The organism is Pseudomonas sp. F-14 TE3623 (assembly GCF_053629015.1).
In genome coordinates this window covers 6,750,580-6,800,911 of record NZ_JBRJHM010000001.1, presented here as the reverse complement: position 1 = coordinate 6,800,911, position 50,332 = coordinate 6,750,580, and the positions used below count along the sequence as shown (strand labels likewise).

Genomic DNA, 50,332 nt, shown 5'->3' with positions numbered 1-50,332 from the left:
GTATGCAGGTAGGGGTTTTGTTTTGTCCGCAGGAAAATCTCGCTTGTAGGGTTTCTATGCAACAGCCCGGGGCATGGCTATCATGCGGGCCTCATTGTGAGGCGAGGCTTGCATGCTGACCTTGTTAAAGCTTCTTAAGGATGGTCGATTCCATTCGGGCCAAGCCCTGGGTGCTGCCTTGGGCGTCAGTCGTAGCGCTGTATGGAAGCAGCTTCAGCACTTGGAGGCTGAGCTCGGTTTATCCATTCATAAAGTGCGCGGTCGTGGCTATCAACTGGCTGCGCCGTTGACACTGCTTGATCCTGCGGAAATAAGCGCGCGGGCGCCTTCTTGCGAGTGGCCCATTCTAGTCTTCGATTCAATTGACTCTACCAACGCTGAAGCCTTGCGGGCTATCGAGCGTGGCCAGCCTGCGCCATTTCTGGTGCTCGCTGAGCGGCAGACGGCTGGTCGTGGGCGGCGTGGACGCAAATGGGTGAGCCCGTTCGCGGAAAACATCTATTACAGCCTGGTACTGCGCATTGATGGTGGGATGCGGCAGCTGGAAGGCTTGAGTCTTGTTGTCGGGCTTGCCGTAATGCAAGCCTTGCGAGGGCTTGGTATTTCAGGTGTGGGGTTGAAGTGGCCGAATGATGTTCTGGTGGGTCAGCAAAAGATTGCAGGAATACTGCTCGAATTGGTGGGGGATCCTGCTGATGTGTGTCACGTGGTGATCGGTGTCGGAATAAATGTGAACATGCAGATGACCGATGAGGTTGATCAGCAATGGACGTCCATGCGCCTCGAGTCGGGTAAGGCTGTTGATCGCAATCATCTGGTTGCGGAGTTAGGGTTGATGCTCCAGGCCTATTTAGATCGCCACCAGGCCGGCGGATTTCCGGCAATCCAGGCGGAGTGGGAGCAAAATCATCTATGGCAGGGGCGGGCGGTATCGTTGATTGCCGGTGTTAGTCAGATAGATGGTGAGGTGCTGGGTATCGATGGCCAGGGTGCCTTGCGCTTGAAGGTGAATGGTGTGGAGAAGGTCTTTAGTGGTGGCGAGCTCAGTCTGAGGTTACGTGATGATTCTTGAGCTCGATTGTGGAAACAGTTTCATCAAGTGGCGTGTGCTCGGCGAGGATGTCAGGCGGGTGATTGGCGAGGGGGTCGTTGATTCAGATCTCGCATTGCTGGAGAGCTTGAAAGGCCTCAAGGGGCTCGCTCTCATGCATTGTCGCTTAGTCAGTGTCAGAACCGCCGAAGAAACAAGTGCGCTGATTTCTCTGCTGACCGAGGCTTTCGGCGTTTCCGTAGTGTGCGCGACACCGGCTCGGGAGATGTCCGGGGTTCGAAATGGCTATGAGGAGTTCGAGCGGCTAGGGCTTGATCGCTGGCTTGCAATGCTCGGAGGATTTCATCTGGCTTCGGGTGCTTGTCTGGTGCTCGACTTTGGTACGGCGGTTACGGCTGACTTTATTGCAGGGGATGGTGAGCATCTCGGAGGATTTATCTGTCCGGGGATGCCTTTGATGCGCAACCAGCTGCGTACCCATACCCGTAGAATTCGCTATGGAGATCTTGCTGCCGAGCGCGCTTTGGAGAGTCTTGTTCCTGGACGTACAACCGTCGAGGCGGTCGAGCGTGGTTGTTTGCTAATGTTGAGAGGGTTTGTCCTGACTCAGCTAGAGTTGGCGCGCAGCTATTGGGGAGATGATTTCGCAGTCTTTCTGACTGGCGGGGATGCTGATCTGGTCTCCGAGATTGTGCCCGAAGCCAGGGTGGTTCCAGATCTGGTATTTGTAGGTTTGGCGATGGCGTGTCCCTTGTCCTGAGGTTTTTATGCGTTGGTTGTTTCTGCTGCTGCTTGTTCTCAATGTGTTCTATTACATCTGGCACCAACAAGAGGCTCCTCTGCGCGCAAAGGATGTAACCCCTTTGAGTTTGTATCGGGGTTCGCAGCAGGACATTCGCTTGTTGAGTGAAACGACTGACGCGGCTCGTGATAAAGGAAAGCCTGCCCAGGCAGACGATGGATGCCTCTATCTTGGCGGTTTTTCTCGTCAGGAAGCGGCTCAGGCGGTTGAGCGGCGATTGAGTAGCATGGAAATCAAGTTCGAGTCCTTGCTGAGGGCTCCCGCCGAGTCTGATGGTTACTGGGTGCGTGTGGCACCAGAAAGCCGGCGTTTGCTGGGTGACTCGCAGTTGCAAAACCTTTCTAAAGAATTCAATGGGTTAAAACATAAAATAATGCCGTGCGAGGGGGTTGCACCCGTCGAATAGTTTGCATAGAATGGCGCCCGCTTCGCAGTGAAGACCTTTAACAGTCAGCAGTGTGAAGCGAGGTCAACGCAGCTAACCTCAGGTTTTTAATGAGAAAATGCTTGACAGAAGGCTGGCATGATATAGAATGCCGGCTCGCTTAGGAGGGGTTCCCGAGCGGCCAAAGGGATCAGACTGTAAATCTGACGTCTACGACTTCGAAGGTTCGAATCCTTCCCCCTCCACCATTTTTAGCGAGAGCTGCAAGCTCCGCGGGTATAGTTTAGTGGTAGAACCTCAGCCTTCCAAGCTGATGATGCGGGTTCGATTCCCGCTACCCGCTCCAAGTTTGCAGGTCCTGCAAAGTGTTACGCTCTTGTAGCTCAGTTGGTAGAGCACACCCTTGGTAAGGGTGAGGTCAGCGGTTCAAATCCGCTCAAGAGCTCCATATAACAAGGCAGATATGAAAATATCTGCCTTTGTTTTAATGGCTGATAGTACTTGCTTAATTCTTCTGCTAGGGGTGATTTCGATGGCTAAGGAAAAGTTCGAACGTAACAAGCCGCACGTCAACGTTGGAACCATTGGTCACGTAGACCATGGCAAGACAACTCTGACCGCCGCTTTGACCCGCGTCTGCTCCGAAGTGTTCGGTTCGGCAAAGGTTGACTTCGACAAGATCGATAGCGCCCCAGAAGAAAAAGCTCGTGGTATCACCATTAATACTGCTCACGTTGAATACGATTCGGCTGTGCGTCACTACGCACACGTTGACTGTCCAGGTCACGCCGACTACGTAAAAAACATGATTACCGGTGCTGCACAGATGGATGGTGCGATTCTGGTTTGCTCGGCCGCTGATGGTCCGATGCCGCAAACCCGTGAGCACATCCTGTTGTCCCGTCAGGTTGGCGTTCCGTACATCGTTGTCTTCCTGAACAAGGCTGACATGGTTGACGACGCTGAGCTGCTGGAGCTGGTTGAGATGGAAGTGCGCGACCTGCTGAGTACTTACGATTTCCCAGGTGACGACACGCCGATCATCATTGGTTCGGCGCTGATGGCGCTAAATGGTCAAGACGACAACGAGATGGGCACTACCGCCGTCAAGAAGTTGGTCGAGACTCTGGATAGCTATATTCCGCAGCCTGAGCGTGCTATCGATAAGCCGTTCCTGATGCCGATCGAGGATGTGTTCTCGATCTCCGGTCGCGGTACTGTTGTGACTGGTCGTGTTGAGCGTGGCATTGTCCGCATTCAGGAAGAAGTTGAGATTGTTGGTCTTCGTGACACTGTCAAAACTACTTGCACTGGTGTTGAGATGTTCCGCAAGCTGCTCGACGAAGGTCGTGCGGGTGAGAACTGCGGCGTTCTGCTGCGTGGTACCAAGCGTGATGATGTTGAGCGTGGCCAGGTTCTGGTTAAGCCCGGCACCGTCAAGCCGCATACCAAGTTCACTGCTGAGGTTTACGTTCTGAGCAAGGAGGAAGGTGGTCGTCATACGCCATTCTTCAAGGGCTACCGTCCACAGTTCTACTTCCGTACAACTGACGTGACTGGTAACTGCGAGCTGCCGGAAGGTGTTGAAATGGTGATGCCGGGTGACAACGTTCAAATGACCGTTACCCTGATCAAAACCATCGCGATGGAAGATGGTCTGCGTTTCGCTATCCGTGAGGGCGGTCGTACCGTCGGCGCTGGTGTCGTAGCAAAAGTCATCGAGTAAGTTGTTGTAATGTCTTTTTCGGGCCGGCATAATGGTCGGCCTGATTTTGTTTTAGGTCAGTAGCTCAATTGGCAGAGCGACGGTCTCCAAAACCGTAGGTTGGGGGTTCGATTCCCTCCTGACCTGCCAGATTCACTTGGTGTGTCTGGCTTTCTTTTCACAGGATCTTCATAGATGACTCCTAAAGCTGAAGCTCAAGGCTCTCGCTTCGATCTGCTCAAGTGGCTAGTAGTAGTCGCTTTGGTGGTTGTTGGCGTTGTTGGCAATCAGTATTACTCTGCTTCGCCGATCCTGTACCGCGTACTCGCTTTGCTTGTCATTGCTGCTGTAGCTGCCTTTGTAGGCCTGCAGACAGTCAAGGGCAAGTCTTTCTTTGTACTGGTTAAGGAAGCTCGCACCGAGATTCGTAAAGTCGTATGGCCAACTCGCCAAGAAACCACGCAGACCACGCTGATTGTTGTGGCTGTTGTTCTGGTTATGGCGTTGCTGTTGTGGGGGCTTGATTCCCTGCTCGGCTGGCTTGTTTCCTTGATTGTCGGCTAAGGGTGTCCCGTGGCTAAGCGTTGGTACGTTGTGCATGCTTACTCCGGTTACGAGAAGCATGTCATGCGCTCGTTGGTAGAGCGCGTAAAGCTGGCTGGCATGGAAGATGGCTTTGGCGAAATTCTGGTTCCCACTGAAGAAGTGGTTGAAATGCGTAATGGCCAGAAACGCAAAAGCGAGCGCAAGTTCTTCCCAGGTTATGTGCTGGTCCAGATGGACATGAACGAGGGTACTTGGCACTTGGTCAAGGATACTCCTCGGGTGATGGGTTTCATCGGCGGTACTGCTGATAAGCCTGCACCGATCACTGATAAAGAGGCAGAAGCGATTCTGCGTCGCGTTGCTGATGGTAGCGACAAGCCGAAGCCGAAGACGTTGTTCGAGCCAGGCGAGTCGGTACGTGTCAATGACGGACCGTTTGCTGATTTTACTGGCACGGTTGAAGAAGTTAACTACGAGAAGAGCCGGATCCAAGTGGCAGTGCTCATTTTCGGTCGCTCTACTCCGGTAGAGCTAGAGTTCAGCCAGGTCGAAAAGGTCTAGTTGAGCAAGCATCCCAACCCCGCAGCCCTAGGCTGTGGGGTTTTGTCGTCACTGGGATAAACGCGCAAGTAACCGGGGAGCCTTTCGAGGCGTTCGAACCCGTAATTGGAGTGCCTCATGGCCAAGAAGATTACCGCTTACATCAAGCTGCAAGTGAAGGCCGCTCAGGCTAACCCAAGCCCACCTGTTGGTCCTGCTTTGGGTCAGCACGGCGTGAACATCATGGAATTCTGCAAGGCTTTCAACGCCCGTACTCAGGGTATTGAGCCAGGTCTGCCGACTCCAGTGATCATCACTGTCTACAGCGACCGTAGCTTCACTTTCGAAACCAAATCCACACCTGCTTCGGTTCTGCTGAAGAAGGCTGCTGGTCTGACTAGCGGTTCTGCTCGTCCGAACACCGTTAAGGTTGGCACCGTGACCCGTGCTCAGCTGGAAGAAATCGCGAAAACCAAAAACGCGGATCTGACTGCAGCTGATATGGAAGCAGCCGTGCGTACTATCGCCGGTTCTGCTCGTAGCATGGGCCTTAACGTGGAGGGTGTGTAATGGCTAAGTTGACCAAGCGTCAAAAGGCTATCGCCGGCAAAATCGAAGCAGGCAAGTCCTACAACTTTGTAGACGCTGCTGCTCTGCTGGCTGAGCTGTCGACTGTCAAGTTCAGCGAGTCGTTCGACGTTGCTGTGAACCTGGGTGTTGACCCGCGTAAATCCGACCAGGTCGTTCGTAGCGCTACCGTGCTGCCACACGGCACTGGCAAGACTGTTCGCGTTGCTGTGTTCACCCAGGGTCCAGCTGCCGAGGCTGCTCTGGCTGCCGGCGCTGACCGTGTAGGTATGGACGACCTGGCTGCCGAAATGAAAGGCGGCGACCTGAACTATGACGTGGTTATCGCATCCCCGGATGCCATGCGCGTTGTTGGTCAGTTGGGTCAGATCCTGGGCCCACGCGGCCTGATGCCTAACCCTAAAGTCGGCACTGTAACTCCAGACGTAGCTACCGCGGTTAAAAACGCCAAGGCTGGTCAGGTTCGTTATCGCACCGACAAAAACGGCATCATCCACACCTCCGTTGGCAAAGTCGGCTTCGATGCCGTCAAGCTGAAGGAAAACGTTGAAGCCCTGATCGCTGATCTGAAGCGTATCAAGCCAGCTTCCTCGAAAGGTATTTACGTCAAGCGCGTTACCCTGAGCACCACCATGGGTCCAGGTCTGGTCATCGACCAAGGCTCGCTCGACGCGTAAGACACAGGTTGGCGCAAGCGATTGCGCCAATTGAAAGATTGGGGTCCCTGCCTGGCGGGGGCTATCCAAGACCGTAGGCGACGCAAGTCTTAAACCTCAAGCCTACGCAGATGGTGCTCCCGGTTCCTTACCGAATCAGACACCAAAACGACATCCGGCTTCGGTTGGATGAAACGGTAACAAGCAGGAGTTAAACCCGTGGCAATTAAACTCGAAGACAAGAAGGCCATCGTCGCTGAAGTCAACGAGGCTGCCAATGTTGCCCTGTCTGCTGTTGTGGCTGATGCCCGCGGCGTGACAGTTGGCGCTATGACCGGACTCCGTAAAGAGGCTCGTGAAGCTGGCGTTTACGTACGTGTTGTACGTAACACCCTGCTCAAGCGCGCCGTTGCTGGCACTCAATATGACGTGCTCAACGACGTGTTCACTGGCCCGACCTTGATTGCATTTTCGAAAGAACATCCGGGCGCTGCTGCTCGTATCTTCAAAGAATTCGCAAAAGGTCAGGATAAGTTCGAGATCAAGGCAGCTGCGTTCGAGGGCAAGTTCCTCGCAGCTAATCAGATCGACGTACTGGCAAGTCTGCCGACCCGCGACGAAGCAATTTCTCAGCTGATGAGCGTGATTCAAGGCGCAACCAGCAAATTGGCTCGTACTCTGGCGGCCCTTCGCGACCAGAAAGAAGCTGCCGCAGCCTAAGGCTGAGCGACTCCTTTCAGCGTTTATTGTTTATTTCGATGGCCGCGTAGGCTGTCACCCCAATACAGGAATTTATAGTCATGTCTCTGACTAACGACCAAATCATCGAAGCAATCGGCGAAAAATCCGTTCTGGAAATCGTTGAGCTGATCAAGGCCATGGAAGAGAAGTTCGGCGTTTCCGCTGCCGCTGCTTCCGCTGGTCCAGCTGCTGTTGCTGCCGTTGTTGAAGAACAAACTGAATTCAACGTCATGCTGACCGAAGCTGGCGAGAAGAAAGTTAACGTGATCAAGGCAGTACGTGAACTGACCGGTCTGGGCCTGAAAGAAGCCAAGGCTGTAGTTGACGGCGCTCCTGCCATGGTTCTGGAAGCTGTTTCGAAAGACGCAGCTGACAAAGCCAAAGCTACTCTGGAAGAAGCAGGCGCTAAAGTCGAGCTGAAGTAAGCATCGACTTTGCACCTCCAGCCCGAGCGTTAAGCGAAAGGCTGATGGCTGGTGGCTCTTGCCACCGGCCTTTTTCCGTTATTGGCAGCCGACTGGGTCGGTGCTGGTAACGAGCTGTAACCACCCGATGCGGTGGCGCAAACCATGGGGTTTGCACGATTTTCTGGCTGCTCCCGTCGGGAGGGGCCAAACAAGCAGGTGACCAAGCTGGGGAACGCTGATGGCTTACTCATATACTGAGAAAAAACGTATCCGCAAGGACTTTAGCAAGTTGCCGGACGTCATGGATGTGCCGTACCTCCTGGCCATCCAGCTGGATTCGTATCGTGAATTCTTGCAAGCGGGAGCGACTAAAGATCAGTTCCGCGACGTGGGCCTGCATGCGGCCTTCAAATCCGTTTTCCCGATCATCAGCTACTCCGGCAATGCTGCGCTGGAGTACGTCGGTTATCGCCTGGGCGAACCGGCATTTGATGTCAAAGAATGCGTATTGCGCGGTGTAACTTACGCCGTACCTTTGCGGGTAAAAGTGCGCCTGATCATTTTCGACAAAGAATCGTCGAACAAAGCGATCAAGGACATCAAAGAGCAAGAAGTCTACATGGGTGAAATCCCCCTGATGACTGAAAACGGTACCTTCGTAATCAACGGTACCGAGCGTGTAATCGTTTCCCAGCTGCACCGTTCCCCGGGCGTGTTCTTCGACCACGACCGTGGCAAGACGCACAGCTCCGGCAAACTGCTGTACTCCGCGCGCATCATTCCTTACCGCGGTTCGTGGCTGGACTTCGAGTTCGACCCGAAAGACTGCGTGTTCGTGCGTATCGACCGTCGTCGCAAGCTGCCTGCATCGGTACTGCTGCGCGCGCTGGGCTATACCACTGAAGAAGTGCTGGACGCGTTCTACACCACCAACGTCTTCCACGTGCAAGGTGAAAACCTCAGCCTGGAACTCGTGCCTCAGCGCCTGCGTGGTGAAATTGCTGTCCTGGATATCCTGGATGACAAAGGCAAGGTTATTGTCGAGCAAGGTCGTCGTATCACTGCTCGCCACATCAACCAGCTGGAAAAAGCAGGGATCAAAGAGCTGCAAGTGCCTCTGGACTACGTCCTGGGTCGCACTACCGCCAAGGTCATCGTGCATCCGGCAACCGGCGAAATCCTGGCAGAGTGCAACACCGAGCTGAACACCGAGATCCTGGCGAAAATCGCCAAGGCTCAGGTTGTTCGCATCGAAACTCTGTACACCAACGATATCGACTGCGGTCCGTTCGTCTCCGACACTCTGAAGATCGACTCCACCAGCAACCAATTGGAAGCGCTGGTCGAGATCTATCGCATGATGCGTCCTGGCGAGCCGCCAACCAAAGACGCTGCCGAGACTCTGTTCAACAACCTGTTCTTCAGCCCGGAGCGCTATGACCTGTCTGCGGTCGGCCGGATGAAGTTCAACCGTCGTATCGGTCGTACCGAGATCGAAGGTTCGGGCGTGTTGTGCAAAGAAGACATCGTCGCGGTATTGAAGACTCTGGTCGACATCCGTAACGGTAAAGGCATCGTCGATGACATCGACCACCTGGGTAACCGTCGTGTTCGCTGCGTAGGCGAAATGGCCGAGAACCAGTTCCGCGTTGGCCTGGTACGTGTTGAGCGTGCGGTCAAAGAGCGTCTGTCGATGGCTGAAAGCGAAGGCCTGATGCCGCAAGACCTGATCAACGCCAAGCCAGTGGCTGCGGCGGTGAAAGAGTTCTTCGGTTCCAGCCAGCTCTCCCAGTTCATGGACCAGAACAACCCGCTGTCCGAGATCACCCACAAGCGTCGTGTCTCTGCACTCGGCCCTGGCGGTTTGACTCGTGAGCGTGCTGGCTTTGAAGTGCGTGACGTACACCCGACTCACTACGGTCGTGTATGCCCGATTGAAACGCCGGAAGGTCCGAACATCGGTCTGATCAACTCCTTGGCTGCTTATGCGCGCACCAACCAGTACGGCTTCCTCGAGAGCCCGTACCGTGTGGTGAAAGACGCTCTGGTCACCGACGAGATCGTGTTCCTGTCCGCCATCGAAGAAGCTGATCACGTGATCGCTCAGGCTTCGGCCACGATGAACGACAAGAAAGTCCTGATCGACGAGCTGGTAGCTGTTCGTCACTTGAACGAGTTCACCGTCAAGGCGCCGGAAGACGTCACCTTGATGGACGTATCGCCGAAGCAGGTAGTTTCGGTTGCCGCGTCGCTGATCCCGTTCCTCGAGCACGACGACGCCAACCGTGCGTTGATGGGTTCGAACATGCAGCGTCAAGCTGTACCAACCCTGCGCGCTGACAAGCCGCTGGTCGGTACCGGCATGGAGCGTAACGTAGCCCGTGACTCCGGCGTTTGCGTCGTGGCTCGTCGTGGTGGCGTGATCGATTCCGTCGACGCCAGCCGTATCGTGGTTCGTGTTGCTGATGATGAAGTTGAAACCGGTGAAGCTGGTGTCGACATCTACAACCTGACCAAGTACACCCGCTCCAACCAGAACACCTGCATCAACCAGCGTCCGCTGGTGAGCAAGGGTGATCGGGTTCAGCGCAGCGACATCATGGCCGACGGTCCGTCCACCGATATGGGTGAACTGGCTCTGGGTCAGAACATGCGCATCGCGTTCATGGCATGGAACGGCTTCAACTTCGAAGACTCCATCTGCCTGTCCGAGCGTGTTGTTCAGGAAGACCGTTTCACCACGATCCACATTCAGGAACTGACCTGTGTGGCGCGTGACACCAAGCTTGGGCCTGAGGAAATCACTGCAGACATCCCGAACGTGGGTGAAGCTGCACTGAACAAACTGGACGAAGCCGGTATCGTTTACGTAGGTGCTGAAGTTGGCGCAGGCGACATCCTGGTTGGTAAGGTCACTCCGAAAGGCGAGACCCAACTGACTCCGGAAGAAAAACTGCTGCGTGCCATCTTCGGTGAAAAAGCCAGCGACGTTAAAGACACTTCCCTGCGTGTGCCTACCGGCACCAAGGGTACTGTCATCGACGTACAGGTCTTCACCCGTGACGGCGTTGAGCGTGATGCTCGTGCACTGTCGATCGAGAAGACTCAACTCGACGAGATCCGCAAGGATCTGAACGAAGAGTTCCGTATCGTTGAAGGCGCCACTTTCGAACGTCTGCGTTCCGCTCTGGTCGGCCACAAAGCCGAAGGCGGCGCCGGTCTGAAGAAAGGTCAGGAAATCACCGACGAAGTTCTCGACGGTCTTGAGCATGGTCAGTGGTTCAAGCTGCGCATGGCTGAAGATGCTCTGAACGAGCAGCTCGAGAAGGCTCAGGCCTACATCGTTGATCGCCGCCGTCTGCTGGACGACAAGTTCGAAGACAAGAAGCGCAAACTGCAGCAGGGCGATGACCTGGCTCCAGGCGTGCTGAAAATCGTCAAGGTTTACCTGGCAATCCGTCGTCGCATCCAGCCGGGCGACAAGATGGCCGGTCGTCACGGTAACAAAGGTGTGGTCTCCGTGATCATGCCGGTTGAAGACATGCCGCACGATGCCAATGGCACCCCGGTCGACGTCGTCCTCAACCCGTTGGGCGTACCTTCGCGTATGAACGTTGGTCAGATCCTTGAAACCCACCTGGGCCTCGCGGCCAAAGGTCTGGGCGAGAAGATCAACCGGATGGTAGAAGAGCAGCGTAAAGTTGCTGAACTTCGCACCTTCCTGGACGAGATCTACAACCAGATCGGCGGTCGTAACGAAGATCTGGATAGCTTCTCCGACCAGGAAATCCTGGATCTGGCGAAGAACCTGCGTGGTGGCGTACCAATGGCCACTCCAGTGTTCGACGGCGCCAAGGAAAGCGAAATCAAGGCCATGCTGAAACTGGCAGACCTGCCAGAAAGCGGCCAGATGCAGCTGACCGACGGTCGTACCGGCAACAAGTTCGAGCGCCCGGTTACTGTTGGCTACATGTACATGCTGAAGCTGAACCACTTGGTAGACGACAAGATGCACGCTCGTTCTACCGGTTCGTACAGCCTGGTTACCCAGCAGCCGCTGGGTGGTAAGGCGCAGTTCGGTGGTCAGCGTTTCGGGGAGATGGAGGTCTGGGCACTGGAAGCATACGGTGCTGCTTACACTCTGCAAGAAATGCTCACAGTGAAGTCGGACGATGTGAACGGCCGGACCAAGATGTACAAAAACATCGTGGACGGCGATCACCGTATGGAGCCGGGCATGCCCGAGTCCTTCAACGTGTTGATCAAAGAAATTCGTTCCCTCGGCATCGATATCGATCTGGAAACCGAATAACACGTGACGCGAATCGAGAGCGGGGCAGGATTGCCCGCTCTCTGCTCCGCCAGGAGGAAAGGCCTTGAAAGACCTACTGAATTTGCTGAAAAACCAGGGTCAAGTCGAAGAGTTCGATGCCATCCGTATTGGATTGGCATCGCCTGAGATGATCCGTTCGTGGTCGTTCGGTGAAGTTAAAAAGCCGGAAACCATTAACTACCGTACGTTCAAACCTGAGCGTGACGGCCTGTTCTGCGCCAAGATCTTTGGCCCGGTAAAGGATTACGAGTGCCTGTGCGGTAAGTACAAGCGCTTGAAGCACCGTGGTGTGATCTGCGAAAAGTGCGGCGTTGAAGTCGCGCTGGCAAAGGTTCGTCGTGAGCGCATGGCGCACATCGAGCTGGCCTCGCCAGTTGCCCACATCTGGTTCCTGAAATCGCTGCCGTCCCGTATCGGCTTGCTGATGGACATGACCCTGCGTGATATCGAACGCGTTCTCTACTTCGAGAGCTATGTCGTTATCGATCCAGGCATGACCACCCTTGAAAAAGGTCAGCTGCTCAACGACGAGCAGTACTTCGAAGCGCTGGAAGAGTTCGGCGACGATTTCGATGCCCGCATGGGTGCCGAAGCTGTCCGCGAACTGCTGCACGCTATCGACCTGGAACACGAGATTGGCCGCCTGCGTGAAGAAATTCCGCAAACCAACTCCGAAACCAAGATCAAGAAGCTGTCCAAGCGTCTGAAGTTGATGGAAGCCTTCCAGGGTTCCGGCAACCTGCCAGAGTGGATGGTGCTGACCGTTCTGCCGGTTCTGCCGCCAGATCTGCGTCCACTGGTCCCGCTGGACGGCGGTCGCTTCGCGACTTCCGACCTCAACGATCTGTATCGTCGAGTGATCAACCGTAACAACCGCTTGAAGCGTCTGCTCGATCTGTCCGCTCCGGACATCATCGTGCGCAACGAAAAGCGTATGTTGCAGGAAGCTGTCGATGCACTGCTCGACAACGGTCGTCGTGGTCGCGCTATCACCGGTTCCAACAAGCGTCCTCTGAAATCCCTGGCTGACATGATCAAGGGTAAGCAGGGTCGTTTCCGTCAGAACTTGCTCGGTAAGCGTGTTGACTACTCCGGTCGTTCGGTAATTACCGTTGGCCCGACCCTGCGTCTGCACCAGTGCGGTCTGCCGAAGAAGATGGCTCTCGAGCTGTTCAAGCCGTTCATTTTCGGCAAGCTGGAAATGCGTGGTCTTGCTACCACCATCAAAGCTGCCAAGAAGATGGTTGAGCGCGAGCTGCCAGAGGTTTGGGACGTTCTTGCTGAAGTGATTCGCGAACACCCGGTTCTCCTCAACCGTGCACCGACCCTTCACCGTCTGGGTATCCAGGCGTTTGAACCGGTACTGATCGAAGGTAAGGCTATCCAGCTGCACCCTCTGGTCTGTGCTGCGTACAACGCCGACTTCGACGGCGACCAAATGGCCGTGCACGTACCGCTGACACTGGAAGCCCAGTTGGAAGCGCGTGCGTTGATGATGTCGACCAACAACATTCTGTCGCCAGCCAACGGTGAGCCAATCATCGTTCCGTCGCAGGACGTTGTATTGGGTCTGTACTACATGACTCGTGAAGCGATCAACGCCAAGGGCGAAGGTCGTGTGTTCGCGGATCTGCAGGAAGTTGACCGTGTGTTCCGTGCCGGCGAAGCCGCACTGCACGCCAAGGTCAAAGTGCGGATCAACGAAACCGTCAACGATCGTGATGGTGGCAGCGTCAAGAACACCCGTATTGTCGACACCACTGTCGGCCGTGCGCTGTTGTTCCAGGTTGTTCCACCTGGCCTGTCGTACGACGTCGTCAACCAGCCGATGAAGAAAAAGGCGATCTCCAAGCTGATCAACCAGTGCTACCGCGTGGTTGGTTTGAAAGAGACTGTGATCTTCGCTGACCAGTTGATGTACACCGGTTTTGCTTATTCGACCATCTCCGGCGTTTCCATCGGTGTTAACGACTTCGTTATCCCGGATGAAAAAGCTCGCATCATCGGTGCAGCCACCGACGAAGTGAAAGAGATTGAAAGTCAGTACGCCTCCGGCCTGGTAACCCAGGGCGAGAAGTACAACAAAGTGATCGACCTTTGGTCCAAGGCGAACGACGAAGTTTCCAAGGCGATGATGGCCAACCTCTCGAAAGAGAAAGTCATTGACCGTCATGGCGTCGAAGTCGACCAAGAGTCTTTCAACTCGATGTACATGATGGCCGACTCGGGCGCACGGGGTTCTGCTGCGCAGATCCGTCAGCTCGCCGGTATGCGTGGCCTGATGGCCAAGCCGGACGGTTCCATCATCGAAACGCCGATTACTGCGAACTTCCGTGAAGGTTTGAGCGTACTTCAGTACTTCATCTCCACTCACGGTGCTCGTAAAGGTTTGGCGGATACCGCGTTGAAAACTGCGAACTCCGGTTACCTGACTCGTCGTCTGGTAGACGTGGCGCAGGATCTGGTTGTGACCGAGATCGATTGCGGCACCGAACATGGCCTGGTAATGACTCCGCACATTGAAGGCGGTGACGTTGTTGAGCCGTTGGGTGAGCGCGTATTGGGTCGTGTCATTGCCCGTGACGTATTCAAGCCAGGTACCGAGGAAATTATCGTTCCTGCCGGCACTCTGGTAGACGAGAAGTGGGTCGAGTTCATCGAGCTGAACAGCATCGACGAAGTGATCGTGCGTTCGCCGATCAGCTGCGAAACCCGCTACGGCATTTGCGCCAAGTGCTACGGCCGTGACTTGGCTCGTGGTCACCAGGTGAACATCGGTGAAGCGGTCGGCGTTATCGCTGCCCAGTCCATCGGTGAGCCGGGTACCCAGCTGACCATGCGTACGTTCCACATCGGTGGTGCGGCAAGCCGGACCTCCGCAGCCGACAGCGTTCAGGTGAAGAATGGCGGTACCGTCCGTCTGCATAACCTGAAGCACGTTGAGCGAGTGGATGGTTGCCTGGTTGCTGTGTCCCGTTCCGGTGAGCTGGCGATCGCTGATGACTTCGGTCGTGAGCGCGAGCGTTACAAGCTGCCGTACGGTGCTGTGATTTCGGTTAAAGAAGGTGACAAGGTCGACGCTGGCGCAATCGTGGCCAAGTGGGATCCGCACACTCACCCAATCGTTACCGAAATGAAAGGTACCGTGACCTACGTGGGCATGGAAGAAGGCATCACGATCAAGCGTCAGACTGACGAATTGACCGGTATGACCAACATTGAAGTACTCGACGCCAAAGACCGTCCAGCTGCCGGTAAAGATATCCGTCCTGCTGTGAAGATGGTTGATGACAACGGCAAGGATCTCTTGCTGCCGGGTACCGACGTAATTGCTCAGTACTTCCTGCCTGCTAACGCCCTGGTCGGTGTAGCGGACGGTGCGAAAATCGCGATCGGTGATGTTATCGCTCGTATTCCGCAAGAGACTTCGAAGACCCGTGACATCACCGGTGGTCTGCCGCGCGTTGCCGACTTGTTCGAAGCCCGTCGTCCGAAAGAAGCCTCGATTCTGGCTGAAGTCAGCGGCACCATCGCGTTCGGTAAAGAGACCAAAGGCAAGCGCCGTCTGGTTATCACCCCGAACGACGGTAGCGATCCGTACGAAGAGCTGATTCCGAAGTGGCGTCACCTGAACGTCTTCGAAGGTGAACAGGTAAACCGCGGCGAAGTTATCTCCGACGGCCCGAGCGATCCACACGACATCCTGCGTCTGCTGGGTGTGAGTGCGCTGGCCAAGTACATCGTGAACGAGATCCAGGACGTTTACCGTCTACAAGGCGTGAAGATCAACGATAAGCACATCGAGACCATCCTGCGTCAGATGCTGCGTAAAGTTGAAATCGCTGAATCCGGCGATTCCAGTTTCATCAAGGGCGACCAGATGGAATTGACTCACGTTCTGGTAGAGAACGAGCGTCTGGCTGGCGACGAGAAATTCGTTTCCAAGTTCACTCGCGTACTGCTGGGTATCACCAAGGCGTCGTTGTCCACCGAATCGTTCATCTCGGCGGCTTCCTTCCAGGAAACCACTCGCGTACTGACCGAAGCGGCGGTAACCGGCAAGCGCGATTACCTGCGCGGCCTGAAAGAAAACGTAGTCGTGGGTCGTCTGATCCCGGCCGGTACCGGTCTGGCTTATCACAGCGAGCGCAAGCGCCGCCGTGATGCTGACAAACCGTTGCGCGTAAGCGCCAGTGAAGTGGAAGCTGCACTGACCGAAGCGCTGAACTCAAGCGGTAACTGAGTTCTGCGATAAATGAGCGTAAGGCCCTGGCCGTTCCGTTCATCGAATCGAGACAATTTGTCGAGGTTGGATGAGCGGGGAGGTCGGGGCCTTGCCTTGACTGGGGGCAAGATCCTCTTTAGACTCTTGTACCCCTAAATTTGGCGGGAATTCGTTCCTGCCATTTTGCTTTTCTTGCAAGACAATAGCGTCGCAAGACAACAGTGGAGCTAGTAGATGGCAACTATCAACCAGCTGGTACGTCAGCCGCGTAAGCGTATCGTCGAGAAATCCGACGTGCCTGCGCTGCAGAACTGCCCGCAACGTCGTGGCGTATGCACCCGTGTGTATACCACCACGCCGAAAAAACCTAACTCGGCACTGCGTAAAGTATGCCGTGTGCGTCTGACCAACGGTTTCGAGGTTTCCTCGTACATCGGCGGTGAAGGCCACAACCTGCAAGAGCACAGCGTGGTACTGATCCGCGGCGGTCGTGTAAAAGACTTGCCAGGTGTTCGTTACCACACCGTACGCGGTTCTTTGGATACTTCCGGCGTTAAAGGTCGTAACCAGGGTCGTTCGAAGTACGGTACCAAGAAGCCTAAGTAGTAGTGGCTTTTTGTAAAAACTGATTTTCTATTTTTCTGAGTCGATAAGAGTAAGGTCGGAGGCGTCCCGAAAGGGCACCGATTCCGAGCGAACCTGAAGACCGTTTGAGGGCTTATCCATGCCAAGAAGACGCGTAGCAGCCAAGCGCGAAGTGCTTGACGATCCAAAATACGGCAGCCAGATCCTGGCCAAGTTCATGAACCACGTAATGGAAAGCGGCAAGAAAGCCGTTGCCGAGCGTATCGTTTATGGCGCGCTGGAAAAGGTTAAAGAACGCAAGAACAGCGATCCCCTGGAAATCTTCGAGAAAGCTCTCGACGCCATCGCTCCGCTGGTCGAAGTAAAGTCGCGCCGTGTAGGCGGTGCTACTTACCAGGTTCCGGTCGAAGTTCGTCCGTCCCGTCGTAACGCTCTGGCAATGCGCTGGTTGGTAGACTTCGCCCGTAAGCGCGGCGAGAAGTCTATGGCTCTGCGTTTGGCTGGCGAACTGTTGGACGCTGCCGAAGGCAAAGGTGCTGCAGTTAAGAAGCGTGAAGACGTGCACCGTATGGCTGAAGCCAACAAGGCTTTCTCGCACTACCGCTTCTAATTTTAGCGTCACTAATTTTGCGAGGGCTTTATGGCTCGTACTACACCGATTAACCGCTACCGTAACATTGGTATCGTTGCTCACGTGGATGCTGGTAAAACCACCACCACCGAGCGCGTCCTTTTTTACACTGGCAAAAGTCACAAAATGGGCGAGGTGCATGACGGCGCCGCGACCACAGACTGGATGGTGCAGGAGCAGGAGCGTGGTATTACCATTACTTCTGCTGCTATTACCGCCTTCTGGCAGGGTTCCGAGAAGCAGCACAAGGACCAATACCGCTTCAACGTCATCGACACCCCGGGCCACGTTGACTTCACTATTGAAGTTGAGCGTTCCCTGCGTGTTCTCGACGGCGCGGTCGTTGTGTTCTGCGGCACCTCGGGTGTTGAGCCTCAGTCGGAAACCGTATGGCGTCAAGCCAACAAATACGGCGTTCCACGTCTTGTTTACGTAAACAAGATGGACCGTGCTGGTGCCAACTTCCTGCGCGTGATCGGTCAGATCAAGCAGCGTCTGGGTCACACTCCGGTGCCAATCCAGTTGGCCATCGGTTCCGAAGACAACTTCCAGGGTCAGATCGATCTGATGGCCATGGAAGCTGTTTACTGGAATGACTCTGACAAAGGCATGGTTCCAGTTCGCAAGCCTATCCCTGCTGAACTGCAGGAACTGGCTGACGAGTGGCGCGGCAATATGGTTGAGGCTGCGGCCGAAGCCAGCGAAGAGCTGATGAACAAGTACCTCGAAGGTGAAGAGCTCACCAACGCGGAAATCAAGGCCGCTCTGCGTCAGCGTACTATCGCTGGTGAGATCGTTCTGGCTGTTTGCGGTTCTTCCTTCAAGAACAAGGGTGTTCCCCTGGTTCTCGACGCCGTTATCGACTACCTGCCTGCTCCTACCGACATTCCTGCCATCAAGGGTACTGACCCGGATGACGAGACCAAGGAAATGGAGCGTCACGCAGACGACAGCGAGCCGTTCTCGGCTCTGGCGTTCAAGATCGCTACCGACCCATTCGTGGGTACCTTGACCTTCGTTCGAGTTTACTCGGGCGTGTTGGCCTCCGGCGACGGCGTGATCAACTCGGTTAAAGGCAAGAAAGAGCGCGTGGGTCGTATGGTGCAAATGCACGCAAACGCCCGTGAAGAAATCAAGGAAGTACGCGCTGGTGACATCGCGGCCTTGATCGGCATGAAGGACGTCACCACTGGTGAAACTTTGTGCAACGCTGACAAGCCAATCATCCTGGTTCGCATGGACTTCCCGGAGCCGGTTATTTCGGTTGCCGTAGAGCCTAAGACCAAGGACGACCAGGAAAAAATGGGTATCGCTCTGGGCAAACTTGCTCAGGAAGACCCGTCTTTCCGCGTCAAGACTGATGAAGAGACTGGTCAAACGATCATCTCCGGCATGGGCGAGTTGCACCTGGACATCCTGGTTGACCGGATGCGCCGTGAGTTCAACGTCGAAGCCAACATCGGTAAGCCTCAGGTTTCCTATCGTGAGCGCATCACGAAGAACTGTGAAATCGAAGGTAAGTTCGTTCGTCAATCCGGCGGTCGTGGCCAGTTTGGTCACTGCTGGATTCGTTTTGCGCCGGCTGATGAAGGTCAGGAAGGTCTGCAATTCGTGAACGAAGTAGTGGGTGGTGTGGTTCCTAAGGAATACATCCCGGCTATCCAGAAGGGTATCGAAGAGCAGATGAAGAACGGCGTTGTTGCCGGCTATCCGCTGATCGGCCTGAAGGCTACCGTGTTTGATGGTTCCTACCACGACGTCGACTCCAACGAGATGGCGTTTAAAGTGGCTGCTTCCATGGCAACCAAGCAACTGGCCCAGAAGGGCGGTGGTGAGTTGCTTGAGCCGATCATGGCGGTAGAGGTTGTTACGCCTGAAGACTATATGGGTGACGTGATGGGCGACCTTAACCGTCGTCGCGGCATGATCCTGGGTATGGAAGACACGGTCTCCGGCAAAGTGATTCGCGCCGAAGTTCCGCTGGGTGAGATGTTCGGTTATGCGACCGACGTCCGTTCCATGTCCCAAGGTCGCGCAAGCTACTCTATGGAATTCAAAAAATACAATACAGCTCCGTCGCATATCGTCGAAACTGTTACCAAAAAACAAGGCTGATTCAGCCCCTTTAGGCTAGGAGTTAATTGTCGTGGCTAAAGAAAAATTTGACCGTACCCTCCCGCACGTCAACGTTGGCACCATCGGTCACGTCGACCACGGTAAAACCACGCTGACCGCTGCTCTGACTCGCGTCTGCTCCGAAGTTTTCGGTTCGGCCGTTGTTGCTTTCGACAAAATCGACAGCGCTCCGGAAGAAAAGGCTCGTGGTATCACCATCAACACCGCGCACGTTGAATACAACTCGCTGATCCGTCACTACGCTCACGTTGACTGCCCAGGTCACGCTGACTATGTGAAGAACATGATCACCGGTGCTGCTCAGATGGACGGCGCTATCCTGGTTTGCTCGGCCGCTGATGGTCCGATGCCACAAACCCGTGAGCACATCCTGTTGTCCCGTCAGGTTGGCGTTCCGTACATCGTTGTCTTCCTGAACAAGGCTGACATGGTTGACGACGCTGAGCTGTTGGAACTGGTTGAGATGGAAGTGCGCGATCTGCTGAGCACTTACGACTTCCCAGGTGACGACACTCCGATCATCATCGGTTCGGCTCTGATGGCTCTGAACGGCCAAGACGACAACGAAATGGGCACCACTGCCGTTCGTAAACTGGTTGAGACTCTGGACAGCTACATCCCAGATCCAGTCCGTGTTATCGACAAGCCGTTCCTGATGCCAATCGAAGACGTATTCTCGATCTCCGGTCGCGGTACTGTTGTAACTGGCCGTATCGAGCGCGGTATCGTCAAGGTTCAGGATCCACTGGAAATCGTTGGTCTGCGTGACACTACCGTCACCACCTGCACCGGTGTTGAAATGTTCCGTAAGCTGCTCGACGAAGGTCGTGCTGGCGAGAACTGCGGCGTTCTGCTGCGTGGTACCAAGCGTGACGACGTTGAGCGTGGTCAGGTTCTGGTTAAGCCAGGTTCGGTTAAGCCGCACACCAAGTTCGAAGCTGAAGTCTACGTTCTGAGCAAAGAAGAAGGCGGTCGTCACACTCCGTTCTTCAAAGGCTACCGTCCACAGTTCTACTTCCGTACTACTGACGTGACTGGTAACTGCGAACTGCCGGAAGGCGTTGAAATGGTAATGCCAGGCGACAACATCAAAATGGTTGTCACCCTGATCAAGACCATCGCAATGGAAGACGGTCTGCGTTTCGCTATCCGTGAAGGCGGTCGTACCGTCGGCGCTGGCGTCGTAGCCAAAATCATCGAGTAAGCTCTTTTTTGAGTAAGCTTCGATGAGTTGAAAAAGCCCCCGCTTAGCGGGGGCTTTTTTATTGGGTTGACACCTATATGGGGCGTCTATAGAATTGCGCCTCCTTTTAACGGGCGTATTGCGCTCGGTGGGAATAGCAGCCGGAGTCTGAAATCCAATGCAAAATCAGCAAATCCGTATCAGGTTGAAGGCTTTTGACCATCGCCTGATCGACCAATCCACCCAGGAAATCGTGGAAACCGCGAAACGTACTGGTGCTCAAGTGCGTGGTCCAATTCCACTGCCTACCCGTAAAGAGCGGTTCACCGTTCTGGTCTCCCCGCACGTCAACAAAGACGCGCGTGACCAGTATGAGATCCGTACTCATAAGCGCGTTCTGGACATCGTCCAGCCAACGGATAAAACCGTTGATGCACTTATGAAGCTTGATCTTGCGGCCGGTGTGGAAGTGCAGATCAGCCTCGGCTAAGACTCGGTCTTAGTCGTGTAACGCTCTGAAATGGGCGGCCATAGCGGGTGAAAGCCCCGTACACTCATGAGGTTTACAACATGACTATTGGTGTAGTCGGTCGTAAATGCGGTATGACCCGTATTTTCACCGAAGAAGGTGTCTCCATTCCGGTCACGGTCATTGAGATCGAGCCGAATCGCGTCACCCAGTTCAAAACTGAAGAGACCGATGGCTATCGTGCAGTGCAAGTCACTGTAGGCGAGCGTCGTGCTTCGCGTGTTACAGCTGCTCAGGCTGGCCACTTCGCTAAAGCGAACGTTGCCGCTGGTCGTACCGTAATGGAATTCCGCCTTGAAGAAGGCGAGTACCAGGCCGGCGATCTGATCAACGCTGAAATCTTCGCTGCTGGTCAACTGGTTGATGTAACCGGTCAGTCCAAAGGTAAAGGCTTCCAGGGTACGATCAAGCGTTGGAACTTCCGCGGGCAAGATAATACCCACGGTAACTCCGTGTCCCACCGCGTTCCAGGCTCTATCGGCCAGTGCCAGACTCCTGGTCGTGTATTCAAGGGCAAAAAAATGTCCGGTCATATGGGCGCTGAGCGCGTGACCGTGCAGTCCCTCGAAGTAGTGCGCGTGGACGCTGAACGCAATCTGTTGTTGGTCAAGGGTGCTGTTCCTGGCGCTACTGGCGGCAACTTGGTTGTACGTCCAGCAGCCAAGGCTCGCGGTTAAGGGGAAGCTGACATGCAATTAAATGTAAATGACGCTCAAGCGATCGAAGTTTCCGAACTGACATTTGGCGGCGAATTCAACGAGACGCTGGTTCACCAAGCAGTCGTGGCCTACATGGCCGGCGGCCGTCAAGGTAGCAAGCAGCAAAAGACCCGTTCCGACGTTCGTGGTGGCGGTAAGCGCCCATGGCGTCAGAAAGGTACTGGCCGTGCTCGTGCCGGTACTATCCGTAGCCCAATCTGGCGTGGCGGCGGTACCACTTTCGCAGCTCGTCCTCAGGATCACACCCAGAAGCTGAACAAGAAGATGTATCGCGCAGCAATGCGTTCCATCCTTGCTGAGCTGGTGCGTACTGATCGTCTGGTTGTGGTTCAGGACTTCGCTGTTGATGCACCGAAGACCAAAGATCTGCTGAACAAACTGACCGGCATGGGCCTGACTGACGTCTTGATCGTGTCTGAAGTGGTTGATCAGAACCTGTACCTGGCTGCTCGCAACCTGCCACACGTTGATGTACGTGACGTGCAAGGTTCCGATCCAGTTAGTCTGATCGCATACGACAAGGTGTTGATCACCGTGTCGGCCGTGAAGAAATTCGAGGAGCTGCTGGGATGAACCAGGAACGCGTATTTAAAGTTCTGCTTGGCCCGCACGTTTCCGAGAAGGCTACGGTTCTGGCTGACAAGAAAGGCCAGTTCGTTTTCAAGGTTGCGACTGACGCAACCAAGCTGGAAATCAAGAAGGCCGTCGAAAGCCTGTTCAGCGTGAAAGTAGAGCGTGTTACTACCCTGAATGTTCTGGGTAAGAGCAAGCGCACTGCTCGCGGTCTGGGCAAGCGTAATGACTGGAAGAAGGCAGTTATCTCCCTTCAGCCAGGCCAAGATCTCGATTTCAGCAGCAGTGCTGAGTAAGGAAGGGGTGCATCATGGCAATCGTTAAATGCAAACCGACTTCCCCTGGCCGCCGTTTTGTGGTCAAGGTGGTCAACCAGGAGCTGCATAAAGGCGCTCCTCACGCACCGCTGCTCGAGAAAAAATCGAAGACTGGTGGTCGTAACAACAATGGTCGTATTACCACTCGTCACATCGGTGGTGGCCATAAGCAGCATTATCGTCTGGTCGATTTCCGTCGCAACGACAAAGATGGCATCTCTGCCACTGTCGAGCGTATCGAATACGATCCAAACCGTACTGCTCACATCGCTCTGCTGCTGTACGCAGATGGCGAGCGTCGCTACATCATCGCCCCTAAAGGCGTGAGTGCTGGTGACCAGCTGATCGCAGGTGCTTTGGCACCGATCAAGCCGGGCAACGCTCTGCAACTGCGTAACATTCCAGTTGGTAGCACCGTACACGGCATCGAATTGAAGCCAGGTAAAGGCGCGCAAATCGCTCGTTCCGCTGGTGCTTCGGCTCAGCTGATCGCTCGTGAAGGTGTCTACGTGACCCTGCGTCTGCGTTCTGGTGAGATGCGTAAAGTGCTGGCTGAATGCCGCGCGACCCTGGGTGAAGTCTCGAACTCCGAGCACAGCCTGCGTTCGCTGGGTAAAGCTGGTGCCAAACGCTGGCGTGGCGTTCGCCCAACCGTTCGTGGTGTTGCCATGAACCCGGTTGACCACCCACATGGTGGTGGTGAAGGTCGTACCTCTGGTGGTCGTCATCCGGTATCGCCATGGGGCTTCCCGACTAAGGGCGCGAAGACTCGTGGTAATAAGCGTACCGACAAAATGATCGTCCGTCGTCGCAAGTAAATAGAGGGATACGACAGTGCCACGTTCTCTGAAAAAAGGTCCTTTTATTGATCTTCACCTACTGAAGAAGATCGAAGTGGCGGCGGAAAAGAACGATCGCAAACCAGTTAAAACCTGGTCGCGTCGTTCGATGATCCTGCCACAAATGGTCGGTCTGACCATTGCAGTGCATAACGGTCGTCAACATGTTCCAGTTCTCGTGAACGAAGACATGGTCGGCCACAAACTGGGCGAGTTTGCCGGTACCCGCACATATCGTGGGCACGTGGCAGACAAGAAAGCCAAGCGTTAAGGGGTAAGGAACGATGGAAGTAGCCGCTAAGTTGTCGGGCGCTCGAATCTCCGCCCAGAAAGCCCGCTTGGTCGCCGACCAGATCCGCGGGAAGAAGGTGGGCGAAGCGCTCAACCTGTTGGCTTTCAGCAGTAAGAAAGCCGCCGAGATCATGAAGAAAGTGCTGGAGTCGGCCGTAGCCAACGCCGAGCATAACGAAGGCGCAGACGTTGATGACCTGAAGGTCAGCACCGTTTTCGTCAACGAAGGGCGTTCGCTGAAGCGAATCATGCCACGTGCCAAAGGCCGTGCTGATCGCATCGTCAAGCGGTCTTGCCATATCACTGTCAAGGTTGCTGACAAGTAACGGAGTCGAAGAGATGGGTCAGAAAGTACATCCCATTGGCATTCGCCTGGGAATCGTCAAGGAGCACACCTCCGTCTGGTACGCAGACGGTCGGACTTATGCGGACTATTTGTTCGCTGATCTGAAGGTGCGTGAGTATCTCCAAGACAAACTAAAAAGCGCGTCCGTAAGCCGTATCGATATCCATCGTCCGGCTCAGACTGCACGTATCACCATCCACACCGCTCGTCCAGGTATCGTTATCGGGAAGAAAGGTGAAGATGTTGAGAAACTGCGTCAGGACCTGACCAAGCAAATGGGTGTGCCTGTGCACATCAATATCGAAGAGATCCGCAAGCCGGAGCTCGACGGTATGCTGGTTGCGCAGAGCGTAGCTCAGCAGCTGGAGCGTCGCGTAATGTTCCGTCGCGCTATGAAGCGCGCTGTTCAGAACGCCATGCGCATTGGTGCCAAAGGCATCAAAATCCAAGTGAGCGGTCGTCTCGGCGGTGCTGAAATCGCACGTACTGAATGGTATCGCGAAGGTCGTGTGCCACTGCACACCCTGCGTGCCGACATCGACTATGCCAACTACGAAGCTCACACCACTTACGGTGTGATCGGTGTAAAGGTTTGGATCTTCAAAGGCGAAGTAATTGGTGGTCGCCAAGAAGAACTGAAACCACAAGCACCAGCGCCTCGTAAAAAAGCTGCTAAGTAAGGGGTACGCCAAATGTTGCAACCAAAGCGTACGAAGTTCCGCAAGCAGATGACAGGCCACAACCGTGGTCTGGCTCAGCGCGGTAGCAAAGTCAGCTTCGGCGAGTTCGCGCTGAAGTCTGTAGCTCGTGGTCGTCTCACCGCTCGTCAGATCGAGTCAGCGCGTCGTGCTCTGACCCGTCACGTTAAACGTGGCGGCAAGATCTGGATCCGTGTATTCCCGGACAAGCCTATTTCCAAAAAGCCTCTCGAAGTTCGGATGGGTAAAGGTAAGGGTAGTGTGGAGTACTGGGTTGCCCAGATTCAGCCAGGCAAAGTCCTGTATGAAATCGAGGGTGTTTCTGAAGAGCTGGCGCGTGAGGCTTTTGCCCTGGCTGCTGCAAAGCTGCCGCTCGCCACCGCCTTTGTTAAACGGACGGTGATGTGATGAAAGCGAATGAACTTCGTGAAAAATCCGCACAGCAGCTGAACGAGCAACTGCTCGGCTTGCTGCGCGACCAGTTCAATCTGCGTATGCAGAAAGCAACTGGCCAGTTGGGGCAGTCTCATCTGCTCTCGCAAGTTAAGCGTGACATCGCTCGCGTGAAGACTGTGCTCAACCAGCAGGCAGGTAAGTAATCATGGCTGAAGCCGAAAAAACTGTCCGTACGCTGACTGGCCGTGTTGTCAGCGACAAGATGGACAAAACCATCACCGTTCTGATCGAGCGTCGCGTTAAGCACCCGATCTACGGTAAATACGTTAAGCGTTCGACTAAGCTGCACGCGCACGACGAAACCAATCAGTGCCACATCGGCGACAAAGTCACTATTCGTGAAACTCGTCCTTTGGCCAAGACCAAGTCTTGGGCGCTGGTTGATGTTCTCGAACGCGCTGTGGAAGTCTAAGGACTAGGGGTCGGAGAAATTATATGATTCAGACTCAATCCATGCTCGATGTGGCCGATAACAGCGGCGCTCGCCGTGTTATGTGCATCAAGGTGCTGGGTGGCTCCCATCGTCGTTACGCTGGTATCGGTGACATCATCAAAGTTACCGTGAAGGAAGCAATTCCTCGCGGTAAAGTGAAAAAAGGCCAAGTGATGACTGCTGTTGTAGTCCGCACTCGTCACGGCGTACGTCGTGCTGATGGCTCCATTATCCGCTTTGATGGCAACGCTGCTGTTCTTCTGAACAACAAGCAAGAGCCGATCGGCACCCGTATCTTTGGGCCAGTGACCCGTGAACTTCGTACTGAGAAGTTCATGAAGATCGTCTCGCTCGCCCCAGAAGTGCTGTAAGGAGATCCGACATGCAAAAGATTCGTCGTGACGACGAGATCATCGTGATCGCCGGCAAAGACAAAGGTAAGCGCGGTAAGGTGCTTAAGGTTCTCGCTAACAACCGTTTGGTTATTGGCGGTCTGAACCTGGTTAAGCGTCATACCAAGCCTAACCCGATGTCGGGCGTGCAGGGCGGTATCGTCGAAAAAGAAGCTCCGCTGGATGCTTCTAACGTCGCCATTTTCAACGGCGAAACCAACAAGGCTGACCGCGTTGGTTTTAAAGTAGAAGACGGCAAGAAAATTCGTGTCTTCAAGTCGACCCAAAAAGCGGTTGATGCTTGAACACTGCTAGGTAGAAGACCATGGCACGACTAAAAGAGATTTACTGGAAGGAAATCGCACCGAAGCTTAAGGAAGAACTTAAGCTTTCGAACGTGATGGAAGTTCCACGCGTTACCAAAATCACCCTGAACATGGGTCTGGGCGAAGCGGTCGGTGACAAAAAAGTCATCGAGCACGCTGTTGCCGACCTGGAAAAGATCACCGGTCAGAAAGTCGTTGTGACTTACGCTCGGAAATCCATCGCTGGCTTTAAAGTCCGTGAAGGTTGGCCGATCGGCGTCAAAGTGACTCTGCGCCGTGAGCGTATGTACGAATTCCTGGATCGTCTGCTGTCGATCTCCCTGCCTCGGGTTCGCGACTTCCGCGGCCTGAATGCCAAGTCCTTCGATGGTCGTGGTAACTACAGCATGGGCGTTAAAGAGCAGATCATCTTCCCGGAAATCGACTACGACAAGATCGATGCTCTCCGCGGTCTGGACATTACCCTGACCACCACTGCCAAGAACGATGATGAAGGTCGCGCTCTGCTGCGCGCTTTCAAATTCCCGTTCCGCAACTGATTGGAGTAGGAAAATGGCCAAGATGAGCATGAAAAACCGCGAGCTGAAGCGTCAGCTCACGGTTGCCAAGTACGCCAAAAAGCGTGCAGCACTGAAAGCTATCATCGTTGATCTGAACGCAAGTCCAGAAGCGCGTTGGGAAGCTACAGTAGCTCTGCAGAAGCAGCCACGTGACGCAAGCGCTTCGCGCATGCGTAACCGCTGCCGCCTGACCGGTCGTCCACACGGCGTTTACCGCAAGTTCGGCCTCGGCCGTAACAAACTGCGTGAAGCTGCTATGCGTGGTGACGTACCTGGTCTGGTTAAAGCCAGCTGGTAAGCACTATCAAAGTCTCGGTGCTCGGGATCGCAAGATCCTGACCATCGGTGACCTTGAACTTGAATCAAGCCCCTATTGGGGCTTGATTCATTTGTGGGGTGTGTCTAGAATACCCGGCTCGCCTGAGCCCGTGCTTTTTTTGCATGGATGTCCTCGGCGACAAGTAGTAGCCGCAAGGCTAATTTTTTTGTATTAGGAGCGTCTAGCCCATGAGTATGCAGGACCCGTTAGCGGACATGCTAACTCGAATCCGTAATGCCCAGATGGCTGAAAAGTCCGTCGTAAGCATGCCATCTTCTACTTTGAAGGTAGCTGTTGCCAAAGTCCTGAAGGACGAAGGTTACATTGCGGGTTATCAGATCAGCAGCGAAATCAAACCACTGCTGTCCATCGAGCTGAAGTACTTCGAAGGCCGTCCGGTCATCGAAGAAGTGAAGCGCGTTAGCCGTCCAGGCCTGCGTCAGTACAAGTCCGTCGATGATCTGCCAAAAGTTCGTGGCGGTCTCGGTGTGTCTATCGTCTCCACCAACAAAGGTGTGATGACGGATCGTGCTGCGCGCGCTGCCGGTGTCGGCGGCGAAGTTCTTTGCACTGTGTTCTAAGGGGGGATAAGCATGTCACGCGTCGCTAAGAACCCCGTTAAGCTGCCAGCCGGTGTCGAAGTCAAATTCGCAGGCCAACAGCTTTCGGTGAAGGGTGCCAAGGGTACTCTCGAACTGAACATCCATTCGTCCGTTGAGATTGTTGAAGAAGCTGGTGAGCTGCGTTTTGCTGCTCGCAATGGCGATCAACAGACTCGCGCAATGGCTGGTACCACTCGTGCGTTGGTTAACAACATGGTCCAAGGCGTAAGCCAAGGCTTCGAGCGCAAGCTCCAGCTGGTCGGTGTTGGTTACAAAGCGCAAGCAAAAGGCACAGTGCTGAACCTGGCTCTTGGCTTCTCGCACCCAGTGGATTATGAACTGCCGGAAGGCATCACCGCTGAGACTCCTAGCCAGACCGATATCCTGATCAAGGGCATCGATAAGCAGCTGGTAGGTCAAGTGGCCGCCGAGATCCGCGACTTCCGTCCACCAGAGCCGTACAAAGGCAAAGGTGTGCGCTACGCGGACGAAGTCGTCCGTCGTAAAGAAGCCAAGAAGAAGTAGGGCATAGCAAATGACCGACAAAAAAGTTACTCGACTGCGTCGCGCTCGCAAAGCACGCCTGAAAATGCACGAACTCGAAGTCGTGCGTCTCTGCGTGTTCCGCTCGTCGCAGCACATCTACGCCCAGGTCATTTCGGCCGACGGCAACAAAGTCCTGGCAAGTGCCTCGACTTTGGATAAAGAACTGCGTGATGGGGCCACTGGCAACATCGACGCGGCCACTAAGGTTGGCCAGCTGGTCGCTACGCGTGCTAAAGCCGCTGGCGTCTCGCAGGTGGCTTTCGACCGCTCTGGCTTCAAGTACCACGGCCGCGTCAAGGCGCTGGCTGATGCTGCTCGTGAAGCTGGGCTGGAGTTCTAAGTTATGTCAAATAACGACCAAAAGCGCGACGAAGGCTACATCGAGAAGCTGGTTCAAGTTAACCGCGTAGCCAAAACCGTTAAAGGCGGCCGTATCTTCACTTTCACCGCGTTGACCGTGGTTGGTGATGGTAAAGGGCGTGTTGGCTTCGGCCGTGGCAAGTCGCGTGAAGTGCCTGCTGCGATCCAGAAGGCAATGGAAGCTGCTCGCCGCAACATGATCCAAGTTGATCTGAACGGCACCACTCTGCAGTACGCAATGAAGTCCGCCCATGGCGCTTCGAAGGTGTACATGCAGCCTGCTTCTGAAGGTACCGGTATCATCGCTGGCGGCGCTATGCGTGCTGTCCTCGAAGTTGCTGGCGTTCAGAACGTTCTGGCCAAGTGCTACGGCTCGACTAACCCGGTAAACGTGGTTCACGCCACTTTCAAAGGTTTGAAAGCTATGCAGTCTCCTGAATCCATTGCCGCCAAGCGTGGCAAAAGCGTCAAGGAGATCTTCTGATCATGGCTACCGTTAAAGTTACGCTGATCAAAAGCATGACCGGCCGCATCCCTAACCACAAACTGTGCGTTAAGGGTCTGGGTCTGCGTCGCATCGGTCACACTGTAGAAGTACTTGATACTCCCGAGAATCGCGGGATGATCAACAAGGCTTACTACATGCTGCGTGTCGAGGGTTAATCGATGAAACTCAATGATCTGAGTCCAGCGCCGGGTTCCCGTCGCGAAAAGCATCGTCCGGGCCGTGGTATCGGTAGTGGTTTGGGCAAGACCGGTGGCCGTGGCCACAAAGGTCAGTCCTCCCGCTCCGGTGGCACCATTGCTCCAGGCTTTGAAGGCGGTCAACAGCCGCTGCATCGTCGCCTGCCGAAGTTCGGTTTCGTTTCCCTGAAAGCCATGGATCGCGCAGAAGTGCGTTTGTCCGAACTGGCTAAAGTGGAAGGCGACATCGTCACCGTGCAGTCCCTGAAAGATGCCAACGTGATCAACGTCAACGTACAGCGTGTGAAAATCATGCTGTCCGGCGAAGTTACTCGCGCTGTTACCATCGGAAAGGGAATCGGCGCCACCAAAGGTGCGCGTGCGGCTATCGAAGCAGCTGGCGGCAAGTTCGAGGAATAAATGGCTAAGCAAGGTGCTCTCTCTGCGCTCGGCAAAGGCGGTATGTCTGAACTCTGGGCTCGTCTGCGTTTTCTATTCTTGGCGATTATCGTCTACCGAATAGGCGCACACATCCCGGTTCCAGGTATCAACCCGGACCGACTCGCGGACCTGTTTCGACAGAATGAGGGGACCATTCTTAGCTTGTTCAACATGTTTTCCGGCGGCGCGCTGGAACGGATGAGCATCTTTGCACTGGGGATCATGCCGTACATTTCGGCATCGATCATCATGCAGCTGATGACCGCCGTCAGCCCGCAGCTGGAACAGTTGAAGAAGGAAGGTGAAGCTGGGCGTCGCAAGATCGCTCAGTACACCCGCTACGGCACTGTCGTCCTCGCTCTCGTTCAGGCAATTGGCATGTCCATTGGTCTGGCGGGGCAGGGCGTTTCGTTCACTGGTGACTTTGGCTTCCATTTCGTCGCGGTATCCACTTTTGTGGCTGGTGCGATGTTCATGATGTGGCTGGGTGAGCAGATTACTGAGCGTGGTGTTGGCAACGGTATCTCGATGTTGATATTCGCAGGTATCGTCGCCGGTCTTCCGAGAGCGATCGGGCAGTCTTTCGAGTCTGCGCGTCAGGGTGATATCAACATTTTTGCCTTGGTTGCCATCGGTTTGCTGGCAGTAGCGATTATCGGTTTCGTGGTGTTCATTGAGCGTGGTCAGCGTCGTATTGCTGTTCATTACGCCAAGCGTCAGCAAGGCCGTAAGGTCTTTGCTGCGCAGACTAGCCACTTGCCGTTGAAGGTGAATATGGCCGGTGTTATTCCAGCCATTTTCGCGAGCAGCATTTTGCTGTTCCCGGCTTCGTTGGGTACCTGGTTTGGTCAGTCTGAAGGTATGGGCTGGCTGCAGGACATCTCGCAGTCGATCGCTCCTGGTCAGCCGTTGAATATTCTGCTGTTTAGTGCAGGGATTATTTTCTTCTGCTTCTTCTATACGGCGTTGATGTTCAATCCGAAAGACGTAGCGGAAAACCTGAAGAAGTCCGGTGCCTTTATTCCGGGCATCCGTCCAGGTGAGCAGTCTGCGCGCTACATTGATGGCGTTCTGACTCGTTTGACCCTGTTCGGTGCTCTATATATGACGGCCGTGTGCCTGCTGCCCCAGTTCCTGGTGGTTGCAGCAAACGTTCCGTTCTACCTTGGCGGGACCTCGTTGCTGATCGTGGTCGTGGTTGTGATGGACTTCATGTCTCAAGTACAATCGCACCTCGTTTCGCACCAGTACGAATCCCTGATGAAGAAAGCCAACCTGAAGGGTTACGGCAGCGGCATGTTGCGCTGAGTACCCATAAGGTTCGAGGAGTTGGTGATGAAAGTTCGTGCATCGGTGAAAAAGCTGTGCCGTAACTGCAAGATTATTCGCCGCGAAGGTGTTGTTCGAGTAATTTGCAGCGCGGAACCGCGTCACAAACAGCGCCAAGGCTGAGTGTGATTGTGCTTCAAGCCCGGCAGCTAGTGCGCTGCCGGGTTGATTATTTGTTATTACAGCGATATTATCTCGCGCCCTATTTCTTGGCTTCCGGGGCGTAGGTAGCTGTCAATTGGAGTCCCACTGAATGGCCCGTATTGCAGGCGTTAACATTCCAGATAACAAGCATACTGTTATCTCGCTGACCTACATCTATGGTGTTGGTCGCACTACTGCACAGAAAATTTGTGCAGTGACTGGGGTAAACCCAGCCGCAAAGATCAAAGATCTGAGCGACGAGCAGATTGAACAGCTGCGTGGCGAAGTGGCGAAGTTCACCACTGAAGGTGACCTGCGTCGCGAAATCAACATGAAAATCAAGCGTTTGATGGACCTCGGTTGCTATCGCGGTCTGCGTCATCGTCGTGGTCTTCCAGTGCGCGGTCAGCGTACCAAGACTAACGCGCGTACCCGTAAAGGTCCGCGTAAGCCGATCCGCAAGTAATCGCCCCAGCGAATCGACAGGAAATTAATCATGGCTAAACCTGCTGCTCGTCCTCGTAAAAAAGTTAAAAAGACAGTGGTTGATGGCATCGCCCACATCCATGCTTCTTTTAACAACACAATCGTGACCATCACCGACCGTCAAGGCAACGCTCTTTCCTGGGCTACCTCCGGTGGTTCGGGTTTCCGCGGTTCCCGCAAGTCCACCCCGTTTGCTGCTCAAGTAGCTGCTGAACGTGCTGGTCAAGCTGCGCTGGAATACGGCCTGAAAAACCTCGACGTTAACGTCAAAGGTCCAGGCCCAGGTCGTGAATCTGCAGTCCGCGCTTTGAACGGCTGTGGCTACAAGATCGCCAGCATCACCGACGTGACGCCAATCCCGCACAACGGGTGCCGTCCGCCGAAGAAGCGCCGCGTGTAATCCAGGAGATTGTAAAGAATGGCTCGTTACATTGGTCCAAAATGCAAACTCGCTCGTCGCGAAGGCACCGATCTCTTTCTGAAGAGCGGCGTGCGCGCGATCGAATCGAAGTGCAACATCGAAGCAGCACCTGGTATCCACGGCCAACGCCGCGGTCGCCAGTCCGATTACGGCACCCAACTGCGTGAAAAGCAGAAGGTCCGTCGTATCTACGGCGTTCTCGAGCGTCAATTCAGCGGCTACTACAAAGAAGCTGCTGGCAAGAAAGGTGCAACTGGCGAAAACCTGTTGCAACTGCTCGAATGCCGTCTGGACAACGTTGTATACCGTATGGGTTTTGGCTCTACTCGTGCCGAATCCCGTCAGCTGGTATCGCACAAGTCGATCAGCGTTAACGGTCAGACCGTAAACGTTCCGTCTTACCAGGTTCGTGCTGGTGACGTGGTCGCAGTTCGCGAGAAAGCAAAGAACCAACTTCGCATTGTCCAAGCTCTCGATCTGTGTGCCCAACGTGGCCGCGTAGAATGGGTAGAAGTAGACACTGAGAAGAAGTCGGGCGTTTTCAAGAACGTTCCAGCTCGCAGTGATCTGTCCGCCGACATCAACGAAAGCCTGATTGTCGAGCTCTACTCCAAGTAAGGGCTAGAAAATAGGTGCATCCATGCAGATTTCGGTAAATGAGTTCCTGACACCCCGCCATATTGATGTGCAGGTTGTCAGTCCAACCCGCGCCAAGATCACTCTCGAGCCTCTCGAGCGTGGTTTCGGCCACACCCTGGGCAACGCGCTGCGCCGCATCCTGTTGTCCTCAATGCCCGGCTGTGCAGTAGTCGAGGCCGAGATTGACGGTGTGCTCCACGAGTACAGCGCCATCGAAGGTGTACAGGAAGACGTAATTGAAATCCTGTTGAACCTTAAAGGTCTGGCTATCAAGCTGCACGGTCGAGACGAAGTTACGCTGGCCTTGTCGAAGAAGGGTTCGGGGGTGGTTACCGCTGCCGATATTCAGCTGGATCATGATGTCGAGATCGTTAACCCCGATCACGTAATCGCTAACCTGGCGTCTAACGGCGCCCTGAACATGAAGCTCACCGTAGCTCGTGGTCGTGGTTATGAACCGGCAGACTCGCGTCAGAGCGATGAAGACGAAAGCCGCAGCATCGGTCGCTTGCAGCTTGACTCTTCGTTCAGCCCGGTTCGCCGTATCGCATACGTGGTGGAAAACGCCCGTGTCGAACAGCGTACTAACCTGGACAAGCTGGTTATTGATCTGGAAACCAACGGTACCCTGGATCCTGAAGAGGCTATCCGCCGTGCTGCAACCATTCTGCAACAGCAGTTGGCTGCGTTCGTCGATCTCAAAGGTGACAGTGAGCCAGTGGTTGTCGAGCAGGAAGACGAGATCGATCCGATCCTGCTTCGCCCGGTTGACGATCTGGAACTGACTGTACGTTCGGCTAACTGCCTTAAGGCGGAAAACATCTACTACATCGGTGACCTGATTCAGCGTACCGAAGTAGAGCTGTTGAAGACTCCGAACCTTGGCAAGAAATCCTTGACTGAAATCAAGGACGTTCTGGCCTCCCGCGGTCTGTCCCTCGGCATGCGCCTCGACAACTGGCCGCCTGCAAGTCTTAAGAAGGACGACAAGGCGACTGCCTGATCGTCGTAATCACCGAACGTTGTGTTTGGTAAGGAATGAACCATGCGTCATCGTAAAAGTGGTCGTCACCTGAGCCGCACCAGCTCGCACCGCAAGGCCATGTTTCAAAACATGGCGGTGTCGCTGTTCGAGCACGAGCTGATCAAAACTACACTGCCAAAAGCCAAAGAACTGCGCCGCGTTGCTGAGCCGCTGATCACTTTGGCCAAGACAGACAGCCTGGCTAACCGCCGTCTGGCTTTCGACCGTACTCGTTCGAAGGCTATCGTTGGTAAGCTCTTCAACGACCTGGGCAAGCGTTACGCTACCCGTGAGGGTGGCTATCTGCGCATCCTCAAGTGCGGCTTCCGCACTGGCGACAACGCGCCTATGGCGTACGTCGAGTTGGTTGATCGTCCTGTCGGCGGTGAAGCTGTATCCGCTGAGTAAGACGTCAGTCTGAAACAAAGAACCGGGCCTAGTGCCCGGTTTTTTGTGCGTGTAAGAAATGCACTGTTTGTACAAGCTTCCTTGCGGTTCATGCCTTCAGTATATGAGGGGGGATTGTTGGTAGTATTTTTCTATTGATGTCTGCAAATTAATGAATTTGTAGGTGTCATGATTGATGGTCAATACTCCCTCCCACGCCGATTAGCCGGCAGTTCCAAAACTGACAGAGGATGAGATCGCATGAGCCAGAACAGCACGCTTACGACCGCCAGTGGCGCTCCTGTCGCCGACAACCAGAATTCCCGCTCCGCCGGCCCTCGTGGCCCTTTGCTGCTCGACGATTTTCACCTGATCGAGAAGCTTGCTCATTTCAACCGTGAAAACATCCCTGAGCGTCGTGTGCACGCCAAAGGTTCGGGTGCCTACGGTACGTTCACCGTGACTCGCGACATCACTCAGTACACCAGTGCCAAGCTGTTTGAGTCCGTCGGCAAACAAACCCCGACCTTCCTGCGGTTCTCTACTGTGGGCGGCGAACGCGGTTCGGCCGACACCGAGCGTGATCCACGCGGTTTTGCCCTGAAGTTCTACACAGAGGAAGGCAACTGGGACATCGTCGGTAACAACACGCCGGTGTTCTTCATCCGTGATCCGCTGAAATTCCCTGACTTTATTCATACCCAGAAGCGCCTGCCGCAAAGCAACCTGAAAAGCGCGCAGATGATGTGGGATTTCTGGTCGCATTCGCCTGAGGCGTTGCACCAGGTCACCATTCTGTTCTCGGACCGTGGCATCCCTGACGGCTATCGCCACATGCACGGCTTTGGTAGCCACACCTACAGCCTGATTAACGCCAATGGCGAGCGTCACTGGGTGAAGTGGCACTACAAAACCAAGCAAGGGATCAAGAACCTCGCTCCGGCAGAAGCAGCGCGCCTGGCGGGTACCGATCCGGACTACGCGCAACGTGACCTGTTCGGCGCCATTGAGCGCGGTGATTTCCCGAAATGGAGTGTCAATATCCAAATCATGACCGAGGCCCAAGCCGAGGCTCATTACGAGAACCCGTTTGACGTGACCAAAACCTGGTCGCAGAAAGAGTTCCCATTGATCGAGGTGGGTGAGCTTGAACTCAACCGCAATCCGCTGAACTACTTCGCTGAAGTCGAGCAGGCGGCGTTCGGTCCGAGCAATATGGTCCCGGGTGTCGGTCTGTCGCCTGACCGCATGCTCCAAGGTCGTGTATTCGCTTACGCTGATGCCCACCGGTACCGTGTGGGGACCAATCACCAGCAACTGCCGGTGAACGCGCCTCGCAGCCCGGTCAACACTTACCAGCGCGACGGCTCCATGGCGTTTGGCGCCAATGGCGGCGCAGCGCCGAACTATGAGCCGAACAGTTACGTAGAATCACCGAAACAGGCACCGCGCTACGCGGAACCTGCTTTGGCCTTGAGCGGCGCGGCTGATCGTTACGATCATCGCGAAGACACCGACTACTACAGCCACGCCGGTGCGTTGTTCCGTTTGATGAGCGAGGAGCAGAAAAACCTGCTGATCAACAACATTGCCGGCGCAATGGCAGGAGTTTCCAGCGATGTGGTTGATCGCCAATTGCAGCATTTCTTCAAGGCCGACCCGGCGTATGGAGAAGCAATCGCAAAGGCACTCAACGTACAGCTTAACTAAGTCTAAACGATAAGCAGAACCGCCCTCATTTGGGCGGTTTTTGCGTTATTTAAGCTGCTTTTCTAAGAATATCTTCGCTTTTATAGCGTCGGGCGAGTGACCTTCCGGTCAGGTTGGTTCAAACTACAGACTTTAAAGCAGGGAGATGTAGGGCGATGCAAGGTCACCCAGACGTAATCGATTACCTCAACACGTTGCTGACAGGCGAACTGGCAGCCCGTGATCAATATTTCATCCATTCGCGGATGTACGAGGACTGGGGTTTCACCGAGCTCTACGAACGTATCAACCACGAGATGGAAGAAGAGGCGCAACACGCTGACGCCCTGATGCGTCGGATCCTCATGCTCGAAGGCACCCCGCGTATGCGTCCGGACGATCTGGATGTCGGCACCACCGTGCCTGACATGCTCGCCGCTGACCTGCGTCTGGAATACAAAGTTCGTGCAGCTCTCTGCAAAGGCATCGAGCTTTGCGAACTGCACAAGGATTACGTCAGCCGCGAGATCCTGCGTATTCAGCTGGCCGATACCGAAGAAGATCACACCTACTGGCTCGAGAAGCAGCTGGGTCTGATCAAGCTGATTGGTCTGGAAAATTACCTGCAATCGCAGTTCTGATGCTGTTGTAGGCGCGTACGAAAAAGCCCCTGTCACCGATGAAGTGACAGGGGCTTTTTCGTGGCCCTGATTCAGGCTCTGTCGCGAGCCAGCAATGGTTTGAGATAGAAGCCAGTGTGAGACTGCTTCATCTCCGACACTTCCTCCGGTGTACCGACGGCAATGATCTGGCCGCCTTTGGAACCACCTTCCGGCCCCAGGTCCACCAACCAGTCGGCGGTCTTGATCACATCAAGGTTGTGCTCGATCACCACCACGGTATTGCCGTGGTCGCGCAGACGATGCAACACGTCGAGCAGCTGTTGGATATCCGCAAAGTGCAGGCCGGTGGTCGGCTCATCGAGGATGTACAGGGTCTTGCCGGTATCGCGCTTGGACAGCTCGCGAGACAGTTTCACCCGCTGGGCTTCACCGCCGGACAGCGTCGTCGCCGATTGCCCCAGCTTGATGTAGGAAAGGCCTACGTCCATCAGCGTCTGAAGCTTGCGCGCCAAGGCTGGAACCGCGTCGAAGAACACCCGGGCTTCCTCGATGGTCATCTCGAGGGTTTCGTGGATGCTCTTGCCCTTGTACTTGATCTCCAGCGTCTCGCGGTTGTAGCGCTTGCTCTTGCAGACGTCGCAAGGGACATAAATGTCCGGCAGGAAGTGCATTTCCACCTTGATCAGGCCATCGCCCTGACAGGCTTCGCAGCGTCCGCCCTTCACGTTGAAGGAGAAACGCCCCGGCCCATAACCGCGGGAGCGGGATTCCGGCACACCGGCGAACAGTTCGCGTATCGGCGTGAACAGCCCGGTGTAGGTCGCCGGGTTGGAGCGCGGCGTACGACCGATCGGGCTCTGGTCAATGTCGACGACTTTATCCAGATGTTCCAGGCCTTTGATGCTCTCGTGAGCTGCAGCTTCCAGGGTTGTTGCCCCATTGAGTGCGGTAGCGCTCAAAGGAAACAGTGTGTTGTTGATCAGCGTCGATTTGCCTGAGCCGGACACACCGGTCACGCAGGTCAGCAGACCGATCGGAATCTCCAGATCGACATTGCGCAAATTGTTACCGCGAGCGCCTTTGAGGGCCAACGACAGCTTCTTGTTACGCGGCGTGCGTTTGGCTGGAACTGCGATCTTTACCCGACCCGAAAGGTACTTGCCGGTCAGCGAATCAGGGTGAGCCATAACCTCGGCCGGGGTACCTTCGGCGACGATATGTCCACCGTGCACACCTGCGCCCGGGCCGATATCCACCACATAATCGGCCAGACGAATCGCGTCTTCGTCGTGCTCGACCACGATCACCGTGTTGCCAATGTCCCGCAGGTGCTTGAGGGTGCCCAGCAACCGGTCGTTGTCCCTTTGATGCAGACCGATCGATGGCTCATCGAGGATGTACAGAACCCCCACCAGGCCGGCGCCAATCTGACTGGCCAGGCGAATCCGCTGGGCTTCGCCGCCGGACAGCGTGTCGGCACTGCGATCCAGTGACAGATAGTCCAGGCCGACGTTGACCAGGAACTGCAGCCGCTCGCGGATTTCCTTGAGAATCTTGTCGGCGATCTCGCCACGGCGACCAGTCAGTTTCAGCACGCCGAAATATTCACAGGCGTCGCCGATCGGCAGATTAGTCACCGCCGGCAAAGTCTTCTCGCCAACCCATACGTGCCGCGCCTCGCGACGCAGACGGGTGCCGCGGCAATCCGGGCAGGGCTGGGTGCTGAGGAATTTGGCCAGCTCTTCACGGACCGAAGCCGATTCGGTTTCGCGGTAGCGGCGTTCCAGGTTCGGCACGATGCCTTCGAACGGGTGCGAACGTTTGACGATGTCGCCACGGTCGTTCAGGTATTTGAAGTCGACGTTCTGCGAGCCACTGCCATGCAGGATGAATTTCTGCTGATCGGCCGGCAGGTCGTTGAACGGCACTTCAAGGCTGAACTTGTAGTGCGAGGCCAGCGACCCGAGCATCTGGAAGTAATAGACGTTGCGCCTGTCCCAGCCGCGAATAGCGCCTTCCGCCAGCGTCAGTTCGCCATTCACCAATCGCTTGATATCGAAAAACTGCTTAACACCCAAGCCATCGCACGTCGGGCAAGCGCCAGCCGGGTTGTTGAAGGAAAACAGCTTGGGTTCCAGCTCGCTGATGGCATGACCGCAGATCGGGCAGGCGAAGCGCGCGGAGAAGATGATTTCTTCGCCGGGCTCGTCGTCCATTGGCGCCACCAGAGCGATACCGTCCGCCAGTTTCAACGCAGTCTCGAACGACTCAGCCAAACGCTGTTGCAGATCGGCGCGGACCTTGAAGCGGTCGACCATGACATCGATCGAGTGCTTCTTCTGTTTATCCAGCTTCGGCAACTCGTCCAGCTCGCAGAGCCTGCCGTTGACCCTGGCCCGCACAAAACCCTGGGCGCGCAGCTCTTCGAAGACCGAAAGATGTTCGCCTTTGCGCTCGCGAATCACCGGGGCCAGCAGCATCAGTTTGCTGCCCTCCGGTTGTGCCAGCACCAGGTCGACCATCTGGCTGACGGTCTGGGCTTCCAGCGGAATGTCGTGGTCCGGGCAGCGCGGAATACCGACGCGAGCGTAGAGCAGGCGCAGGTAGTCGTAGATTTCGGTAATGGTGCCAACCGTCGAGCGGGGGTTGTGCGAGGTCGACTTCTGTTCGATGGAGATCGCTGGCGACAGACCTTCAATGGTGTCGACGTCAGGTTTTTCCATCATCGACAGGAACTGCCGGGCGTAGGCCGACAGCGATTCGACATAACGGCGCTGGCCTTCGGCGTACAGCGTGTCAAAGGCCAGGGACGACTTGCCGGATCCGGACAGGCCGGTGATAACGATCAGTTTGTCCCGTGGCAGGGTCAGGTCGATGTTCTTCAGGTTGTGGGTTCGGGCCCCACGAATCAGGATCTTGTCCAAAGTGGCCTCGCTCGGCGGGCGTCGAAAACGTAGGAGTATACGGCCAAATACTGGATGGATGCACACTATCAAATGCGGGGCGCGCAGCCTTGCATGAAGACTGCGTCATCTGTGCGCGTCATAGCGTCGCGATATACCCCGTCAATCGATGGGACTGGTAGAATCGCCGCCGGTTCACATGAGGTTTTTCCATGCACGATCCCCACAGCGAACGCATGAGTGGCAGTGAGACCCGCGCAGCAAGCGGTCTGGCCCTGGTGTTCGCCTTCCGTATGCTTGGCATGTTCATGGTGTTGCCGGTTCTGGCGACCTATGGGATGGACCTGGCAGGAGCGACCCCGGCCCTCATCGGGTTGGCGATTGGCGCTTACGGCCTGACCCAGGCGATCTTTCAGATTCCTTTTGGCTTCATTTCCGACCGCATCGGTCGTCGTCCGGTGATTTACCTGGGGCTGATCATCTTCGCCCTGGGGAGCGTGCTGGCGGCCAATGCCGATTCGATCTGGGGCGTCATTGCCGGACGCATCCTGCAAGGCGCAGGGGCGATTTCCGCGGCGGTCATGGCGTTGCTGTCAGACCTGACCCGGGAACAGCATCGGACCAAAGCCATGGCCATGATCGGCATGACGATTGGTCTGTCGTTCGCTGTCGCCATGGTTGTAGGACCATTGCTGACCCGTGTCTTCGGTCTGTCCGGGTTGTTCTTCGCCACCGGAGGCATGGCGCTGGTCGGCATCGTCATTGTGATGTTCATGGTGCCGCGCGCAACCGGGCCGTTGCAGCACCGCGAGTCCGGCGTCGCGCGCCAGGCGCTGATACCGACGCTCAAGCACCCGGACCTGCTGCGCCTGGACCTGGGCATTTTTGTGTTGCACGCGATGTTGATGTCGAGCTTCGTTGCATTGCCCCTGGCCCTGGTCGAAAAAGCCGGGCTGCCTAAAGAGCAGCACTGGTGGGTGTACCTGACCGCGTTGCTGATTTCCTTCTTCGCCATGATCCCGTTCATTATCTACGGCGAGAAGAGACGCAAAATGAAACGAGTTTTATTGGGCGCAGTGCTGACGCTGATGCTCACTGAGCTATTCTTCTGGCAGTTCGGCGATAGCTTGCGGGCTCTGGTGATTGGTACGGTAGTGTTCTTCACCGCGTTCAATCTGCTGGAAGCCTCTTTGCCGTCGCTGATCAGCAAAGTTTCACCGGCAGGCGGCAAGGGCACAGCGATGGGGGTTTATTCCACCAGTCAGTTCCTCGGTTCGGCACTGGGCGGGATCCTCGGCGGCTGGATGTTCCAGCACGGCGGTTTGTCGGTTGTATTCCTCGGATGCGCCGGCCTGGCTGCCCTCTGGCTGGCCTTTGCTGTTACCATGCGCGAACCACCTTACGTCACGAGCCTGCGCTTGCCGTTGTCGCCCGAGGCGATCCGCGAAGCGGGTCTGGTCGAGCGCCTGAAGGCCGTCGTAGGGGTAACAGATGCAGTGATCGTCGAAGATGAAGCGGCGATTTACATCAAATTGGACACAGAACTATTGGATCGCACCACCCTTGAGCGCCTGGTGAACAACCCGGCCGGGGCAGCGTGCGTAGCCTAGGAGAACGTTATGGCCCGTGGGGTTAACAAAGTCATATTGGTCGGCACTTGCGGCCAGGATCCCGAAGTTCGCTACTTGCCTAACGGTAACGCCGTGACCAACCTGAGTCTGGCGACCAGCGAACAGTGGACCGACAAGCAAACCGGTCAGAAGGTCGAGAAGACCGAATGGCACCGTGTGTCGATGTTCGGCAAGGTTGCCGAAATTGCCGGCGAATACCTGCGCAAAGGTTCGCAGGTGTACATCGAAGGCAAGCTGCAAACCCGCGAGTGGGAAAAAGACGGTATCAAGCGTTACACCACTGAAATCGTGGTCGACATGCAAGGCACCATGCAATTGTTGGGCGGCCGTCCACAGCAGGGTGACCAACAAGGCGGGGGCAATAACTACCAGCAGTCCGCCCCGGCCCCACGCCAACAGGCTCCGCGTCCACAGCAGTCGGCACCGCAACAGTCGCGCCAGGCACCAGCTCCACAGCAGGCCGCTCCGCAGCCGGCTCCGGATTTCGACAGCTTTGATGACGATATCCCGTTCTAAAAAAGCTGCTGTCCAGTAAGTAATAAAAAAAAGCGAAGCCCGTAATCTGGCTTCGCTTTTTTGTGGGCGCTGTTAACTGAATAAAGTGGTCACATTGGCCCGTGCCGAGTGCAGTTTCTTGTAGCTATCGATCAACCGCAGGTGCCTGTCGAGCCCCTCCAGTTTCATGCTGGTCGGCGTCAAGCCATGGAAACGCACGCTGCCGTCCACCGATCCGATTGCTGCATCCATCCGCTCGCTGCCAAACATCCGGCGGAAATTGGCCTCGTAGTCTTCCAGCTCCAGGTCTTCGTCCAGCTTCATCTCCAGCACCACGTTGACGGCCTGGTAGAACAAGCCACGCTCAACCGTGTTGTCGTTGTACTGCAGGAACATTTCCACCGCCTCTTTCGCCTCTTCAAACTGTTGCAAGGCGAGATAAATCAGCAACTTCAACTCCAGGATCGTCAGCTGACCCCAAGCCGTATTGTCGTCAAATTCGATGCCGATCAAGGAGGTGATGTCGGTGTAGTCGTCCAGCTCACTTTCCACCAGGCGCTCAACCAGCGCTTGCAGTTCGTCTTCGTCCAGACGATGCAGGTTCAGGATGTCGGCGCGGAAGAACAGCGCTTTGTTGGTGTTATCCCAGATCAGATCGTCCACGGGATAGATTTCCGAATAGTTCGGCACCAGGATACGGCACGCCTTCGCGCCGATATGCTCGTAGACCGCCATGTACACTTCCTTGCCCATGCCTTCGAGAATGCCGAACAAGGTCGCGGCTTCCTCGGCATTCGAGTTTTCGCCCTGGCCGGAGAAGTCCCACTCCACGAATTCGTAATCCGATTTGGCACTGAAGAAGCGCCACGACACCACGCCGCTGGAGTCGATAAAGTGCTCGACGAAGTTATTCGGCTCGGTCACTGCGTGACCTTCAAACGTCGGCTGGGGCAAGTCGTTGAGGCCTTCGAAGCTGCGGCCCTGCAGCAATTCGGTCAGGCTGCGTTCCAGCGCCACTTCCAGGCTCGGATGCGCGCCGAACGAGGCGAACACGCCGCCGGTACGCGGGTTCATCAACGTGACGCACATCACCGGGAATTCACCACCCAGGGACGCATCCTTCACCAACACGGGGAATCCCTGTTCTTCCAGCGCCTGAATGCCGGCCAGTATCCCGGGGTACTTCGCCAGCACGTGGGCCGGCACATCCGGCAGTGCAAATTCACCTTCGATGATTTCGCGTTTTACCGCGCGCTCGAAAATCTCCGACAAGCACTGCACCTGGGCTTCTGCCAGCGTGTTACCGGCACTCATGCCGTTGCTCAGGAAAAGGTTTTCAATCAGGTTGGATGGGAAATACACCACTTCGCCGTCCGACTGGCGCACGTATGGTAGCGAGCAGATGCCGCGCTCTTCATTGCCCGAGTTGGTATCGATCAGATGGGAGCCACGCAGCTCGCCGTCGCGGTTGTAAATCTTCAGGCAGTACTCGTCGAGAATTTCAGTTGGCAGCTCATCTTTTCGACCAGGCTTGAACCAGCGTTCGTCCGGATAGTGCACAAACGCTGCGTTGGCGATGTCTTCGCCCCAGAACTGGTCGTTGTAGAAGAAGTTGCAGTTGAGTCGCTCGATAAACTCGCCCAATGCCGACGCCAGCGCGCCTTCCTTGGTCGTACCCTTGCCGTTGGTAAAGCACATCGGCGAGTGCGCATCGCGGATATGCAGCGACCACACATTGGGCACGATATTGCGCCACGAGGCGATTTCAATCTTCATGCCCAGGTCCGCCAGAATGGCTGACATATTGGCGATGGTTTGCTCCAGCGGCAGATCCTTGCCCGCGATATAGGTGCCCGTCCCGGAATTGGATGCAGGCATCAACAACGCCTGGGCATCGGCGTCGAGGTTTTCCACCTCTTCGATCACAAACTCAGGTCCGGCTTGCACCACTTTTTTCACGGTGCAACGGTCGATGGAACGCAGGATGCCCTGGCGGTCCTTGTCGGAGATGTCCGCCGGCAACTCGACCTGGATCTTGAAAATCTGGTTGTAGCGGTTTTCCGGATCAACAATGTTGTTCTGCGACAGGCGGATGTTATCCGTGGGAATACTGCGGGTGTCGCAGTACAACTTCACGAAATAAGCCGCACACAACGCCGACGAAGCCAGGAAGTAGTCGAATGGGCCAGGTGCCGAGCCATCGCCCTTGTAGCGGATAGGTTGATCGGCCACCACCGTGAAGTCATCGAACTTGGCTTCAAGTCGAAGGTTGTCGAGAAAGTTGACCTTTATTTCCATGGGGGATTACCAGAATAACGGGCTAGACGATTTGGCCGCCATTATCCGGTATTTCAGCCGTAAGTCTTGCGGGCATCTTACTTATGTCCACACCGGCGATGGATGGGTCAGTCGAGTATCAGGTGCGGCAAAAACCGGCTTGAATCCTTGGTGATCAAACTGTTGTCTTCCCGCACGCCAATACCGGCCGCCTGATCGCCGATCACCCAGGAGCCAACCAGCGTAAAGCTGTCGCCAAACTTCGGCAGCGGGGCGAATTCCTGAAGGATAAACGGCGCGTCGGTGTAGGGCCCGTCCTCTTTCACGATCAGACCGTCAGCGGTTTGCAGTTCAATGTTGGCGCCTTCCCGGGAGAAGAACGGCTTGCGCACCCAGCCTTTTGGCACCGCTTTGCTTGGGTCTGGATCCAGGTGCGCCGCGAGCAGGTTCGGGTGACCTTTGTTGAACTCCCACAGCAGTGGCAGGATACCCTTGTTGGAAATGATCGATTTCCAGGCGGGCTCGAAAAACTGTGTGTCACTCTGGGCAATCGCCGAGCCGAAGGGTTCGTGGAAGATGAACTCCCAGGCATGCAGCTTGAACAGATGAGGAATCCAGCGATCTTCTAAGTCGACGAAACGTCCTTCATGGGTGAGGCCGATGTCTTCGATGTCGATGTGCCGCGATTCGATGCCGACCTTTTCCGCGATCAGGCGCAAGTAGTCGGTGGTGCCTTTGTCTTCGACCGAGTCTTTCATCGAGGCGAAATAGAAGGGCTGTTTGAGCTGCAGCTGGGCAAAGGCCTGATGCAGCTTGGTGTCGATGCTGTTGAACTGGTCGGCATGCTTGGGCAGCAAGCCGCGTTCGATGCATTGCTCCAGCCAGCCCCACTGAAACGCCGCCGCCTCATACAGGCTGGTCGGCGTGTCGTAGTTGAGTTCCAGCAACTTGGCCGGCCCGCTGCCGTCGTAGGAAAAATCCATGCGTCCATACAGGTGCGGGTGGCCTTCGAGCCATGAAGTGCGAACCATGTCGAAGAATGGCGCTGGAATGCTCAGGCGCTCCAGCAACTCCTCGCTCTGAACCACGCGGGCCACCAGGTCCATGCACATCTCATGAATCTCGGTGGTCGGGTCTTCGAGATCGTTCTCGATCTGCTTGAGCGTGAACTGGTAATACGCGCTTTCGTCCCAATAGGGTTCGTCGTCGATGGTATGGAACAGAAAGCCAAGACTTTCGGCGGTCTGTTTCCAGTCATGACGCTCTGCGCAGAGGATCTTCTTCATGGCGTTTGTTCCTTAACTGCTCGATCGGCCAGCGCTGCTCGAACCGCCCCAACCGCTGCGGGCGCTGGCTTTGCTGCCGAAGCCGCCACGAGACGTGGATGAGGCAACGGATATCGGCTTGCTGCCTGAACGGATTGAGTCGGTGTAGCTGCTGCTGCCGTACCTTGCCTGATTGGACTTGGTAAAGGTTGAGCCTTTGGAAATCCGCTGGTTGAGCGTTGAGGAGCCGTAGTTGCCGCGATCATCGCGGTAGCGGTAGACCGGCTCGGAGAAGTAGCTATTGCGATTGCTACTCAGCATGTTGCCGATCAGCAGGCCGGTCAGCAGGCTGGTGCCGGAGAACCCGGAGCCTCCGCTGTTCGCTTCCGAGGCCGGCAGTTGAGCCTTGGCCGCGTCCACCTGGGATTGCGTCACCTCGCCATCGGCGGTCAGTTCGAAACCGCCCAGCTTGGGGATGAACTTGCCGGCGGAATCCTGCTGGCACCAGTCGGCGACAAAGTCGGCATCGCAATCGGCCTGGTTGTCGTACACCGGCGCGATACGGCGATGCTCTGCCATGGCGGTCATGTAGGCGTCAGAGCAGACGTCTACCGGGAGTTTTTCATCGGCACACTGCTGAACAGACTGGAAGTTGTACTTCTTCTGCACCGGGTAGGTTTTTTCTGTCGGCCCGCAACCTGATATCGCCATGGCGACCGACGCTGCCAGCGAGAGCTGAACGTACTTGCTTCGTTTCATCGGAATCTCCGTGGCGCAATCAGTTCGAGGAAGGGGTCATGCACGCGGCGTTCAACATGCCGACGCTGATGGCCACTGCCGCGATATAGATACCCGCAGCGATTTCACCTTTTTTAATGCGTTCAGAGGCGCCTTTGAGCACCAGACTGGTCACCAGAAACGCCAGCAATTGTACGAAAGCGGCGATCACTGCCCAGACGACGAAGTCCAGAATGCTGATCGAGTAGGCAATCACATTACTGGCCGGAATGGCGAAACCGATGATGGCGCCACCCAGCGCGATCGCGGCCGCAACGTTACCCGAGCGGATCAGTTCGAATTCTTTGTGCGGGGTGATTCGGGTGTAGATGAACTGGAACAGCGCGAACAGCACGGCGGCGCCGAGGATGTACAAAACAAACCCGAGCACGGCGGCTTTATTCAGGGAGATGGAGAGCGCTTCAAGCATGGACTTCTTCCTTTTTAAAAAGTGTTCAGGTCAGTGGTGTACAGCGAAATGCCCAGCGAAGTACTCAAGCTGATAGTGCCTTCGGCGTCTTCTTCGACGGAAAACAGCAGGAATTCCCGGCGATCGGTCAGGCCGGTTTCGCGGGCGTACAGCATCGAACGGTGCTCGATGCTGTAGGACTCATCCGGGTTTTTCAGGTGTTCGCTCAGCCCCACCAGTTCTGTCTGGCCACTCTCGGTGCCCCATTCGCGGGTGTATTCGACACCGTTATGGGTATAAGTCGGCAGCCCGATCAGGCTTTGAGGGCCGGCCAGACGACTCAGCTCCGCTTCACTGTTGATGGTGACGTAACTGAGGTAATTGAACAGGATCACTGACTCGACCTGTCCGGCGATGTCACCGGTGGTGTGCACTTGCAGCCAGTAGTCTTCGTCGTTCATGTAATAGCGTGACAGCCAGTTCGACTGCCCGAGATCAACAGTGCCAGCGCTCCAGATCTGTTGGGCGCCAGGGATGACCACGGTGGTGTTACCGTCGAGCAACAACTTCAGGGTGGTGTCGAACATCACCTCTTTACCCAATGCCAGGCCCAGCGGACCGATGGCGGGCAGGGTTTCGTTGGCTGTCCATTTCGATTCCGTATTCGCTTTCGGGGCCTCAAGCCCCATCAACTGTTTAAACCATCCCATTGGTGATTTCCTTGAGGCGAGTGGAGGCGATGTAGAAGAGTTCGCCGCCCTCAACGCGGGTGGCGCCGGGCGGGTTGATCGAAGGCTGTCGGGCGCCTTTGGCGCGGTAGCCGATCAGGGTCGCGTTGTGGCGCTCTTTCATCTGTGCGTACAGATCGCCGAACGTTGCTTCAAAAGTATCGGGCAGTCTCATCAGGTATTGGGTAGCGCCTTGACCCACGCACAGCAATTCATTGATGACCACTGATGAGCCCGGATCCTGAGAGGCACGCACCAACATCTCGATGGCCATGCTCGAGGTGCATTCCAGGCTGGGCGCGTAGGCGCTGGCGAGCGCAGCGATTTCACTTTCATTGAAGTGGGCGACCACATGCCCGACAGGGCTCAGTCGATTGACCGCCAGCACGGTGGCCAGGGTCAGATCGTCTGAATGGGTTCGCACCAGGACGCGTTCGGCACCGGGAACGCCGGCCCGCAGCAAAAGCGCGGCAGAGGACAGGCTTTCGCCTTTGATAAAGTCTGCTTTGCCCGGCATGGGATTTTCTTCGAGGTCGCAATCGCAAATGACGATCAGGTTGTCATTGGAGGTTTCGTCCTGCAGCAATAATTCAATGACCCGCTCGCTGGACGCGCCTTCCCAGCCGATGAGAACAGTGTGGCCGACCTTACCGGTGAAATCGCCTTTGCCCTTCATGCCTTTTCTCCATACATCGATGACACTGCTGGTGGTTTTGCCGATGGCTGCCGTCAGCAGCGCAATGCCCCCGAGCATGACCCAGGTAGCCACGAAAATTCGTCCCGCCGATGTCTGTGGCGCGAGATCGCCATAGCCGACGGTGAGCGTGGTGGTGAGATAGAAGTAGGTAAACGTGGCGGGGGCGGTGAGGTGTTGTTCGCCCAGAAGCACCAGGCCGATATAGGCCGTGCTCAGGTGTATGCCCAGCGCAATGGCCAGGCCTGCCCAGCCGAACCGATGGAAGAAGGACGAAGCGTACGTGCGCAATAAAAGGAAAATCGACATTACATCCCTGACTCCGTGGGGCTCATTCCTGGCGATGTAATCGCTCTGGCGTCTGAGTGCTCAGTGCGGTTACCGGGCGGCATTAAACCTGCTGCGCGGCGTAGATAACAGTACCTTGGCTGCAATAAATCCGGCGATCGCACCAAAGATGTGCCCTTCGAAGGACATGCCTTGGCGAGGAAAGAAGCCAAAAATCAGGCCGCCATAGAGCAGGACCACGACACTGGCCGTGATCAGGTTACTCCAGCTCCTCTGGAACCAGGCGCGCGACAGGAGGTACGCCCACAGCCCGAATACCCATCCACTGGCACCAATGTGTACGCCTGCAAATCCGAACAGCCAGACCAGCGAACCGCCCAATAGAATGATGATGGCGCTGACGGCCATGAACCGGCCGAGCCCTTCGACAATGACCAGGGTGCCGAGGATCAAAAAGGCAATCAGGTTGGTACTCAGATGCGCAAAGGACCCGTGCAAGAAAGGCGAGGTGATGATGCCGACCAGTCCCTGCAGTGTTCTCGGCACCAGGCCGAAGGCAATAAGGCTGTAGCCAGTCGCCACATTGAGCAGTTGCAGCGCAACCATGAAGAGGGCCACGCCTGCGATTGTCTTGAAACCCTTCAGGGCATCCATCCTTGACCTCGACTCGAAGGGCAGTGAATGCCCGTTACTTAAGCGCAACCCATGTGGGAGCGGGCTTGCTCGCGAAGGCAGTGTGTCAGGCAACATTGATGTCGACTGACACTCCCTCTTCGCGAGCAAGCCCGCTCCCACAGGTTCCGCAGCTCGGCATCAGGGAAAAAATGCCCTTCCTGCTGCGCTGTTGCTTACTCAGCCGATTTTTTCTTCAGGCGTTCCAGAATCGCATTGGCGCTGCCTTCGTTCGGCGTGATGCCGGCTTCGCGCAGCTTGCGCTCCAGGTCGGTGCCGGTCGACGCATCGGCCAGTTGGTCCTGAGCTTCCAGTTCAGCGGCGCGTTGCTGCTGTTTGGCTTGCAGGCGGTTCAGCGTACCGACGGCGGTTTCCAGCTTGCCGTTGGCGCCGCCACTGGCGATCGAAGCACTGACCTGGGCTTTCTGTACGCTTTCACGCGCCTTGGCCATGTCCACTTGCTGACGCAGGCTTTTGATGCGGCTTTCAGCCTTGGTGATGTCTTTACGCATGTTGTCCGCGTAACCGCCGAATTCGGTGGCCTGCTTTTGCTCGACATCCAGTTCGTTGGTCAGGGTAGAAATGGCTTCGGCCACTTCCAGTGCCAGGTCTTCGCGATTGGCCTGGATCGCGGCCAGGGCCTTGGATTCCAGGTCCTTGATCTTGGCGTTGTGCTCGCTGACGCGATCAGCCGACAGTTTGTGCTTGGCCATGATGGTGACCAGCTCACGCTTGGCGTTGGCCAGCGCGCTGTCAGCATCACGAATTTCCTGGTCGAGGATGCGCAGGGCCTGTTGGTCGACGATCGATTCGCCGACTTCGTTGGCACCGCCACGCAGCGCGGTGAACAATTTGCTCCAGATGGACTGAGTCATTGGATATTTCCTGTTCCCGAAAAATTAGATGAAGAAACGTTCAAAGGCTTCGCTGGCGCGCTGGACGTTGTCGACGAGGGTTTTGACCTCGGTCACGACGTTGGTCAGGCTGGAGTCGGAGCTCAGTGCGCCGAACATGTTGTAAACGACCTGCCCGTTGGGCATCGACTCGATACCGATCGAGGACAGCGGGAACATTTCCCGGCTACGCAGAACGGCGTCATTGAATGCCGGTACGTCGTTGATGGACTCGACATCGACCAGAACGGTATCCACGATGACCTGATCGCCAACCACCGCGATGTAAATCGGCAAGCCACCGAAATCGTTCATTTCCAGCTTGATGCTGGACTCGGAGCCTTGAACGAGGGAGAGGGTGATGTCGTTCGAAACCACTTCGTCGAGGGCCTGAAGGGCGCTGTAGAGGCGATCGATATTCCAGTTATTACCTGCGCTCATGTAATTCTCCGACATGAATGAGCCAGCCAGAATCGGTTGGCGTAGCTGTTTCTCCATCTGCTTGAGCAGGCTTCGGTTTTCGGGAAGCACCCAAGTCTCGTGTTTCACATACCCGGCGGCACCCAGGCCCGCGCGCATCTGCTTCATGTAGAAGCTGGATGGTTTTTTTGCG

Annotated in this window: 58 protein-coding genes and 4 tRNA genes; 52 read left to right on the top strand and 10 right to left on the bottom strand. The window is 55.7% G+C overall.

Annotation, left to right across the window (positions count from 1 at the left end):
- Positions 1 to 112: 112 nt before the first annotated feature.
- The 50 genes from birA to bfr all read left to right on the top strand — a co-directional run bounded on the left by birA (position 113) and on the right by bfr (position 36,705).
- Complete coding sequence (gene birA / locus AB7M29_RS31535) at positions 113 to 1,072, top strand: bifunctional biotin--[acetyl-CoA-carboxylase] ligase/biotin operon repressor BirA (protein WP_454248684.1); 960 nt, start codon at positions 113 to 115, stop codon at positions 1,070 to 1,072.
- A complete protein-coding gene (locus AB7M29_RS31530; protein ID WP_052967039.1) occupies positions 1,062 to 1,811 on the top strand; it encodes a pantothenate kinase in 750 nt (249 codons plus the stop codon). The genes birA and AB7M29_RS31530 overlap by 11 nt, the downstream gene beginning before the upstream one ends.
- Positions 1,812 to 1,818: 7 nt before the next feature.
- The gene (locus tag AB7M29_RS31525) at positions 1,819 to 2,259 is read left to right on the top strand and encodes a hypothetical protein (RefSeq protein WP_217858221.1); all 441 of its coding nucleotides are present in this window, start codon (positions 1,819 to 1,821) and stop codon (positions 2,257 to 2,259) included.
- Between the two features lie 142 nt (positions 2,260 to 2,401).
- Positions 2,402 to 2,486 (top strand) — tRNA-Tyr (locus AB7M29_RS31520).
- Between the two features lie 24 nt (positions 2,487 to 2,510).
- Positions 2,511 to 2,584 (top strand) — tRNA-Gly (locus tag AB7M29_RS31515).
- Positions 2,585 to 2,610: 26 nt separating this feature from the next.
- Positions 2,611 to 2,686: transfer RNA gene (locus tag AB7M29_RS31510), tRNA-Thr, on the top strand.
- A gap of 84 nt (positions 2,687 to 2,770) precedes the next feature.
- Positions 2,771 to 3,964, top strand: a complete 1,194-nt coding sequence (gene tuf / locus AB7M29_RS31505) for an elongation factor Tu (RefSeq protein ID WP_007896619.1) — start codon at positions 2,771 to 2,773, stop codon at positions 3,962 to 3,964.
- A 53-nt stretch (positions 3,965 to 4,017) separates the two neighbouring features.
- Positions 4,018 to 4,093, top strand: a tRNA-Trp gene (locus tag AB7M29_RS31500).
- Positions 4,094 to 4,138: 45 nt separating this feature from the next.
- The gene (gene secE, locus AB7M29_RS31495; protein WP_007896620.1) at positions 4,139 to 4,507 is read left to right on the top strand and encodes a preprotein translocase subunit SecE; all 369 of its coding nucleotides are present in this window, start codon (positions 4,139 to 4,141) and stop codon (positions 4,505 to 4,507) included.
- Between the two features lie 9 nt (positions 4,508 to 4,516).
- Complete coding sequence (nusG, locus tag AB7M29_RS31490) at positions 4,517 to 5,050, top strand: transcription termination/antitermination protein NusG (protein WP_007896622.1); 534 nt, start codon at positions 4,517 to 4,519, stop codon at positions 5,048 to 5,050.
- 117 nt (positions 5,051 to 5,167) lie between these two features.
- Entirely contained in the window at positions 5,168 to 5,599 is a 432-nt protein-coding gene (gene rplK, locus AB7M29_RS31485) for a 50S ribosomal protein L11 (RefSeq protein WP_008008888.1), read from the top strand.
- A complete protein-coding gene (gene rplA / locus AB7M29_RS31480) occupies positions 5,599 to 6,294 on the top strand; it encodes a 50S ribosomal protein L1 (RefSeq protein WP_007896626.1) in 696 nt (231 codons plus the stop codon). The genes rplK and rplA overlap by 1 nt, the downstream gene beginning before the upstream one ends.
- 198 nt (positions 6,295 to 6,492) lie before the next feature.
- Positions 6,493 to 6,993: a 50S ribosomal protein L10 gene (rplJ, locus tag AB7M29_RS31475; RefSeq protein ID WP_007896629.1), complete on the top strand. Its 501-nt coding sequence runs from the start codon at positions 6,493 to 6,495 to the stop codon at positions 6,991 to 6,993.
- 80 nt (positions 6,994 to 7,073) lie between these two features.
- A complete protein-coding gene (gene rplL / locus AB7M29_RS31470) occupies positions 7,074 to 7,439 on the top strand; it encodes a 50S ribosomal protein L7/L12 (protein ID WP_008073881.1) in 366 nt (121 codons plus the stop codon).
- 220 nt (positions 7,440 to 7,659) lie between these two features.
- Positions 7,660 to 11,733 carry a DNA-directed RNA polymerase subunit beta gene (rpoB, locus tag AB7M29_RS31465; protein WP_007896631.1) on the top strand — a complete coding sequence of 1,358 codons (4,074 nt, stop codon included), beginning with the start codon at positions 7,660 to 7,662 and terminating at the stop codon, positions 11,731 to 11,733.
- 64 nt (positions 11,734 to 11,797) lie between these two features.
- Positions 11,798 to 15,997, top strand: a complete 4,200-nt coding sequence (rpoC, locus tag AB7M29_RS31460) for a DNA-directed RNA polymerase subunit beta' (protein ID WP_007896632.1) — start codon at positions 11,798 to 11,800, stop codon at positions 15,995 to 15,997.
- Between the two features lie 216 nt (positions 15,998 to 16,213).
- Positions 16,214 to 16,585, top strand: coding sequence for a 30S ribosomal protein S12 (gene rpsL / locus AB7M29_RS31455; protein ID WP_002555494.1), 372 nt, complete (start codon positions 16,214 to 16,216; stop codon positions 16,583 to 16,585).
- 118 nt (positions 16,586 to 16,703) lie between these two features.
- Entirely contained in the window at positions 16,704 to 17,174 is a 471-nt protein-coding gene (rpsG, locus tag AB7M29_RS31450; RefSeq protein WP_002555493.1) for a 30S ribosomal protein S7, read from the top strand.
- Between the two features lie 30 nt (positions 17,175 to 17,204).
- A complete protein-coding gene (gene fusA / locus AB7M29_RS31445; RefSeq protein ID WP_038981309.1) occupies positions 17,205 to 19,310 on the top strand; it encodes an elongation factor G in 2,106 nt (701 codons plus the stop codon).
- A 31-nt stretch (positions 19,311 to 19,341) separates the two neighbouring features.
- Positions 19,342 to 20,535 (top strand): elongation factor Tu, encoded by a 1,194-nt coding sequence (gene tuf, locus AB7M29_RS31440; protein WP_007896660.1) that lies wholly within the window; start codon positions 19,342 to 19,344, stop codon positions 20,533 to 20,535.
- Positions 20,536 to 20,692: 157 nt separating this feature from the next.
- Complete coding sequence (gene rpsJ, locus AB7M29_RS31435; protein ID WP_003186070.1) at positions 20,693 to 21,004, top strand: 30S ribosomal protein S10; 312 nt, start codon at positions 20,693 to 20,695, stop codon at positions 21,002 to 21,004.
- An 80-nt stretch (positions 21,005 to 21,084) separates the two neighbouring features.
- On the top strand, positions 21,085 to 21,720 hold the full coding sequence (gene rplC / locus AB7M29_RS31430; protein ID WP_003186059.1) for a 50S ribosomal protein L3: 636 nt from the start codon (positions 21,085 to 21,087) through the stop codon (positions 21,718 to 21,720).
- A 12-nt stretch (positions 21,721 to 21,732) separates the two neighbouring features.
- A complete protein-coding gene (gene rplD / locus AB7M29_RS31425) occupies positions 21,733 to 22,335 on the top strand; it encodes a 50S ribosomal protein L4 (RefSeq protein ID WP_007896707.1) in 603 nt (200 codons plus the stop codon).
- A complete protein-coding gene (rplW, locus tag AB7M29_RS31420) occupies positions 22,332 to 22,631 on the top strand; it encodes a 50S ribosomal protein L23 (RefSeq protein WP_002555488.1) in 300 nt (99 codons plus the stop codon). Before rplD ends, rplW begins: the two co-directional genes overlap by 4 nt.
- 14 nt (positions 22,632 to 22,645) lie before the next feature.
- Positions 22,646 to 23,470 (top strand): 50S ribosomal protein L2, encoded by an 825-nt coding sequence (rplB, locus tag AB7M29_RS31415; protein WP_003176423.1) that lies wholly within the window; start codon positions 22,646 to 22,648, stop codon positions 23,468 to 23,470.
- Positions 23,471 to 23,486: 16 nt separating this feature from the next.
- Positions 23,487 to 23,762 (top strand): 30S ribosomal protein S19, encoded by a 276-nt coding sequence (gene rpsS / locus AB7M29_RS31410; RefSeq protein ID WP_002555486.1) that lies wholly within the window; start codon positions 23,487 to 23,489, stop codon positions 23,760 to 23,762.
- A gap of 13 nt (positions 23,763 to 23,775) precedes the next feature.
- Positions 23,776 to 24,108, top strand: coding sequence for a 50S ribosomal protein L22 (gene rplV / locus AB7M29_RS31405; protein ID WP_003103908.1), 333 nt, complete (start codon positions 23,776 to 23,778; stop codon positions 24,106 to 24,108).
- Positions 24,109 to 24,121: 13 nt separating this feature from the next.
- Positions 24,122 to 24,808 carry a 30S ribosomal protein S3 gene (rpsC, locus tag AB7M29_RS31400; RefSeq protein ID WP_003176422.1) on the top strand — a complete coding sequence of 229 codons (687 nt, stop codon included), beginning with the start codon at positions 24,122 to 24,124 and terminating at the stop codon, positions 24,806 to 24,808.
- A 12-nt stretch (positions 24,809 to 24,820) separates the two neighbouring features.
- Positions 24,821 to 25,234, top strand: a complete 414-nt coding sequence (gene rplP / locus AB7M29_RS31395) for a 50S ribosomal protein L16 (protein ID WP_007896757.1) — start codon at positions 24,821 to 24,823, stop codon at positions 25,232 to 25,234.
- Complete coding sequence (gene rpmC, locus AB7M29_RS31390; protein WP_002555481.1) at positions 25,234 to 25,425, top strand: 50S ribosomal protein L29; 192 nt, start codon at positions 25,234 to 25,236, stop codon at positions 25,423 to 25,425. The genes rplP and rpmC overlap by 1 nt, the downstream gene beginning before the upstream one ends.
- Positions 25,426 to 25,427: 2 nt before the next feature.
- Positions 25,428 to 25,694 carry a 30S ribosomal protein S17 gene (rpsQ, locus tag AB7M29_RS31385; protein ID WP_003176419.1) on the top strand — a complete coding sequence of 89 codons (267 nt, stop codon included), beginning with the start codon at positions 25,428 to 25,430 and terminating at the stop codon, positions 25,692 to 25,694.
- A 23-nt stretch (positions 25,695 to 25,717) separates the two neighbouring features.
- Positions 25,718 to 26,086 (top strand): 50S ribosomal protein L14, encoded by a 369-nt coding sequence (gene rplN / locus AB7M29_RS31380; protein WP_002555479.1) that lies wholly within the window; start codon positions 25,718 to 25,720, stop codon positions 26,084 to 26,086.
- 11 nt (positions 26,087 to 26,097) lie between these two features.
- Positions 26,098 to 26,412, top strand: coding sequence for a 50S ribosomal protein L24 (rplX, locus tag AB7M29_RS31375; protein WP_003176416.1), 315 nt, complete (start codon positions 26,098 to 26,100; stop codon positions 26,410 to 26,412).
- A 20-nt stretch (positions 26,413 to 26,432) separates the two neighbouring features.
- Complete coding sequence (rplE, locus tag AB7M29_RS31370; protein ID WP_003176415.1) at positions 26,433 to 26,972, top strand: 50S ribosomal protein L5; 540 nt, start codon at positions 26,433 to 26,435, stop codon at positions 26,970 to 26,972.
- A 13-nt stretch (positions 26,973 to 26,985) separates the two neighbouring features.
- Entirely contained in the window at positions 26,986 to 27,291 is a 306-nt protein-coding gene (rpsN, locus tag AB7M29_RS31365) for a 30S ribosomal protein S14 (RefSeq protein ID WP_003176414.1), read from the top strand.
- Between the two features lie 209 nt (positions 27,292 to 27,500).
- Positions 27,501 to 27,893, top strand: coding sequence for a 30S ribosomal protein S8 (gene rpsH, locus AB7M29_RS31360; RefSeq protein ID WP_003186040.1), 393 nt, complete (start codon positions 27,501 to 27,503; stop codon positions 27,891 to 27,893).
- A gap of 12 nt (positions 27,894 to 27,905) precedes the next feature.
- Positions 27,906 to 28,439, top strand: coding sequence for a 50S ribosomal protein L6 (rplF, locus tag AB7M29_RS31355; RefSeq protein ID WP_003176412.1), 534 nt, complete (start codon positions 27,906 to 27,908; stop codon positions 28,437 to 28,439).
- A gap of 10 nt (positions 28,440 to 28,449) precedes the next feature.
- Complete coding sequence (gene rplR, locus AB7M29_RS31350; protein ID WP_003186037.1) at positions 28,450 to 28,800, top strand: 50S ribosomal protein L18; 351 nt, start codon at positions 28,450 to 28,452, stop codon at positions 28,798 to 28,800.
- A gap of 3 nt (positions 28,801 to 28,803) precedes the next feature.
- Positions 28,804 to 29,304, top strand: coding sequence for a 30S ribosomal protein S5 (gene rpsE / locus AB7M29_RS31345; RefSeq protein WP_003186035.1), 501 nt, complete (start codon positions 28,804 to 28,806; stop codon positions 29,302 to 29,304).
- A gap of 2 nt (positions 29,305 to 29,306) precedes the next feature.
- Positions 29,307 to 29,483 (top strand): 50S ribosomal protein L30, encoded by a 177-nt coding sequence (gene rpmD, locus AB7M29_RS31340; protein ID WP_003186033.1) that lies wholly within the window; start codon positions 29,307 to 29,309, stop codon positions 29,481 to 29,483.
- Positions 29,484 to 29,486: 3 nt separating this feature from the next.
- Entirely contained in the window at positions 29,487 to 29,924 is a 438-nt protein-coding gene (gene rplO / locus AB7M29_RS31335; protein WP_007896782.1) for a 50S ribosomal protein L15, read from the top strand.
- Complete coding sequence (gene secY, locus AB7M29_RS31330) at positions 29,925 to 31,253, top strand: preprotein translocase subunit SecY (protein WP_008073883.1); 1,329 nt, start codon at positions 29,925 to 29,927, stop codon at positions 31,251 to 31,253.
- Positions 31,254 to 31,280: 27 nt separating this feature from the next.
- The gene (rpmJ, locus tag AB7M29_RS31325) at positions 31,281 to 31,397 is read left to right on the top strand and encodes a 50S ribosomal protein L36 (RefSeq protein ID WP_002555468.1); all 117 of its coding nucleotides are present in this window, start codon (positions 31,281 to 31,283) and stop codon (positions 31,395 to 31,397) included.
- A gap of 130 nt (positions 31,398 to 31,527) precedes the next feature.
- On the top strand, positions 31,528 to 31,884 hold the full coding sequence (rpsM, locus tag AB7M29_RS31320; RefSeq protein ID WP_003186020.1) for a 30S ribosomal protein S13: 357 nt from the start codon (positions 31,528 to 31,530) through the stop codon (positions 31,882 to 31,884).
- Between the two features lie 30 nt (positions 31,885 to 31,914).
- Complete coding sequence (gene rpsK / locus AB7M29_RS31315) at positions 31,915 to 32,304, top strand: 30S ribosomal protein S11 (protein ID WP_002555466.1); 390 nt, start codon at positions 31,915 to 31,917, stop codon at positions 32,302 to 32,304.
- Between the two features lie 18 nt (positions 32,305 to 32,322).
- Positions 32,323 to 32,943 carry a 30S ribosomal protein S4 gene (rpsD, locus tag AB7M29_RS31310; protein ID WP_003176404.1) on the top strand — a complete coding sequence of 207 codons (621 nt, stop codon included), beginning with the start codon at positions 32,323 to 32,325 and terminating at the stop codon, positions 32,941 to 32,943.
- 22 nt (positions 32,944 to 32,965) lie between these two features.
- On the top strand, positions 32,966 to 33,967 hold the full coding sequence (locus tag AB7M29_RS31305) for a DNA-directed RNA polymerase subunit alpha (protein WP_454248683.1): 1,002 nt from the start codon (positions 32,966 to 32,968) through the stop codon (positions 33,965 to 33,967).
- A gap of 42 nt (positions 33,968 to 34,009) precedes the next feature.
- The gene (gene rplQ / locus AB7M29_RS31300; RefSeq protein WP_007896790.1) at positions 34,010 to 34,396 is read left to right on the top strand and encodes a 50S ribosomal protein L17; all 387 of its coding nucleotides are present in this window, start codon (positions 34,010 to 34,012) and stop codon (positions 34,394 to 34,396) included.
- A 240-nt stretch (positions 34,397 to 34,636) separates the two neighbouring features.
- A complete protein-coding gene (locus tag AB7M29_RS31295) occupies positions 34,637 to 36,085 on the top strand; it encodes a catalase (RefSeq protein ID WP_217858218.1) in 1,449 nt (482 codons plus the stop codon).
- A 155-nt stretch (positions 36,086 to 36,240) separates the two neighbouring features.
- Entirely contained in the window at positions 36,241 to 36,705 is a 465-nt protein-coding gene (bfr, locus tag AB7M29_RS31290) for a bacterioferritin (RefSeq protein WP_123359019.1), read from the top strand.
- 71 nt (positions 36,706 to 36,776) lie between these two features.
- On the opposite strand, the gene uvrA is transcribed toward bfr, so the two are convergent.
- On the bottom strand, positions 36,777 to 39,611 hold the full coding sequence (gene uvrA, locus AB7M29_RS31285) for an excinuclease ABC subunit UvrA (protein WP_454248682.1): 2,835 nt from the start codon (positions 39,609 to 39,611) through the stop codon (positions 36,777 to 36,779).
- Between the two features lie 191 nt (positions 39,612 to 39,802).
- On the opposite strand from uvrA, the gene AB7M29_RS31280 reads away from it, so the two are divergent.
- Positions 39,803 to 41,200, top strand: coding sequence for an MFS transporter (locus AB7M29_RS31280; RefSeq protein WP_217858217.1), 1,398 nt, complete (start codon positions 39,803 to 39,805; stop codon positions 41,198 to 41,200).
- Positions 41,201 to 41,209: 9 nt separating this feature from the next.
- Positions 41,210 to 41,737: a single-stranded DNA-binding protein gene (locus tag AB7M29_RS31275; protein ID WP_016969466.1), complete on the top strand. Its 528-nt coding sequence runs from the start codon at positions 41,210 to 41,212 to the stop codon at positions 41,735 to 41,737.
- Between the two features lie 72 nt (positions 41,738 to 41,809).
- Here the strand turns inward: AB7M29_RS31275 and AB7M29_RS31270 are convergent, their stop codons facing one another.
- The 9 genes from AB7M29_RS31270 to AB7M29_RS31230 form a co-directional block, all read right to left on the bottom strand.
- Entirely contained in the window at positions 41,810 to 44,014 is a 2,205-nt protein-coding gene (locus AB7M29_RS31270; protein ID WP_454248681.1) for an OsmC domain/YcaO domain-containing protein, read from the bottom strand.
- Positions 44,015 to 44,121: 107 nt separating this feature from the next.
- Positions 44,122 to 45,279, bottom strand: coding sequence for a glutathionylspermidine synthase family protein (locus tag AB7M29_RS31265; protein WP_217858215.1), 1,158 nt, complete (start codon positions 45,277 to 45,279; stop codon positions 44,122 to 44,124).
- A gap of 12 nt (positions 45,280 to 45,291) precedes the next feature.
- The gene (locus AB7M29_RS31260) at positions 45,292 to 46,017 is read right to left on the bottom strand and encodes a DUF1190 domain-containing protein (protein WP_038981321.1); all 726 of its coding nucleotides are present in this window, start codon (positions 46,015 to 46,017) and stop codon (positions 45,292 to 45,294) included.
- A 19-nt stretch (positions 46,018 to 46,036) separates the two neighbouring features.
- The gene (locus tag AB7M29_RS31255; RefSeq protein ID WP_217858213.1) at positions 46,037 to 46,465 is read right to left on the bottom strand and encodes a DUF350 domain-containing protein; all 429 of its coding nucleotides are present in this window, start codon (positions 46,463 to 46,465) and stop codon (positions 46,037 to 46,039) included.
- Positions 46,466 to 46,479: 14 nt separating this feature from the next.
- Positions 46,480 to 47,154 carry a DUF2491 family protein gene (locus AB7M29_RS31250; RefSeq protein WP_454248680.1) on the bottom strand — a complete coding sequence of 225 codons (675 nt, stop codon included), beginning with the start codon at positions 47,152 to 47,154 and terminating at the stop codon, positions 46,480 to 46,482.
- Positions 47,141 to 48,175 (bottom strand): ion channel, encoded by a 1,035-nt coding sequence (locus AB7M29_RS31245; RefSeq protein WP_217858211.1) that lies wholly within the window; start codon positions 48,173 to 48,175, stop codon positions 47,141 to 47,143. Before AB7M29_RS31245 ends, AB7M29_RS31250 begins: the two co-directional genes overlap by 14 nt.
- Positions 48,176 to 48,244: 69 nt before the next feature.
- Positions 48,245 to 48,808, bottom strand: a complete 564-nt coding sequence (locus AB7M29_RS31240) for a rhomboid family intramembrane serine protease (RefSeq protein WP_052967053.1) — start codon at positions 48,806 to 48,808, stop codon at positions 48,245 to 48,247.
- Positions 48,809 to 49,002: 194 nt separating this feature from the next.
- Complete coding sequence (locus tag AB7M29_RS31235; RefSeq protein ID WP_123720583.1) at positions 49,003 to 49,701, bottom strand: PspA/IM30 family protein; 699 nt, start codon at positions 49,699 to 49,701, stop codon at positions 49,003 to 49,005.
- A 24-nt stretch (positions 49,702 to 49,725) separates the two neighbouring features.
- Positions 49,726 to 50,307, bottom strand: a complete 582-nt coding sequence (locus AB7M29_RS31230; protein ID WP_030131197.1) for a YjfI family protein — start codon at positions 50,305 to 50,307, stop codon at positions 49,726 to 49,728.
- Between the last annotated feature and the right edge of the window lie 25 nt (positions 50,308 to 50,332).

What these genes read in the sequence shown, in the direction of transcription:
- secY (WP_008073883.1), top strand. Translation starts at nt 29,925, where the DNA reads ATGGCTAAGCAAGGTGCTCTCTCTGCGCTCGGCAAAGGCGGTATGTCT.
- AB7M29_RS31260 (WP_038981321.1), bottom strand. Translation starts at nt 46,017, where the DNA reads ATGAAACGAAGCAAGTACGTTCAGCTCTCGCTGGCAGCGTCGGTCGCC.
- rplA (WP_007896626.1), top strand. Translation starts at nt 5,599, where the DNA reads ATGGCTAAGTTGACCAAGCGTCAAAAGGCTATCGCCGGCAAAATCGAA.
- AB7M29_RS31235 (WP_123720583.1), bottom strand. Translation starts at nt 49,701, where the DNA reads ATGACTCAGTCCATCTGGAGCAAATTGTTCACCGCGCTGCGTGGCGGT.
- rpsM (WP_003186020.1), top strand. Translation starts at nt 31,528, where the DNA reads ATGGCCCGTATTGCAGGCGTTAACATTCCAGATAACAAGCATACTGTT.
- AB7M29_RS31240 (WP_052967053.1), bottom strand. Translation starts at nt 48,808, where the DNA reads ATGGATGCCCTGAAGGGTTTCAAGACAATCGCAGGCGTGGCCCTCTTC.
- AB7M29_RS31250 (WP_454248680.1), bottom strand. Translation starts at nt 47,154, where the DNA reads ATGGGATGGTTTAAACAGTTGATGGGGCTTGAGGCCCCGAAAGCGAAT.
- rplO (WP_007896782.1), top strand. Translation starts at nt 29,487, where the DNA reads ATGAAACTCAATGATCTGAGTCCAGCGCCGGGTTCCCGTCGCGAAAAG.
- AB7M29_RS31265 (WP_217858215.1), bottom strand. Translation starts at nt 45,279, where the DNA reads ATGAAGAAGATCCTCTGCGCAGAGCGTCATGACTGGAAACAGACCGCC.
- rpsG (WP_002555493.1), top strand. Translation starts at nt 16,704, where the DNA reads ATGCCAAGAAGACGCGTAGCAGCCAAGCGCGAAGTGCTTGACGATCCA.
- tuf (WP_007896619.1), top strand. Translation starts at nt 2,771, where the DNA reads ATGGCTAAGGAAAAGTTCGAACGTAACAAGCCGCACGTCAACGTTGGA.
- rplD (WP_007896707.1), top strand. Translation starts at nt 21,733, where the DNA reads ATGCAATTAAATGTAAATGACGCTCAAGCGATCGAAGTTTCCGAACTG.
- rpsD (WP_003176404.1), top strand. Translation starts at nt 32,323, where the DNA reads ATGGCTCGTTACATTGGTCCAAAATGCAAACTCGCTCGTCGCGAAGGC.
- rpsQ (WP_003176419.1), top strand. Translation starts at nt 25,428, where the DNA reads ATGGCTGAAGCCGAAAAAACTGTCCGTACGCTGACTGGCCGTGTTGTC.
- rpsE (WP_003186035.1), top strand. Translation starts at nt 28,804, where the DNA reads ATGTCAAATAACGACCAAAAGCGCGACGAAGGCTACATCGAGAAGCTG.
- rpmJ (WP_002555468.1), top strand. Translation starts at nt 31,281, where the DNA reads ATGAAAGTTCGTGCATCGGTGAAAAAGCTGTGCCGTAACTGCAAGATT.
- rplR (WP_003186037.1), top strand. Translation starts at nt 28,450, where the DNA reads ATGACCGACAAAAAAGTTACTCGACTGCGTCGCGCTCGCAAAGCACGC.
- rplW (WP_002555488.1), top strand. Translation starts at nt 22,332, where the DNA reads ATGAACCAGGAACGCGTATTTAAAGTTCTGCTTGGCCCGCACGTTTCC.
- rplE (WP_003176415.1), top strand. Translation starts at nt 26,433, where the DNA reads ATGGCACGACTAAAAGAGATTTACTGGAAGGAAATCGCACCGAAGCTT.
- AB7M29_RS31275 (WP_016969466.1), top strand. Translation starts at nt 41,210, where the DNA reads ATGGCCCGTGGGGTTAACAAAGTCATATTGGTCGGCACTTGCGGCCAG.
- AB7M29_RS31530 (WP_052967039.1), top strand. Translation starts at nt 1,062, where the DNA reads ATGATTCTTGAGCTCGATTGTGGAAACAGTTTCATCAAGTGGCGTGTG.
- rplC (WP_003186059.1), top strand. Translation starts at nt 21,085, where the DNA reads ATGACTATTGGTGTAGTCGGTCGTAAATGCGGTATGACCCGTATTTTC.
- rpmC (WP_002555481.1), top strand. Translation starts at nt 25,234, where the DNA reads ATGAAAGCGAATGAACTTCGTGAAAAATCCGCACAGCAGCTGAACGAG.
- rplQ (WP_007896790.1), top strand. Translation starts at nt 34,010, where the DNA reads ATGCGTCATCGTAAAAGTGGTCGTCACCTGAGCCGCACCAGCTCGCAC.
- AB7M29_RS31280 (WP_217858217.1), top strand. Translation starts at nt 39,803, where the DNA reads ATGCACGATCCCCACAGCGAACGCATGAGTGGCAGTGAGACCCGCGCA.
- rpsK (WP_002555466.1), top strand. Translation starts at nt 31,915, where the DNA reads ATGGCTAAACCTGCTGCTCGTCCTCGTAAAAAAGTTAAAAAGACAGTG.
- rpsL (WP_002555494.1), top strand. Translation starts at nt 16,214, where the DNA reads ATGGCAACTATCAACCAGCTGGTACGTCAGCCGCGTAAGCGTATCGTC.
- rpoB (WP_007896631.1), top strand. Translation starts at nt 7,660, where the DNA reads ATGGCTTACTCATATACTGAGAAAAAACGTATCCGCAAGGACTTTAGC.
- AB7M29_RS31305 (WP_454248683.1), top strand. Translation starts at nt 32,966, where the DNA reads ATGCAGATTTCGGTAAATGAGTTCCTGACACCCCGCCATATTGATGTG.
- rplX (WP_003176416.1), top strand. Translation starts at nt 26,098, where the DNA reads ATGCAAAAGATTCGTCGTGACGACGAGATCATCGTGATCGCCGGCAAA.
- rplB (WP_003176423.1), top strand. Translation starts at nt 22,646, where the DNA reads ATGGCAATCGTTAAATGCAAACCGACTTCCCCTGGCCGCCGTTTTGTG.
- rplV (WP_003103908.1), top strand. Translation starts at nt 23,776, where the DNA reads ATGGAAGTAGCCGCTAAGTTGTCGGGCGCTCGAATCTCCGCCCAGAAA.
- rplN (WP_002555479.1), top strand. Translation starts at nt 25,718, where the DNA reads ATGATTCAGACTCAATCCATGCTCGATGTGGCCGATAACAGCGGCGCT.
- rpmD (WP_003186033.1), top strand. Translation starts at nt 29,307, where the DNA reads ATGGCTACCGTTAAAGTTACGCTGATCAAAAGCATGACCGGCCGCATC.
- rpsJ (WP_003186070.1), top strand. Translation starts at nt 20,693, where the DNA reads ATGCAAAATCAGCAAATCCGTATCAGGTTGAAGGCTTTTGACCATCGC.
- rplK (WP_008008888.1), top strand. Translation starts at nt 5,168, where the DNA reads ATGGCCAAGAAGATTACCGCTTACATCAAGCTGCAAGTGAAGGCCGCT.
- AB7M29_RS31230 (WP_030131197.1), bottom strand. Translation starts at nt 50,307, where the DNA reads ATGAAGCAGATGCGCGCGGGCCTGGGTGCCGCCGGGTATGTGAAACAC.
- AB7M29_RS31525 (WP_217858221.1), top strand. Translation starts at nt 1,819, where the DNA reads ATGCGTTGGTTGTTTCTGCTGCTGCTTGTTCTCAATGTGTTCTATTAC.
- rplF (WP_003176412.1), top strand. Translation starts at nt 27,906, where the DNA reads ATGTCACGCGTCGCTAAGAACCCCGTTAAGCTGCCAGCCGGTGTCGAA.
- rpsH (WP_003186040.1), top strand. Translation starts at nt 27,501, where the DNA reads ATGAGTATGCAGGACCCGTTAGCGGACATGCTAACTCGAATCCGTAAT.
- rpsN (WP_003176414.1), top strand. Translation starts at nt 26,986, where the DNA reads ATGGCCAAGATGAGCATGAAAAACCGCGAGCTGAAGCGTCAGCTCACG.
- rpsC (WP_003176422.1), top strand. Translation starts at nt 24,122, where the DNA reads ATGGGTCAGAAAGTACATCCCATTGGCATTCGCCTGGGAATCGTCAAG.
- bfr (WP_123359019.1), top strand. Translation starts at nt 36,241, where the DNA reads ATGCAAGGTCACCCAGACGTAATCGATTACCTCAACACGTTGCTGACA.
- fusA (WP_038981309.1), top strand. Translation starts at nt 17,205, where the DNA reads ATGGCTCGTACTACACCGATTAACCGCTACCGTAACATTGGTATCGTT.
- birA (WP_454248684.1), top strand. Translation starts at nt 113, where the DNA reads ATGCTGACCTTGTTAAAGCTTCTTAAGGATGGTCGATTCCATTCGGGC.
- AB7M29_RS31245 (WP_217858211.1), bottom strand. Translation starts at nt 48,175, where the DNA reads ATGTCGATTTTCCTTTTATTGCGCACGTACGCTTCGTCCTTCTTCCAT.
- rplL (WP_008073881.1), top strand. Translation starts at nt 7,074, where the DNA reads ATGTCTCTGACTAACGACCAAATCATCGAAGCAATCGGCGAAAAATCC.
- AB7M29_RS31270 (WP_454248681.1), bottom strand. Translation starts at nt 44,014, where the DNA reads ATGGAAATAAAGGTCAACTTTCTCGACAACCTTCGACTTGAAGCCAAG.
- AB7M29_RS31255 (WP_217858213.1), bottom strand. Translation starts at nt 46,465, where the DNA reads ATGCTTGAAGCGCTCTCCATCTCCCTGAATAAAGCCGCCGTGCTCGGG.
- secE (WP_007896620.1), top strand. Translation starts at nt 4,139, where the DNA reads ATGACTCCTAAAGCTGAAGCTCAAGGCTCTCGCTTCGATCTGCTCAAG.
- rplP (WP_007896757.1), top strand. Translation starts at nt 24,821, where the DNA reads ATGTTGCAACCAAAGCGTACGAAGTTCCGCAAGCAGATGACAGGCCAC.
- AB7M29_RS31295 (WP_217858218.1), top strand. Translation starts at nt 34,637, where the DNA reads ATGAGCCAGAACAGCACGCTTACGACCGCCAGTGGCGCTCCTGTCGCC.